Annotated in this window: 50 protein-coding genes; 33 read left to right on the top strand and 17 right to left on the bottom strand. The window is 62.4% G+C overall.

Annotated features, from left to right (window positions below):
* Positions 1-474 precede the first annotated feature (474 nt).
* From AC1ROX_RS19885 to AC1ROX_RS19870, 4 genes are all read left to right on the top strand, one after another.
* On the top strand, positions 475-1971 hold the full coding sequence (locus AC1ROX_RS19885) for a relaxase/mobilization nuclease domain-containing protein (protein ID WP_493128301.1): 1497 nt from the start codon (positions 475-477) through the stop codon (positions 1969-1971).
* Positions 1972-2504: 533 nt separating this feature from the next.
* On the top strand, positions 2505-2855 hold the full coding sequence (locus AC1ROX_RS19880) for a type II toxin-antitoxin system RelE/ParE family toxin (protein ID WP_493128299.1): 351 nt from the start codon (positions 2505-2507) through the stop codon (positions 2853-2855).
* 9 nt (positions 2856-2864) lie between these two features.
* Entirely contained in the window at positions 2865-3161 is a 297-nt protein-coding gene (locus AC1ROX_RS19875; protein WP_493128297.1) for a Fis family transcriptional regulator, read from the top strand.
* A gap of 323 nt (positions 3162-3484) precedes the next feature.
* On the top strand, positions 3485-3658 hold the full coding sequence (locus AC1ROX_RS19870; RefSeq protein ID WP_493128295.1) for a hypothetical protein: 174 nt from the start codon (positions 3485-3487) through the stop codon (positions 3656-3658).
* A gap of 577 nt (positions 3659-4235) precedes the next feature.
* On the opposite strand, the gene AC1ROX_RS19865 is transcribed toward AC1ROX_RS19870, so the two are convergent.
* Positions 4236-4724 (bottom strand): hypothetical protein, encoded by a 489-nt coding sequence (locus tag AC1ROX_RS19865; RefSeq protein ID WP_493128293.1) that lies wholly within the window; start codon positions 4722-4724, stop codon positions 4236-4238.
* A gap of 513 nt (positions 4725-5237) precedes the next feature.
* Here AC1ROX_RS19865 and AC1ROX_RS19860 point away from each other — a divergent pair.
* Positions 5238-6707 (top strand): SEC-C metal-binding domain-containing protein, encoded by a 1470-nt coding sequence (locus AC1ROX_RS19860; RefSeq protein ID WP_493128291.1) that lies wholly within the window; start codon positions 5238-5240, stop codon positions 6705-6707.
* A 23-nt stretch (positions 6708-6730) separates the two neighbouring features.
* Here the strand turns inward: AC1ROX_RS19860 and AC1ROX_RS19855 are convergent, their stop codons facing one another.
* Both AC1ROX_RS19855 and AC1ROX_RS19850 read right to left on the bottom strand, forming a co-directional pair.
* The gene (locus AC1ROX_RS19855) at positions 6731-7699 is read right to left on the bottom strand and encodes a DUF4365 domain-containing protein (protein WP_493128289.1); all 969 of its coding nucleotides are present in this window, start codon (positions 7697-7699) and stop codon (positions 6731-6733) included.
* A gap of 333 nt (positions 7700-8032) precedes the next feature.
* A complete protein-coding gene (locus tag AC1ROX_RS19850) occupies positions 8033-9082 on the bottom strand; it encodes a DUF4238 domain-containing protein (protein WP_493128287.1) in 1050 nt (349 codons plus the stop codon).
* 391 nt (positions 9083-9473) lie between these two features.
* On the opposite strand from AC1ROX_RS19850, the gene AC1ROX_RS19845 reads away from it, so the two are divergent.
* Genes AC1ROX_RS19845 through AC1ROX_RS19835 form a run of 3 tightly spaced genes read left to right on the top strand, consistent with a single transcriptional unit; the run spans position 9474 to position 11718 of the window.
* Entirely contained in the window at positions 9474-10370 is an 897-nt protein-coding gene (locus AC1ROX_RS19845) for an ArdC family protein (RefSeq protein WP_493128285.1), read from the top strand.
* Complete coding sequence (locus tag AC1ROX_RS19840; protein ID WP_493128283.1) at positions 10370-11044, top strand: hypothetical protein; 675 nt, start codon at positions 10370-10372, stop codon at positions 11042-11044. The genes AC1ROX_RS19845 and AC1ROX_RS19840 overlap by 1 nt, the downstream gene beginning before the upstream one ends.
* A 20-nt stretch (positions 11045-11064) precedes the next feature.
* Positions 11065-11718, top strand: coding sequence for a hypothetical protein (locus AC1ROX_RS19835; RefSeq protein WP_493128281.1), 654 nt, complete (start codon positions 11065-11067; stop codon positions 11716-11718).
* Between the two features lie 377 nt (positions 11719-12095).
* Here AC1ROX_RS19835 and AC1ROX_RS19830 read toward each other — a convergent pair whose 3' ends face one another.
* The 3 genes from AC1ROX_RS19830 to AC1ROX_RS19820 form a co-directional block, all read right to left on the bottom strand.
* Positions 12096-12245, bottom strand: a complete 150-nt coding sequence (locus AC1ROX_RS19830; protein WP_493128279.1) for a hypothetical protein — start codon at positions 12243-12245, stop codon at positions 12096-12098.
* 28 nt (positions 12246-12273) lie between these two features.
* Entirely contained in the window at positions 12274-12687 is a 414-nt protein-coding gene (locus AC1ROX_RS19825) for a translational machinery protein (RefSeq protein ID WP_493128277.1), read from the bottom strand.
* A 63-nt stretch (positions 12688-12750) separates the two neighbouring features.
* Complete coding sequence (locus tag AC1ROX_RS19820; protein WP_493128275.1) at positions 12751-12960, bottom strand: hypothetical protein; 210 nt, start codon at positions 12958-12960, stop codon at positions 12751-12753.
* Positions 12961-13021: 61 nt separating this feature from the next.
* Between AC1ROX_RS19820 and AC1ROX_RS19815 the strand changes: the two genes are divergently transcribed.
* The 3 genes from AC1ROX_RS19815 (at position 13022) to AC1ROX_RS19805 (ending at position 14335) form a co-directional block, all read left to right on the top strand.
* Positions 13022-13420: a hypothetical protein gene (locus tag AC1ROX_RS19815; protein WP_493128273.1), complete on the top strand. Its 399-nt coding sequence runs from the start codon at positions 13022-13024 to the stop codon at positions 13418-13420.
* Positions 13417-13704, top strand: coding sequence for a hypothetical protein (locus AC1ROX_RS19810; protein ID WP_493128271.1), 288 nt, complete (start codon positions 13417-13419; stop codon positions 13702-13704). Before AC1ROX_RS19815 ends, AC1ROX_RS19810 begins: the two co-directional genes overlap by 4 nt.
* 271 nt (positions 13705-13975) lie before the next feature.
* On the top strand, positions 13976-14335 hold the full coding sequence (locus AC1ROX_RS19805) for a hypothetical protein (protein WP_493128269.1): 360 nt from the start codon (positions 13976-13978) through the stop codon (positions 14333-14335).
* An 11-nt stretch (positions 14336-14346) separates the two neighbouring features.
* Here AC1ROX_RS19805 and AC1ROX_RS19800 read toward each other — a convergent pair whose 3' ends face one another.
* Together AC1ROX_RS19800 and AC1ROX_RS19795 are read right to left on the bottom strand one after the other, a co-directional pair.
* Complete coding sequence (locus tag AC1ROX_RS19800; RefSeq protein ID WP_493128267.1) at positions 14347-14646, bottom strand: c-type cytochrome; 300 nt, start codon at positions 14644-14646, stop codon at positions 14347-14349.
* A 41-nt stretch (positions 14647-14687) separates the two neighbouring features.
* Positions 14688-15017 carry a hypothetical protein gene (locus AC1ROX_RS19795; RefSeq protein ID WP_493128265.1) on the bottom strand — a complete coding sequence of 110 codons (330 nt, stop codon included), beginning with the start codon at positions 15015-15017 and terminating at the stop codon, positions 14688-14690.
* Positions 15018-15124: 107 nt separating this feature from the next.
* On the opposite strand from AC1ROX_RS19795, the gene AC1ROX_RS19790 reads away from it, so the two are divergent.
* Positions 15125-15742 (top strand): HdeD family acid-resistance protein, encoded by a 618-nt coding sequence (locus tag AC1ROX_RS19790; protein WP_493128263.1) that lies wholly within the window; start codon positions 15125-15127, stop codon positions 15740-15742.
* A 33-nt stretch (positions 15743-15775) separates the two neighbouring features.
* Here AC1ROX_RS19790 and AC1ROX_RS19785 read toward each other — a convergent pair whose 3' ends face one another.
* Positions 15776-16519, bottom strand: coding sequence for a tetratricopeptide repeat protein (locus AC1ROX_RS19785; protein WP_493128261.1), 744 nt, complete (start codon positions 16517-16519; stop codon positions 15776-15778).
* Between the two features lie 162 nt (positions 16520-16681).
* Between AC1ROX_RS19785 and AC1ROX_RS19780 the strand changes: the two genes are divergently transcribed.
* The 9 genes from AC1ROX_RS19780 to AC1ROX_RS19740 all read left to right on the top strand — a co-directional run bounded on the left by AC1ROX_RS19780 (position 16682) and on the right by AC1ROX_RS19740 (position 26422).
* Positions 16682-17755 carry an NAD(P)-dependent alcohol dehydrogenase gene (locus tag AC1ROX_RS19780; RefSeq protein WP_493128259.1) on the top strand — a complete coding sequence of 358 codons (1074 nt, stop codon included), beginning with the start codon at positions 16682-16684 and terminating at the stop codon, positions 17753-17755.
* 15 nt (positions 17756-17770) lie between these two features.
* Positions 17771-19156: a GH1 family beta-glucosidase gene (locus AC1ROX_RS19775; protein ID WP_493128257.1), complete on the top strand. Its 1386-nt coding sequence runs from the start codon at positions 17771-17773 to the stop codon at positions 19154-19156.
* The gene (gene glk, locus AC1ROX_RS19770; RefSeq protein ID WP_493128255.1) at positions 19153-20100 is read left to right on the top strand and encodes a glucokinase; all 948 of its coding nucleotides are present in this window, start codon (positions 19153-19155) and stop codon (positions 20098-20100) included. The genes AC1ROX_RS19775 and glk overlap by 4 nt, the downstream gene beginning before the upstream one ends.
* The gene (locus AC1ROX_RS19765) at positions 20100-21200 is read left to right on the top strand and encodes an SbmA/BacA-like family transporter (protein WP_493128253.1); all 1101 of its coding nucleotides are present in this window, start codon (positions 20100-20102) and stop codon (positions 21198-21200) included. The genes glk and AC1ROX_RS19765 overlap by 1 nt, the downstream gene beginning before the upstream one ends.
* A 21-nt stretch (positions 21201-21221) precedes the next feature.
* Complete coding sequence (locus AC1ROX_RS19760; protein WP_493128251.1) at positions 21222-23744, top strand: cation-translocating P-type ATPase; 2523 nt, start codon at positions 21222-21224, stop codon at positions 23742-23744.
* 257 nt (positions 23745-24001) lie between these two features.
* Positions 24002-24277, top strand: a complete 276-nt coding sequence (locus tag AC1ROX_RS19755; protein ID WP_493128249.1) for a hypothetical protein — start codon at positions 24002-24004, stop codon at positions 24275-24277.
* Complete coding sequence (locus AC1ROX_RS19750) at positions 24274-25101, top strand: universal stress protein (protein ID WP_493128247.1); 828 nt, start codon at positions 24274-24276, stop codon at positions 25099-25101. Before AC1ROX_RS19755 ends, AC1ROX_RS19750 begins: the two co-directional genes overlap by 4 nt.
* Before the next feature lie 5 nt (positions 25102-25106).
* The gene (locus tag AC1ROX_RS19745; RefSeq protein ID WP_493128245.1) at positions 25107-25823 is read left to right on the top strand and encodes a L,D-transpeptidase family protein; all 717 of its coding nucleotides are present in this window, start codon (positions 25107-25109) and stop codon (positions 25821-25823) included.
* A gap of 68 nt (positions 25824-25891) precedes the next feature.
* Positions 25892-26422: a hypothetical protein gene (locus tag AC1ROX_RS19740; protein ID WP_493128244.1), complete on the top strand. Its 531-nt coding sequence runs from the start codon at positions 25892-25894 to the stop codon at positions 26420-26422.
* Here the strand turns inward: AC1ROX_RS19740 and AC1ROX_RS19735 are convergent.
* Both AC1ROX_RS19735 and AC1ROX_RS19730 read right to left on the bottom strand, forming a co-directional pair.
* Positions 26419-27216 carry an alpha/beta fold hydrolase gene (locus AC1ROX_RS19735; protein ID WP_493128243.1) on the bottom strand — a complete coding sequence of 266 codons (798 nt, stop codon included), beginning with the start codon at positions 27214-27216 and terminating at the stop codon, positions 26419-26421. The two genes, AC1ROX_RS19740 and AC1ROX_RS19735, sit on opposite strands and share 4 nt — an antisense overlap.
* 42 nt (positions 27217-27258) lie before the next feature.
* Positions 27259-27570 (bottom strand): non-heme iron oxygenase ferredoxin subunit, encoded by a 312-nt coding sequence (locus tag AC1ROX_RS19730; protein WP_493128242.1) that lies wholly within the window; start codon positions 27568-27570, stop codon positions 27259-27261.
* Between the two features lie 206 nt (positions 27571-27776).
* On the opposite strand from AC1ROX_RS19730, the gene AC1ROX_RS19725 reads away from it, so the two are divergent.
* The 4 genes from AC1ROX_RS19725 to AC1ROX_RS19710 are packed head-to-tail and all read left to right on the top strand — an operon-like array spanning position 27777 to position 31665.
* Positions 27777-28946 carry an aromatic ring-hydroxylating oxygenase subunit alpha gene (locus tag AC1ROX_RS19725; RefSeq protein WP_493128241.1) on the top strand — a complete coding sequence of 390 codons (1170 nt, stop codon included), beginning with the start codon at positions 27777-27779 and terminating at the stop codon, positions 28944-28946.
* Between the two features lie 9 nt (positions 28947-28955).
* Positions 28956-29591, top strand: coding sequence for a flavin reductase family protein (locus AC1ROX_RS19720; RefSeq protein ID WP_493128240.1), 636 nt, complete (start codon positions 28956-28958; stop codon positions 29589-29591).
* 23 nt (positions 29592-29614) lie between these two features.
* The gene (locus AC1ROX_RS19715) at positions 29615-30652 is read left to right on the top strand and encodes a 2,5-dihydroxypyridine 5,6-dioxygenase NicX family protein (protein WP_493128239.1); all 1038 of its coding nucleotides are present in this window, start codon (positions 29615-29617) and stop codon (positions 30650-30652) included.
* 8 nt (positions 30653-30660) lie between these two features.
* Positions 30661-31665 (top strand): FAD-binding oxidoreductase, encoded by a 1005-nt coding sequence (locus AC1ROX_RS19710; protein WP_493128238.1) that lies wholly within the window; start codon positions 30661-30663, stop codon positions 31663-31665.
* Here the strand turns inward: AC1ROX_RS19710 and AC1ROX_RS19705 are convergent.
* Positions 31647-32693 carry a LysR family transcriptional regulator gene (locus AC1ROX_RS19705; RefSeq protein WP_493128237.1) on the bottom strand — a complete coding sequence of 349 codons (1047 nt, stop codon included), beginning with the start codon at positions 32691-32693 and terminating at the stop codon, positions 31647-31649. The two genes, AC1ROX_RS19710 and AC1ROX_RS19705, sit on opposite strands and share 19 nt — an antisense overlap.
* 141 nt (positions 32694-32834) lie before the next feature.
* Between AC1ROX_RS19705 and AC1ROX_RS19700 the strand changes: the two genes are divergently transcribed.
* The 6 genes from AC1ROX_RS19700 to AC1ROX_RS19675 all read left to right on the top strand — a co-directional run bounded on the left by AC1ROX_RS19700 (position 32835) and on the right by AC1ROX_RS19675 (position 38062).
* Positions 32835-33890, top strand: coding sequence for an ABC transporter permease (locus AC1ROX_RS19700; protein ID WP_493128235.1), 1056 nt, complete (start codon positions 32835-32837; stop codon positions 33888-33890).
* 1 nt (position 33891) lies between these two features.
* Entirely contained in the window at positions 33892-34674 is a 783-nt protein-coding gene (locus AC1ROX_RS19695; RefSeq protein ID WP_493128233.1) for an ATP-binding cassette domain-containing protein, read from the top strand.
* Between the two features lie 45 nt (positions 34675-34719).
* On the top strand, positions 34720-35781 hold the full coding sequence (torT, locus tag AC1ROX_RS19690) for a TMAO reductase system periplasmic protein TorT (protein WP_493128231.1): 1062 nt from the start codon (positions 34720-34722) through the stop codon (positions 35779-35781).
* 171 nt (positions 35782-35952) lie between these two features.
* Positions 35953-36189, top strand: coding sequence for an Hsp20/alpha crystallin family protein (locus tag AC1ROX_RS19685; RefSeq protein ID WP_493128229.1), 237 nt, complete (start codon positions 35953-35955; stop codon positions 36187-36189).
* Between the two features lie 29 nt (positions 36190-36218).
* Positions 36219-37202 carry a zinc-dependent alcohol dehydrogenase family protein gene (locus tag AC1ROX_RS19680; RefSeq protein ID WP_493128227.1) on the top strand — a complete coding sequence of 328 codons (984 nt, stop codon included), beginning with the start codon at positions 36219-36221 and terminating at the stop codon, positions 37200-37202.
* A 164-nt stretch (positions 37203-37366) separates the two neighbouring features.
* Entirely contained in the window at positions 37367-38062 is a 696-nt protein-coding gene (locus AC1ROX_RS19675; protein ID WP_493128225.1) for a CBS domain-containing protein, read from the top strand.
* Here AC1ROX_RS19675 and AC1ROX_RS19670 read toward each other — a convergent pair.
* Entirely contained in the window at positions 38059-38460 is a 402-nt protein-coding gene (locus AC1ROX_RS19670) for a YbaY family lipoprotein (RefSeq protein WP_493128223.1), read from the bottom strand. The genes AC1ROX_RS19675 and AC1ROX_RS19670 overlap by 4 nt on opposite strands.
* A 45-nt stretch (positions 38461-38505) precedes the next feature.
* Between AC1ROX_RS19670 and AC1ROX_RS19665 the strand changes: the two genes are divergently transcribed.
* Together AC1ROX_RS19665 and AC1ROX_RS19660 are read left to right on the top strand one after the other, a co-directional pair.
* Positions 38506-39216 carry a molybdate ABC transporter substrate-binding protein gene (locus tag AC1ROX_RS19665; protein ID WP_493128221.1) on the top strand — a complete coding sequence of 237 codons (711 nt, stop codon included), beginning with the start codon at positions 38506-38508 and terminating at the stop codon, positions 39214-39216.
* Between the two features lie 44 nt (positions 39217-39260).
* On the top strand, positions 39261-39923 hold the full coding sequence (locus AC1ROX_RS19660; RefSeq protein ID WP_493128220.1) for an aspartate/glutamate racemase family protein: 663 nt from the start codon (positions 39261-39263) through the stop codon (positions 39921-39923).
* A 55-nt stretch (positions 39924-39978) separates the two neighbouring features.
* On the opposite strand, the gene AC1ROX_RS19655 is transcribed toward AC1ROX_RS19660, so the two are convergent.
* The 4 genes from AC1ROX_RS19655 to AC1ROX_RS19640 all read right to left on the bottom strand — a co-directional run bounded on the left by AC1ROX_RS19655 (position 39979) and on the right by AC1ROX_RS19640 (position 46604).
* Complete coding sequence (locus tag AC1ROX_RS19655) at positions 39979-41169, bottom strand: efflux RND transporter periplasmic adaptor subunit (protein WP_493128218.1); 1191 nt, start codon at positions 41167-41169, stop codon at positions 39979-39981.
* Positions 41166-44354, bottom strand: a complete 3189-nt coding sequence (locus tag AC1ROX_RS19650) for an efflux RND transporter permease subunit (RefSeq protein ID WP_493128217.1) — start codon at positions 44352-44354, stop codon at positions 41166-41168. Before AC1ROX_RS19650 ends, AC1ROX_RS19655 begins: the two co-directional genes overlap by 4 nt.
* An 800-nt stretch (positions 44355-45154) precedes the next feature.
* Positions 45155-45871, bottom strand: coding sequence for a helix-turn-helix transcriptional regulator (locus AC1ROX_RS19645; RefSeq protein WP_493128215.1), 717 nt, complete (start codon positions 45869-45871; stop codon positions 45155-45157).
* Between the two features lie 517 nt (positions 45872-46388).
* The gene (locus AC1ROX_RS19640; RefSeq protein ID WP_493128213.1) at positions 46389-46604 is read right to left on the bottom strand and encodes a hypothetical protein; all 216 of its coding nucleotides are present in this window, start codon (positions 46602-46604) and stop codon (positions 46389-46391) included.
* Between the last annotated feature and the right edge of the window lie 435 nt (positions 46605-47039).

Raw genomic sequence — 47039 nt, 5'->3', positions numbered from 1 at the left:
CCCGACGCTGAGTTGACCGCGGGCCATGACGGAGAGGTTCTGGACCGGCCAGGCCGACGTCAGCCGGGCCGAGCCCCTAGGACCGCGCCGGCATGGATGACACTTCAGAGCATGCCCCAAGTTCAGGCCGTCGCTCCGCCGCCTTGAGCCTCAGTCTGGCCGCCCGAATGATGCTTCGGCGCGTTGGCGGACCCACTTTAGAAAATCACAACCGGGCCGAATCAAATCTCGAGCCTGATTGCCCAAGACGCTGAGCGGCAGTTCTGCGCCGGTTTTGAGCATACAGGTCTATGCCGATGAACAGTACCGCATGAGCCTTGTCATGCCGCAGTATGAGAACGTGGAAAAAGCGTGAAAGCCGCTGGAAAGAGCCATGTAAGGACCCCACAACCTGGCGAGCTTCAACTTGAAGTAGAGGTAGCAAGATGTGTAAATTCCCAAGTTCGGGAATTTACCTTGGATGAGGGGCCAACGGTGATACCCAGGGTCGCGCGGTCCGGGCAGTCCTTTCAGGGCGCTGGCCAGTACTACCTGCACGACAAACTGGATGGCCAGCAGCGGCTTTCCACAGACGCTAGTCGTGCGTTCAACGACGTGGGCAACTACGCGCTTCACGACAAAGGCGGACGGCAGACGTCGTACCGGGTCGGCTTCACGACAACGCTCAATCTGCAGGCCGACACGCCTCATGAGGCCATCGGACAGATGGCGGCTAGCTATGAGCGCTTCCAAGAGCGCGAGAAGAACAAACGTGGTCGGAAGCTGACCAAGCCCGTCTATGTTTATTCGCTGTCTTGGGCGCCCGATCAGACTCCCAGTCAAGACGAGATGATGGCGGCCGCCAGGTCTAGCCTTAAGGCCCTGCGCCTCGAGGACCTCCAGACCCTGATCGTCCAGCACACGGACGAGCCGCATCCGCACATCCACGTCATCGTCAATCGGATCGAGCTCGACGGGCAACGTGCCAGGAATGTCGCCTTCGACCAGCTCCGCTTCTCTCGCTGGGCCGAGCAGTACGAGCGAGATCATGGCGGCATCCGCTGTGAACAGCGCGTCAAGAACAACGCGCTCCGCAGCAAGGGCGTGATGGTCAAGGACACGGTTTCCTTGAGTCGGGCGGATTACAACGCGGCCGAGGCTAACGACCAGCTCGGAATGAAGAGTTGGCGCGCAGAACAAGCCACGTTGCAGAAAAAAACCCACCTCTCCGACGAACTCCATTTTAGGCACGAAGGAGAACGCGCGGTCCTAGAGGCCAAGAGCAAGGCTAGGGCCGCCGGCGACCGGGTAGCGGCTAAGGAAAAGTTCAAACCGCAATGGACCGCCCTCTACAGGGAGCAGGGCCAGCAACTCCAGATAATGGCCGCCGCAAACAAGGGCGGCTTGCTGGAGCGTGCCTGCTTTGTGTTTGCGAACCGTGGCTTCCTCGAGAAGGCCGGCAAGCTACGCCTCCGCGATCTCGCTTGGCTGTCTGTCTCTGGCAAGGCGCTCAGACAGCGGGTCGAAAAGGTTCACCGTGGTGAGCGTAAAGCACTAGGCCAGTGGGAGAAGAAGCTCTCTGACGGCGCGGCGGCAATTGTCTGGCGTGAGCACATTCAGGACGCTCAGATCTTGCGATCAAAGCAACGGCTTGAGCGCGATGTCCTCACCTATACGCAAAAGATTGAGAGGGAGAATACCGCAAGAGCGACGGCGGCCGCCGCCGAGCCAGTGCGTCCGTCGCCTAGTGTCACACCCCAGGTTCAAGATGCGCTGGTACCTCAACCGAGACCGGAGCTTGGCGCTGGCTCGTCAATAAGTGTTCCTGAGATCGAGACGCTGATCGGCGAGGGGCCGGATATGAAGCAGGCCTTCGCCAAGGCCGCGAAATCTGATCAAGCTATTGATCCGGTTGCGGATATGGAGAAGCGCATGGCCGCGTTTCGCGCCGCACATCCGAAGCGAGATTTCGGTCGACGGCGTAAGCGCTGACGCGAAATTTGCAATCTTCGAAGTGAGCGTGCTTAGCTTGATTGATCAGGCAGGCATTATTGAGTTCATGCAAATGGGGCATCACACTTAAGAAATCGTGCAAGGGACATCCGCAAGCATGTGGCCCATGGAACGGGCGTTGCCAAGCACGTACCGCCTTCCTTGAGGCTAACGGCAGAGCCGAACCCCAAACCTACGACGATCCAAGAATGAAAGCGGAATTGGATGCCCTAACGGCTTTCAATGACAGTAGATTCAGACAGGGTGCCACAGTTGATCCTGGTGCGGACAAACAACTAGATCCTGTTGCGGATATCGAACGGCGCATGGCCGCGTTTCGTGCCGCGCACCCGAAATGGGATTTTGGCCGTCGAAGAAGACGTTAGAAAGTTACTTGTGACGTGTTGAAACGGCTAGGCCCGCATACACCTGCATCCAGAAGCGGGATGCGCATTGAATCAGCTAGCGTGAGCGATCGAAATTTGCGCTAGATGGACATTATATGGTACATGTATTATATATAGGCCGATCAGATGGCTAAGGGACCGCAAAAGATTCCGGTCCTCTTCTATCGAACACCGGCCGGCAGAGAGGTGGTGCGGGATTGGCTACAAGGCTTGAGCGAGGGAGATCGCCACGCCATCGGCCAGGATCTAATGCGAGTCCAATATCGGTGGCCGGTGGGAATGCCGCTATGCCGCTCGCTAGGGGACGGACTGTGGGAGGTGCGTTCTGATCTCCCGAGTAACCGGATTGCGCGCGTGTTGTTTAGCGTGATCGGAAACAAGATTGTGGCGCTTCATGGCTTCATTAAGAAAACCCAAAAAGCGCCCGATGCGGATCTTGCGTTAGCAAGAAAGCGCAAACGAGAATTTGAGGTTTAAGGAGTGCGCATGAAAAAGAAACAACCACGCTCCACTGCGAAGCTGACAACGCTGGATGAATTCCTTGGTGCGGAGGGTAAACGCGAGGAATTTGAAGCGGTCGCCATCAAGGAAGTGCTGGCATGGCAAATCGCGGAAGCGATGAAGACCAACAAGATTTCCCGCAACAATATGGCTCAGAGGATGAAGACAAGCCGCAGTCAGGTTGGGCGGCTTCTCGATCCGAAAGACGGGAATGTCACGATCGCTACACTTCAGCGCGCGGCGACTATTGTGGGACGCAAGCTGCGGCTTGAGCTCGTCTAGTACGACGGCACAATGACTCTATCGTCCGCAGATGACCTCGCAAATTTCGTTGCTGAGAATTGTCGTCAACCTCTCACATTGGAGGGGCGCTCATCCTTCGTAAGCATGCCTATAGGTGATTGCAGGCCGGGAACTATGCAGGCAGGTCAGGTCTGGACAGCAGGTCCAGCGATCCCGGCAGTTGAACAAGAGGCGGCCGGGTCGGTGCGCTCGTGTTTTGCTGCCGGCGCTCTGAATTCTCGACAAACGGTGTCTGAGCCTGCGAACGCAAGCTCAGGACTGAAGCAGGCTTAGGACAGGCCGCGCAGACGAGGAGGGGGGCGATGACCGTGCTGTTGGAAGAAGTCGTAGTTTTCCTGGATTCGGAACAGGTTATTGGCCGCTTCTCCGTACACAGGCCTCAGCTTGTCACGAAGAGCCTTCGTCATGTTCCTCTGACCCGCCGCAAACTCAGAGAGTTCCGAGGCATCAACACCAGCTACGCGGGCGATGTCTGATACATCAGCGTCACGGAGAAGCAATCTTGCGAAGATACGGCCCGGATGTAGAACAGGCTTAGCTTTACCGGGATTCAAACTATCAAGTTCTTGCATGAACGCCTGTTTTACAGCTGGTTTCTTGGCCCCACGCTTGATGACGTTGGCGTCAACATTGACGAATCTTTGAATACGGAAGGTAAGACCGAGGCCCTCGATTATCCGGGCGTAGCCACTCTTCCCCGTACTGTGCCGCTTTCCTGACCCGGACCGCGACTTTCGCAATGCAGACATGAGAAATCTTACCTGTCAGAGTATCCCCTGTCTAACAATTAAACTGAGTAATTGTTCCTATATCAGCAACCCATCTGACGTGTACGACCCCACCGCAAGGGAGATTGACAACAATGCTCCGCCGCGGGGCCCGCTGACTGGGAAAACCGTACCCATGGAGTGTTTCGTCAATCTGAGTGTTTGTGGCGTCTAACACCTCGTAGAGCATGTCGAAATCGCTCTCACACTGCGGACAGTCATCAAACTCCAACTCAATAAAGCAAATTACAGGCATTCGGCCTCCCCAAGCCCCGAAACTTGATTTTCATTGATCATCCGCAATGCCGAGTTCTTGCTCAAGCTTCTTTCTCGGCAGAACTACAACCCAGAGACCATGTGCGGAAAGGAAAAAACTAAAAATGATTGCCCCAAGGAAGGGGAACATCAGAGCGCAGACGAATAACTGCCAGCCCAGGTGGATCGGATCTGAATAAGCATAAGAGCTGTACACCAGAGTCACGAAGCCAATCAGCCCGAGGATCAAACTAGACGGCCTCAACAAATACATCACGACGCTGTCGTAGCGGCGGTTGATTAATGCGCATAGACCTCGCAGGGATTGAAGACGCTGTGCGTAGGTCAGGCCTTTGTGTCTTAACGCCGATTTATCCGGCGGAATTCCTCGGATGAGAGTGCTCAGGTGATCGCGTTCGTCGATCCAGGAGCGCCCTATGTAAGTCGCCAGAGCGCTGTATGCCGCGTTGAGCGCAACTGAAAGCTGAATGATCGATTGAAACTCACCCCAAGTCGACATGCGTAGCTCCCTGAAGTCCCGCAAGTCTATGCAATCGCTAAGGTGCAGATTACGTCACTAGCGCTACCAAGGGGTATCATTGTCTCCTTGGTGCGTCCAGCTGGGCCAAGCTCTACTCGGCCGCCTGGGGGAGCGGCCTTCCGAAGCCGCCTCTCGGTTGAAGCCGACGGAGGGCCGTCTTCGCCTTGTGGGTAACGATCCCTCGCGCAGATGACTTAAAGACAGCCTGACGGCTGGCATTGATTTCTTGAAGAGGGGCGTGCCGCCCCTTTCGCGTCAAGGCCAAGCCCTGTCGGCCGGAAGGCGGGCGGCCGTGAAGTCCGCTCCGGCCCGCCTGAACTCCCGCCTTCCGGCCTGGACGCTAAAACCCCGCTCATTGCCGCATGCGCAACCTTATCCCACGGAAAATCCAATGGAGGCCGATGTCTACACTCGCATAACCGATACCATTCTTGCCCAATTCGAGCAGGGCATTCGTCCCAATGCCTCGTGTCTCTCCCGATAGGTGAGCGCATGGAGATAAACAAGTCAGTAGGGCAAACCCGGACAGAGCAGTTTCTGGCTCAGCTCTGTGAGCGCACTTTCCTCAATATTTGGGCCTATCCAAATCCATTTAAGGCGGATGGTAAAGAGCTGTGCGACTTGATTGGCGTGTTTGAAAACAGCGTATTCCTGTTTTTCGACAGGGAAAGTTTGAAATTCCAAAACAGTCAGGCCGACTTCGAGCTTACCTGGGAGCGCTGGAAACGCGAGGCCATCACAAAGCAAGTCCAAACCGCATCCGGCGCAAAACGCTACATACTGAGTAACCGGCGTGATTTATTTCTAGATGCCGGCAAGAAGGCACGGTTGCCAATCGAGATTCCCGAAGGCGATCTAAAAATATACAAGATCATCGTGGCACACGGGGCCAAAGAGGCATGCGAAGCGTACTCCGGCCACAACGTTTATGGCAGTCTCGGGATCAGCTACGAGCAGCAACCTACACGACAGTCACTCCCGTTCATCGTCTCTCTGGATCGGACTGATCCGGTCCATGTTCTGGACAGTCATAACTTGGAACTTATTCTCGGCGAGCTCGATACAGTTTATGATTTTCAGCGATATCTAGAAGCCAAAGAGAGCGCAATCAGTCGCTATGACCATCTCAGCTACTGCGGCGAAGAAGATCTGCTGGCACATTATTTTCAGAATTTCCATCCGGTTACACAATCATATTTGATCGGAACACGGGAGCCCGGCGTTAACGGTGTGATGATCGGGGAAGGTGAGTGGCGCGATTTCATAGGCGGCGCGGCTTACAAGCGGCGCAAAGCGGAAAACCAAATTTCTTACGGATGGGACAACCTCCTTCAGCTGACAGGACGCAACGCACTGCGTGGCATATTGCTCGGCAATTCGGAAGTCTTTCGTGGCAAAAGTCCCGTACATGAAATGGCAAGGGAACCCAGATTCTCCAGGCGGGCCCTCTCTGGGAGAATGGCCCAGTCGATAGCCAATTTTCCCGACGCTGTGACAGGGGACATGCGCTACGTCTCCTATTTGCCATCCTTCTTCCCGGACCAAGCATACGTGTTCTTGCAGTTGTATAAGCGGGACAAAGGCGACTACGACACCCAGTATCGACCGTTCCGAACCGGAATGCTCGAGATCGCATGCGGTGCCGCCGCGTTGAAGTTTCCGCATCTAAAGAAGGTCATCGGCATCGCGATCGATGCGCCGAAGCACCATCCAGTAAATTCAGAAGATTTCATACTGATGGAGTGCGAGCATTGGACCGACGATGATCGCAATCGCTACGCAGAAGCAAATCGGGAACTCCGATTCTTCGCTACTGACAAACTTAAGCAGCATCGGCAACGCGTGGCGGAGTTTCCAAGCGCGCAGGCGAAGAGAAGCGGCCCGAAGTTAGGGCGCAATCAGCTGTGTCCTTGTGGCTCGGGGAAAAAATACAAGCGGTGTCACGGGTCGCCTGATGCGTAAAGAGCCCTGCGCCCTGCGTGATACTAGCGATCCTCTGAGGAATCGTCGGTGGGCATTGCCGCTTCATTCGCCCAGTCTTCCTCGAGGGCTTTGCGGTAAGCGTACTGTTCCATTTTTTCCTCGTCCCAGACGACGCCCGTCGGCTCACCCCATTCGACAGGGTCGCTAGGCGCTGGCCCATTAACGAAGTATGTCTCGAGTTTCAGAAATGCGAGACCTAACTCGTTAAGCTTGACCTCGAAAACATGGGTCAGAATTTCACCACTGCTGTCATCGTCGGGCACATCTGCGTACTCAAAAGCTAGCCAGGGAAAAAGGCGGTCAAAGACTTCAGATGGATTGCTCCCAGCTACCATGTAATCAGACTCGTGGATTGGATCGGCATCGTACTCGTCGATTGAAATCCGTGTTTCACGGAAGTTCAACGATTTATTCTGCCATTCATCAATGCTGACATAGGCGCCGCCTGAAGCATGGACCTTGCGAATGACATCCGCATCCAGAGCCATGCGGTGACGACGGAAACTCTCTGGGTCCGAACGCGGTAAGCGCCGCAAGATTGCTTCCTCGGAATTTTTAGTCAGGGTTTGCCATTTCGATATCTTGATAGACCATTTGCCGTTTTCTTGTTCGGTCACAAGATGACGCTCGACGCGCTCCCAAAGTGTCATGCCATCATCTGGATTATGAAGAACGAGCAGTATTGGAAGGCTGTGACGGTCCCAATATTGTAGATGCCGTTGCTCTCCCAGGAAAATGTAGGCGTCATCCTTCTTCTTGCGAAAGTAGGAAGCGCCAGATTTAATTTGTAACCCAACAAGCTGACCCGTCGGACCGCTATCCGTAGCGATTTCCACTTGGGCGTCGACGCCGAAATCACTTTCGAATTGCCGTCGGCAAATCCACTGCATCTGAAGGAAAATGCTTTCAACCGCATTCACACCGGTTTGCGCGATGTTGTCAGTGGTTGTTATGGTTCGCTTGGTGCCCATTCCCTTCAGCTTATTCCCACAATGGGAATTCAGCTAGCGCATCAAGCTTGACATAACTTGCCTCTGCCGCGGCGAATGAACTGCCGGCAACAGCCGCAGGAAAACTGAAGCGCTCCCACAGAGCGCGAGAATGGCGCCTAGCCAAAGTTAGCGAAGCAGGTGACGGTCCTGAGGCCGTTCTCGCGAGGGCGGCATTATCGGCCTCGGAGTAAGCTGAGCGACAGGTGGGGACTCGAGGAGCGCCAAATTCGGTGGTCTGAGAATGCTTTGCCATTGCCGTTCTCTGCTAGGGTACTATCTCAACACAATCGCAAATGAATATTGGGCATAGCATTACTCAACAATCTTAGCCGTCGCTAAGGCTCCTTGGATTTCCTTGTCAGCCCAACGACGTGTCACAGTGCCGATCTCGGAGACCAGGGTAGAGAAAGACTCAGCGCGATCGCGAGCGACGAAGAAGCGCCAACTGCACTGGACCATTGCCCGGTTGATCCCTGTCACCTCGTGGGTGCGCTCATCGCTGGCACCCACCAAATACCGACGGCTGGATACAGGCATGAGGACTTGCGACAGCTCTGTGTTCGGGGAATAGACAAAAGCACGACAGACGCCGGAGCTTGGCCAATCAATTGCAATACAATCTGGCAGAACCAGATCGAAATCAGTATCGTGGATGCGCCAGGTTAGCGCGCGTAATGCGGCTCGGCGGGCATCCGGAACCAACCCTTTCGCAAGAGTTCGCCCATGGCTGTCTCTCGCCAGGTCCGGCATCATCTCGCGCGCGGCAGTAGCAAGAGTATCAAGTTGTGGGATCGCTACAGGCGAGGCCGGATCAAACTGCAACTTCGCGAATGCGAATGCGATCTCAATGTAGCGCTCCCGAGACATCCCCATGCGCGCGATTCCTGTTTCGTCGTAACCCTTGTTGAGTTGCTCGAGCAGGAAGGCCGACGGTTTGCTTTGGTTCAATCCCATCAGCTCCCATCGCTTCGCAGGGTCCGAAAATAGATCCAGAGCGCCGTTCACCATTTGCCCGGTGATATGACCAAAGGACTCGCGCACCTGCGCATTGCGAATACAAAGATGCGCGATCAATTCAGAAGGCGCCTCTGGATCGATCGCCGATCCGTTTGTTGCGGAATCAATCTCCGCAAAAAGCGCGGTCAATCGTTGTTCGTAATCCGTGATCTCGTCATCGAGCGTGCGTTCGCCGTTCTTGGCAAGCGGCGAATAAAAGTAGCGCTCTGCCGCAGCGCCCGATGTTGAAGTTACGAAGCACTTGCTTTGCTCATAGACGGCTACACGTGTCGCCTTGCCGTTCTTTTTGTGTCCGAAACGGCGAAGCAAAATCTGCGGGATAAAGTGCTGATTGGTTCCAGCCATGATGGCATTTTAGCGCATATCTTGGTGGATTGTCTGGACTGGACGCGTCCAGCTGTGCTGGCCGGGCTCTACTCGGCCGCCTGGGCGAGCGGCCTCCCGAAGCCGCCCCTCGGCTGAAGCCGAGGGAGGGGCGTCTTCGCCCTGCGGGTAACGATCCCTCGCGCAGATGAAGCAATGACAGCCTAGCGGCTGAGTCTGATTTCTTGAGGAGGGGCGTGCCGCCCCTTTCGCGTCAAGGCCAAGCCCTGTCGGGCGGAAAGCGGGGGCCGTGTAGTCGCGTTCCGCTCCGGCCCGCCCCAAACCCCCGCCTTCCGGCCTGGACGCTAAAACCCCGCTCATTGCCGCGTGGCTAGTCGGTTGCATGCGCAACCTGTACCCCACGGAAAATCCAATGAAGGCCGATGTCTACACTCGCATAACCGATACCATTCTTGCCCAATTCGAGAAGGGCGTTCGTCCTTGGCATAAGCCTTGGAATGCCGAGCATGCCGCCGGGCGTATCACCCGTCCATTACGCGCCAATGGTGTGCCCTATCGAGGCATCAATATTCTCTCGCTGTGGATGGAGGCGGAAGCCAAGCGCTACGCCGCACCCATCTGGATCACGTACAAGCAGGCCGCCGAACAAAGCGCATTCGTGCGCAAGGGCGAGAAGGGCACGCTTGTCGTATTCGCTTCCAAGACCACCCGCACCGAAATCGACAGCGTTACAGGCAACGATACCGAGCGCGATGTTCCGTTTCTTAAGGGCTATACCGTCTTCAATGTGGAGCAGGTAGAAGGCCTGCCCGCACATTACTACGCAACGGCCACGCCGACACTTGATCCGGTCCAGCGCATTGCTTCAGCGGATGCGTTCTTTGCCGCAACATCAGCAGTCATCCGACACGGCGGAAACCGTGCCTGCTACAACGCATCGCAAGACGTCGTGCAGATGCCACCGTTCGAGGCATTCGCCAATCCTGAGAGGTACTACGCGACCCTTGCGCACGAGGTCACACACTGGACTAAACATGAATCTCGTCTCAACCGCGAATTCGGGCGCAAGCGTTGGGGCGATGAAGGCTACGCCATGGAGGAACTGGTTGCCGAGCTAGGCGCCGCTTTCTTGTCTTCGGATCTGTGTCTCTCCGAAGAGCCGCGGGGTGATCATGCCGACTACATCGGTTCATGGATCAAGGTTCTAAAGAACGATAAGCGGGCGATCTTCACGGCATCGGCATATGCACAGCGTGCCGCCGACTTCCTGAATGCTCTTCAACATCAGAACCAAGCGGAGGCCGCGTGATGGCCCGCCGCATCGCCACATCAGCAAAGGCTGAATCAGGTCAGCTTGGATTTGATGCTCTGCTGGCACAGGCAGATAGCAACAACCGTATGCGCGCCGAGCGTGCGGCCTATGCCCATCTGCCCGGTACGATGGAGGAAGCCATACCCTTCCTGAGGCGTCTGCTGGAACGCCACCACGCCGCCATGCTGGCAGGCGATGCCGAGACAGTCGGCAGGCTCCGTAAGGAAGCCGGAAACCTTGCCTACAAGCTCAACAACTATGAGCCGGGCATACTTGCCGATGAGAATGCGCCCGGCTGTGTTCTTGCAAGGCTCACACGCGCAGAAGAAGGCGCACCGCTTCCTTGGGGACAGGCTGGGTCGTTCGAAGTCCTCTACAAAAGGATGCGGGTGCGCATCGAGACGGACGGCCTGTTCGGGATTGGTGCCACGCATATGGCGTGGATTGGCTTCTCAGCGCATGCAGTCGAGCCCAAGAAGCCCTTTTTGAGCGACACGGGCTATCGAAGCTTCCTCGGCATCGGTGGGGCCTTGTGTCCCGGCTACACACCGGAGACGTTCGCCGCGGACATTGTATCCGCTTACGTAGAAGGCGATCTGAGGGGACGGCTTAAGAAGATCGTGCCCATCACCCCAAAATATACCGCCCCGCCGTCAAGTGATACGATGTAGGGACGGAGAGCAGGCAAGACATGTCACCACAAGATGAAAGCGAAGATCAGCGCGGCTTCCCGCGTTTGCGGGCGATCTTCGAAGGTGATGGCATCGATATCCGGCGTCAGCTTCTACTCGCGGGACTGTTGCTCACGATATTCGAGCGCTTCAAGGGATATGCCATTGCGCAAGTCGATAGCTTCTATGCACAACGATTTGAGGTCAGGGATGGCGACTTGACTTTCGTCCGAGGCGAAAAGTTCAAGGCTCTGATCAAGGAGAAGGGACGGGGCAAGCCCGGCCAACACGCAAACAAGGACTTCCGGGCGGCGCTTCACTGGTTCTACGAAGCGAGCGCCATTACGCAGGAAGAACTTGAAGAAGTAGAACGTCTCTACGCACGGCGGAATGAAATCGGCCATGAGCTCTTTGCGATCATGGCAGACGATACCAAACAGCCGCTCAGAGTAGCTGACGCCGCCATGGCGCTTGGTCTCTACATCAAAATCGTGCGGTGGTGGTTCCGCGAAGTAGAGGCGGCGATAGACCCAGACATGACCGAGGAGAAATTTGACAGCATTTCTTGGGACGAGGTGGAGTCCACCGATACGGCGCTTCTTCGCCTGATCCTCCAAAAAGCCCTCGCCGGTGATCCGGAGTGGGAGGCCTCTACAAACAGCTGTCGCAAATAAACCTGAGGGCCCATGAGGTGGTCGAAAATCACTGGTAAACAGGTCGAATTCGGGTAGAATTTACACAGTTTCTTACACAGTCACACAAGTGGGCCGGAAATGTGTAGGAAATCAAAGGGTTAAGGTAACCCTAAGTTAACTCAAAATCAGGTTCCTCACGGAGTGTTGGTTCGAGCCCGACCGGGGGTACCATCTTGCTAAAATCCAAGCAGATCAGTGCTTTGGAGCGGTTCGGCGTTGGAAATCTGAATTCCATATTCATTGTATGGAGTCTAACGTCATCGCCCAAAGAGTCTAACGCGGCCGAAGCTGGTTCGCCGGCTCAATTGGCGCTCCTGATGCCGTCGCGGTTCACGCCGGAAAGCCGGATCGGCCGCTCAACGAAGCGGGGGCCGCTTCGCCACCACGAGGGCGGTTTCCTCCTGTTTCGACCGCAGGAATTGCGCGGTCGCCGAGGCCGTGGAGACGGCCAGCAACAGGAAGGATCCACAGGCGAGCAACAGCAGATGAAGCGGAAAATCCGTCATGACACTCTCCTTTTTTGTCCGCTGGCGATCAGTGCGGAAAGGTGCCGACCGGTGCGTTCGGTCGCATGCGATCGATGGCCTTGAAGGACCTGCGAGCGTGGTCGACCAGCTCTCCATCTGTCGGATGATCCATCGCCTCGACACCGACGAGAGTCGCCTTGACGTACGGCAGGTATTTGTCGAGGTGCCGGACGAGTTCCAGCTTGGCCTGCGCAGGCCCCACCAGCAGCCACTCCTTGGTGCCGCGCAAGGCGTCGACGATATGGTCGAGGAAGCTCAGGTCCAGAGCCGCGTGACCCGCGCCGATCACGCCCGCCTTGTGATGCACCTTACGGTACGGGCTGTGGGCCTTGATGTTCTCGCATTCCACATCTACGGCGTTGAAGCGGAAGACGTGGGCCTCCTTGCTGTCCATCCAGACGATGGCGTGACTGTGGATCATGGTTTCTCCCGATGGCAGATGTGAATTCGTGCACCGGCCTGCGGGACGAGGCCTTGATCCAGGTCAATCGCTCGATGACGGCGAGCCGCAGGGGGCCGTGGCGACGGTTCTCAGCTCGCTCACCCCTTTCCCGGTTAGCGGATCGACGATGTGCAGCCCGCTGCAGGCGAGACAATGCTGGCCGACAAAGGCGGGCAGCGGACTGCCGTTCTCCTCATAGTGGCCTTGAACATTGTAGCCCGTGGTCGGGCAGCGAAAGATGAAGGTGCGCACACCATCGATTCGCCTTTTCTGTCAGGCCGCGCCTTGATTCAGCGCAAACCGGACGACCTCCTTGACGCAGGTCAATGTCGGACGTGGCCTGGTCGGCGATCTTTCCCCGGAAGGGGGGTCCACCATGACCACTTGCGATACCAAGGACAGGTTTGGCTACCTCGGCACCGAGGCCGCGGCCCTGCGCGAACATCTCGACCGGGCTTCCGAGGCGATCGGGCGAGCTGCAAAGAACGAGGGAACCGAGGCGGCCGCGGCAGCCGCGGAGGCCGCCCGGGAAGTGCTGGCCCGCGCGGCAATGCTGGCTGACGAATGGGCCGAGAGGGCCAAAGGAGCGGCAAACGTCGGGGCGGCCGGGCAGGAGGCGCTTGCCGACATCGTTCGGCGAAAGCCACTTGCATCCGTGGGTCTCGCCGCCGCCGCAGGCTTCATGCTGGCTCTTCTGGTGCGGCGCAAATGAGCGGCGCATCCGAAGCGGGATCGTTGCTCCCGGCACTTGCCAGGTCCCTCCTGGCCCTCGGCGGCGGCGTCCTCGTCACGTCCGTCCAGCGCGCTGCGGGCGCCTTCGCCGCCTGTCTCTTCGTCATCATACTGCTGGCCGTCAGCCTGGCCTTCCTGACCCTGTCGGGGTATCGCGCCATCCTCGAATCGGTTGGCCCGGTCTACGCTCCCCTGATCGTCGGGTGCCTCTACCTCGTCGCGGGACTCGTTGCGGCCCTCGTCGTGCTGATGCGTCGTCGCTGAGTTCGATGCTCAAGATCCGGAAGCTGGGAATCGACACCTGCCGGGAGACCGTCGCCTATCTCGCCCGGCACTGCCGGTACTATCGCGCCCAGGAGTTCGTGGCCCTGGCCCGGATAGAGGTATGGGGCAGCGGGTGCCGGGAGCTGCGTCGGATACTGGGCGCCGATCCCTGACCGCGCGGAACCTGGCGAGCCGGTGTCCGTGTTGATGCAGATCAACGGTTCGCCGCGCGTCCACGCATACAGTGCGTCGACATGCTCAGGAGGGCGAGATGTACGACATGCATGCGGACAAGAGCCTGGTCTTGGATCCCGTATTGGCAAGCGGACTATGGAATTCGGCGATGTCGGCCTATGTCGATTGCCTCCAGGCATGGGCTGCTGCCGGAGCTGCCTGGCAAGGCGAGGTGTCGAGATTTGCCAGGCAACGGCTGCGGCAGAATTATTCGACGTGGCACGAGCTGTTGTCCTCGCGCGACCTCGCGGGGGTCCTGCAGGCGCAGCAGGCTTGGAACGCACGGGCGACGAAGGATTACACGGAGGAGGCGACCCAACTGGCTCGGCTCGCCGCCAGCGTCACGCTGACGGGCGCGACGCCCGAGGCCCAGGAGGCGACCCGGCTCCTTGAGTGAGCGCCGAAGGCTCAGCGAAGACTGAGGATATAGGCGACCAGGGCTTGGCGCTCCTGGTTGCTGAGGGAGAAATCGGGCATGTGCGTGTGCCCGGTCGACAGATAGAGGCTGAGGTGCTCGGCGGTCGTTGTCGGCTTGGCGGCGATTGCAGGAAAACTCGGCACGCCGTTGGCACTGGCGCCCTTGGGAGCACGCTCGACGATGTGGCAGCCCATGCACCAGTGTTCGGCCAGAGTCGCTCCGAAACCGGGTCCTTGCGCCATCGCGGGAAGCGGCAGAAGGACCAGGACCAGCGCAATCATTCTGTTCATCGACGCCTCCGTGACCCAAGGGGTATGACGATTCGGCCGGATCAGGAACGACGCATTGCCTGAAAAAGCGCGATGCCGATGACCAGCAGCAACAGCGACGGGACCAATCCCATCAGGGCGAGTTCGAGGGGATCCCTCGACGTGTCGCGCAGGAAGGCAAGCCATGTTTGCTCTGTCTGGCATTCCACGCGACCGTCCAGCTCGCGAACGCATGACATGCGAACGAAAAGCATCCAGCCGATCCACGACATGGCGCTCCCGACCACCCACAGGATGATCAATGCACGTCCAGAGCCCATCCCACCCTTTCCTCGTCCTGATAAAATGGTGAAATTGACATCGCTCGGAGTCAGGCCGAGTGCGTTCTCCATTGTAGTTCACTGGAAACTGCGTCGCTCCGCCTTGTTCCAGATCAAATGCTCACCGATCAACTTGTGATGATATCGCTCTGCCTGGAAACGCCCTTGGAAGTTGCCCCATGAGCAAGTCGTCGAAGCCGGTTGTCGCTGAGGCCGGTCGGCTGGGCGAGCCAGATGAAGCGGCTCTCGGGAAGGGGGCGTCGGCGCTTGTCGCGGAGTCCAATCATCGCCGGCTGCTGTTGCTGCGGGGAACGGCCGCGCTGCTCCTTGCATTTGCCGTCTTCTTCTGGCCCAAGCTCAGCTTGACCGGGCTGGCGATGCTATGGGGTACATACTCCCTTATTGACGGCGTTCTCGCCTTGGCTGCGGCGATTGCCGGAAGGAGCGGTACGCTGCGACTCTGGCTGGGTTTGATCGGCCTCGCGGGCTTGGCCTGTGCCGGTGGCACCCTGTTCGCGCTCGACGAGGTCTCCCGGCACCTGGTCGGACTCATTTCCGTGTGGGCGATCCTGACCGGTGCGATGCAGGTGTGGATAGGGCTCGAACTGCGCAAGGCCGTGGACGGTCACTGGATACTGGTATTCGACGGTTTGGGCGCGCTTCTCTTCGGTCTTTCATTGGCCCTCTGGCCCAACCTCCAGGCAGAAGCCTTGCCATGGTTGATCGGATGGTTTGCGGCAGCACTTGGAACCCTGCTCGTGAGCGTGAGCTATTGGCTCGGCCGGTCAGCGCCGTAATCTGGGAAGCTGCAGCGCCTGGCTCGCGCCGCACTATCGGAGATCTTGGAGCGTGATCCCGAGCTTGGCCATGTATTCGGCAATGTCCGGCTTGATCGACGTCGCCGATGCGACGTCGCCGTCGCCGCCTCGCACATCTCCCTTCCTGTGCCTGGCCACGCCGCGACCGAACAGCGCGTAGGGATTGTCGGGCTGGCTGCGGATCGCGGCCGTGTAGTCTGCAATGGCATCATCATACCGCTTCAACTTCAGATACGTGAGTGCGCGGGAGGAATAGGCGCCGGGATGTTTCTGCTTGATGCGCAGAGCTTCGTTGCAGTCGGACAGGGCTTGCTCGAGATCATCGAGGATGGCCTCGGCAAAGCATCGATTGCCCAGGCTCGCCGCACTTGCAGGATTGATCTTGACCGCCTGATTGAAGTCTCGGAGCGCCAGTTCGTAACGCTCCAGCGCAACATAGGTGGTGCCCCGGCTGTTGAAGGCCTCTGCATCCAGCGGGTTGATGGTGACCGCCTGCTCATAGTCCTCCAACGCACGCTCGTACTGCCCCTTGTCATCGTAGGCATTGCCGCGATTCTTGTAGGCTGTCGCCAGGTCGTTTCGATCGACAAGCCCTCGCGAGATGACTGCCGTGCAGCTGATGATCACCTGGTCGGCGGCGGCATCCTCGTAGCACTTTCGGTAGAAAGCTTCGTAGCCCTGCGCGCGAGGTGCCTGAATGGCGGCCGTTGTGATCACGCCCGTCAGGATCGCCAGCAGGGGCCATGTTTTGACCATGTCGGAAGCTACCAGTATTCGCCAATGGCGGTGTGATTCAGATCAAAGTGCGGATTGAGGAGCGCGCAAAAGAGGCCGCTCATCGCATTTGGCGCTTGAGGCAGATCAATTCCCTGCAGATCCATTGCGCTTACCGTGCCCGCGAACAACGGAGGACACGCGATGCCCAAGATGATGGCGGCAGTCTTCGCCGAACCGGGCCGAATCGTCCTGGAGTCGCGACCGGTGCCCGACGTGGGCCCGCTGGACGCCTTGGTCCGGGTCAGCACGACGACGATCTGCGGGACCGACGTACACATCCTTCGCGGAGAATATCCGGTCCGCAAGGGATTGATCGTCGGCCATGAGCCAGTCGGCATCATCGAGAAGCTGGGATCGGAGGTCACGGGATACAATGAGGGCCAGCGTGTGATTGTCGGCGCCATCACGCCGAGCGGCCACAGTTACGCCTGTCTCTGCGGCGCGCATTCGCAGGACGGTCCGGCGACGCGACACGGTTTCAAGCCGGCGGGAGGCTGGCGTTTCGGCAACACGATCGACGGCTGTCAGGCCGAGTTCGTGCTGGTGCCGGACGCGATGGCAAATCTCGCGCCGGTGCCGGCAAATCTCACCGACGAGCAGGTGCTGATGTGTCCCGACATCATGTCGACAGGTTTTGCCGGTGCCGAGAGTGGCGGCGTCCGGATTGGCGACATCGTGGCGGTGTTTGCGCTGGGCCCCATCGGCCTCTGCGCGGCGCTCGGCGCGCGGCTGATGGGCGCGACCACGGTGATCGGCGTCGACACCGTGCCGGAGCGGCTGGCCGTCGCGCGCAAGCTCGGGATCGACCATGTCGTCGATTTCAGGAAGGGCGATCCCGTGACGGCGATCCGCGAGCTCACGTCAGGCCGCGGGGTCGACGTCGCCATCGAGGCGCTGGGGACACAGCAGACCTTCGAGAATGCGCTTCGCGTGTTGCGGCCGGGCGGCACGCTCTCGAGTCTCGGTGTCTACTCGTCCGACCTGCGCATTCCACTCGACGCGTTCACGGCGGGCCTGGGCGACAACAAGATCATTACCTCGCTCTGCCCGGGCGGCAAGGAGCGGATGCGGCGGCTGATGAGCGTCATCGGTTCGGGGCGCGTCGACCTCGGCTCGCTGGTGACGCATCGCTTCAAGCTCGCCGATCTGGAGAAGGCCTATGACCTTTTCGCCCACCAGCGGGACGGCGTCCTCAAGGTCGCCCTCACACCTTGATACGAGGCCGTCACGATGGTCAGCCCTCCTTCCGGTTTCGACGGCCAGCCCGCTCCTTCGCCGCCAGCCCGCCGTGCATTGTGGCCTGACTTCCTCTGGGGCGCCTCGACCTCGTCCTATCAGATAGAGGGCGGGGCGCTGGAGGATGGTCGCGGCGAAAGTATCTGGGATGGTTTTTGTCGCCAACCCGGGCGGATCGTCAACGGCGATACCGGGGCCGTCTCGTGCGATCACTATCATCGGTACGATGAGGACATCGCCCTGCTTCGCGACATCGGCGTGGGCGCCTATCGGTTCTCGGTCGCCTGGCCGCGCGTGCTGCCGGACGGACGGGGAAGGGTAAACGAGCGGGGACTCGCGTTCTACGATCGGCTGGTCGATGGGCTGCTCGCTTCGGGTATCGAGCCCTGGGTCTGCCTGTACCACTGGGATCTGCCGCAAGCGCTCCAGGATCGGGGCGGCTGGGCCAATCGCGATAGCGCGAGCTGGTTCGCCGACTATACGCGTCTCGTGGCGAGCCGCCTGGGCGACCGCGTGAAGCGGTTTGCGACCTTCAACGAGCCGGGTGTCTTCACGCTGTTCGGATATGCATTCGGCTGGCATCCGCCCGCGGTCGACGATGCGGCGCAGCACCATGCCGCGATCCATCACGTGAACCTTGCACACGGCGCGGCGATCGACGTGCTTCGCGCATACCTTCCCGCCGCGTCTCTCGGAACCATCTGCAATCTGCAGCCGGCACGAGCGGTAAATCCGACACCTGAAGACCGTGCAGCGGCAGCTGCACTGGGCGACTACTGGAACCGGGCCTTCGCGGACCCGCAGGTTCTTGGCGTCTATCCCCGCTCCCTCGTGGACCGGGTCGCGCCGTTCCTCCGGGAAGGCGACATGGACCGGATCCGGCGCCCCATCGACTGGCTCGGCATCAACCACTATTCGCCGATCTACGCCCGGGCCGATGCCCTGTCGCGATTGGGCTTCGCCTGGAGCGATGCGCCACGCGATGTCCCGCGGTCGCCGATCGGATGGCAGATCGATCCTGCGGCCTTCAGGGACACATTGCTCGATGCCTGCGACAGGTATCGGTTGCCGATCTACGTGACGGAGAACGGCGCCGGGGCGGAGGAGACGGGCGATGCGACGGGCGCGGTGAACGACGTCGAGCGCATCGACTATCTCTCGCGCTACATCAATGCGCTGGAAGAGGCCGTCGTGCTGGGCGCCGACGTGCGGGGTTATTTCGTGTGGTCGCTGCTCGACAATTTCGAGTGGGGCGCGGGCTACGCCAATCGCTTCGGCCTGGTTCGCGTGGACTATCCGACGCAGCGGCGCATCCCCAAGGCGTCCGCCCGCTGGTACAAGGCAACGATCGCAGCCCAGGCGCTCGGCGGCGTGGCATGAGCTGCCAGCTCCTCGCCGATATCGGCGGTACGCGCACGCGCTTTGCGTTGCTGACAGACGGTCGGCTCGGCCCGATCGAGTCCATGGCGACCGGTGCCTATGCCAGCCTGCATGACGCCGCACGTCATTTCCTCAACAGCCAGGATGAGGAGGTCGTCGTGGAGCGCGCGGTGATCGCCGCGGCCGGCCCCGTCTCGGGTGGTCGCTGCAAACTCACCAACGCCCCCTGGGCGCTCGATACCGAGAGCCTCAGGCAGGCGCTGCATCTTCGGTCGGTCAATCTCGTGAACGACCTGGAAGCACTGGCCTGGGCGGTCCCGCATCTCGGCGACAAGGATCTGAAGTCTGTGGGTGGAGGGAGCGTTACCTTGGGCGAACCGGTCGTTGTGATCGCGCCGGGAACCGGGCTCGGCGTCTCCTGCTATCTCCCCGGTGCGGATGCACAGGTCGTGGCCAGCGAAGGAGGCCACACGACGCTGGCAGCGAGCGACGCTCGTGACACCGCGATTCTCGAGATCCTGCGCCGGCGCTTTGGCCATGTCTCGGCCGAACTCGTCCTTTCGGGCGCCGGGCTGGTCAACCTGCATGCGGCGCTGGCGCTGCAGGACGGCCATGAGCCGGGATCGTCGACGGCGGAAGGAATCGTCAGGGGCGCGGTGAAGGACGGCGAGCCCCGCTGCGGGGCCGCGCTCGACCTGTTTTGTGCCTTCCTGGGATCGTTCGCAGGCGACATGGCGCTCGTCTTCGCCGCCCGCGGAGGTGTGCTGATTGGAGGAGGTATCGCACCTCACATCCTGCCGGCCCTGCGGGGTGCGTCGTTCCGCAGACGCTTTGCCGGGAAGGGCCGGTTTGCCGCCTATGTCGAGCAAATCCCCACCGCTGTCATCGTTCGCCCGGAACCGACGTTCGTCGGCTTGGTGGCGCTGGCTGCCGGGCGACCCTGATGAGGACCGACGATGGCGCGTCGGCGGTGGGCGCCAAGCCACTCAGACGCTTCTGGCGCAGCGCGCTGGGCTTCGGCGGCGGCAAGGGGGCGTGGGTGCCGTGGACCCTGATCGGACTGCTGATCCTTTGCGTCGTGGCGCAGCTCCTGGTCCAGTACAGGTTGAATGTCTGGAATCGCGACTTCTTCGATGCGCTGGAGAAGCGCCATGGCGTCGGGATCCGTCACCAGACCTATCTGCTGCCCGGCCTCGCCGCCTGTAGCATTTCCCTTGCCGCCTTCGCCGTGTGGGCGCGCATGACCTTCCAGCGGCGTTGGCGCGGCTGGCTCACCACGCACCTGCTCGGGCTGTGGCTGGAGAACGGGAACTACCGCCGCCTCGATGCAGGAACTGATGAACCCCAGCTCGCGGAATATCGGATCGCCGAGGACGCGCGCATCGCCACCGACGCGCCGATAGATCTCGTCACCGGCCTGTTTTCCTCCGTGCTCACGGCAGCGACGTTCGTCGTGGTCCTGTGGACGGTAGGTGGTGCGATCGCCGTCGGTCCTTCACGCCTTGGTCTGGAATTGCCGGGTTATCTGGTATTTGCCAGCATCGCCTACGCCATGTTCACGACAGGCGCGATGGTGTTTGTCGGGCGCCGGATGGCGCATGTCATCGAACGGAAGAACCAGGCCGAATCGGAGCTGAAGTTCGCGGTTGCCCGCCTTCGGACGGTCCCGGTCGGTACGGCGGGCGCCGGTGCGCAGGCGGCTCCCGTGGGCTTTGCGCTCGATGAGGTGATGCGGAACTGGCGCCTGCTCTGTGGCCAGCACGTCCGTACCACCCTGGTGTCGTCCGGCAACACGCTGCTGGCGCCCATCATCGGCCTGATCCTGTCCGTGCCGAAATACATCGACGGCTCGTTGTCGCTCGGCGAGGTGACCCAGGCCGCCGCGGCCTTCGCCGCCGTCCAGCTCGCGTTCAATTGGCTGGTCGACAATTACCCGCGTCTTGCGGAGTGGGTTTCGTCGGCCGGCCGGGTGGGCATACTGCTGCTCGCGGTCGACCAGCTCGGCGAGCCGCGCCGGGCCCCGGAAGGCGCATCCGGGAGATGATCGTTGAATCGACCTGAGATCATGACGGCGGAAACGTCGTGGCGGGCCGGCCTCTCGCAGTCGGCCGCGCAAGCGCGCTTGCGGGAAGAAGGGTTCAACGAACTTCCCACGGGTGACGGTCGCAGCGTCCTGCGCATCATCGTCGATGTGCTGCGGGAGCCGATGTTTTCGCTGCTGCTGGGCGCTGGCGTCATTTATCTGCTGCTCGGCGATCTCGGCGAGGCGATCGTTTTGCTTGCCTTCGCGACCCTGTCGGTGCTGATCACGGTGGTGCAGGAGAGCCGCAGCGAGCGCGTTCTGGCGGCGTTGCGCGATCAGGCGAGCCCTCGTGCGCTCGTGATCCGCGAGGGCCAGAGGCAGCGTATCCCCGGTCGAGAGGTGGTGCGGGGAGACACGATCGTGCTGCTCGAGGGCGACCGCATTCCCGCGGACGCCTTCTTGGTTTCCGCCAGCAGCCTCGTCGTCGACGAGTCGCTGCTTACCGGCGAATCGGTTCCCGTCAACAAGAGCGCCGGCGAGACGCCGTTCGCCATGGTGCGCCCGGGAGGCGAGAACACGCCCTTTCTCTATTCGGGCACCCTGGCCGTGCACGGCGAGGGTATTGCGGTGGTGCAGGCGACCGGGCCCAGCAGCGAACTCGGTCGCATCGGGCAATCCCTGAAGGCGATCAAGACGGAACCGCCGCGGCTTCAGGTCGAAACCCGGCGGCTTGTCCGGATTTTCGCCGCGGTTGGACTCGTTGCCAGCCTGGCGGTCGTCCTCCTGATCGGAGTCCTGCAGGGCGACTGGTTGAAGGCCGTGCTCGGCGGGATTGCGCTCGGCATGTCGCTCCTGCCGGAGGAGTTTCCCCTGGTGCTCACGGCGTTCATGGTCATGGGCGCGTGGCGCCTGTCGCGCCTGCGGGTCCTGACGCGTCGTGCCTCCGCCATCGAGATGCTGGGCGCGGCCACGGTGCTCTGCACCGACAAGACGGGCACGATGACCGAAAATCGAATGACCGTGGTCGAGGTCCGTACGTTTGCGACGGTCTGGCGGGCCGGCCAGGGCATGCCGGACTCCGAAGCCGCGACGCTGATCGAGGTCGCGCTGCTCGCGAGCTCGTCCGAGCCGTCCGATCCGATGGAGAAGGCCCTTGCCGCCCAGGTGGGCCAACTCCCGGAGGGACGGTGGCGCGATGGACAGGTCCTGCGCCGCTATGGCCTCCAGCCCACGCTCCTGGCGATGAGCAACGTTCGCCAGCGCGACGACGGCAGCCGACACGTGGCGACGAAAGGTGCCCCGGAGACGGTCGGCTCGCTCTGCCGCCTCGACGCGGCAGGGCAGGCGTGGCTGCAGCGCGCGGTCGATGACATGGCGGCCGAGGGCGTGCGCGTGCTGGGAGTCGCCCGAGCCCGGCTGCAGGACGGTCCGTTGCCGGAAACGCAGGCCGGCTTCGCGCTGGAGTTCCTCGGCCTGGTCGGTTTCGCCGACCCGTTGCGCGCGAACGTACCGGCGGCGATCCGCGAATGCCGCTCGGCGCAGGTCAGGGTCATCATGATCACCGGCGACTATCCGGCAACGGCCCGGGCAATCGCCGAGCGGGCCGGCCTCGAAGCCGGCGAAGCGATCGACGGACGCTCCCTCGAGAGCCTCGACGACGCTGCCCTTCGACAGCGCATCCGCACCACCAACGTGTTCGCCCGCATCATGCCGGAGCAGAAGCTCCGCCTCGTGCAGACGCTGAAGGCCAACGGCGAGGTCGTGGCAATGACGGGCGACGGTGTGAACGACGCCCCCGCGCTCCGGGCCGCCCATATCGGCGTGTCGATGGGAGGCCGCGGGACGGACGTCGCGCGAGAAGCGTCTTCCATCGTTCTTCTCGACGACGATTTCGGCTCGATCGTACGGACCATTCGCCTGGGACGTCGCATCTACGACAATCTCAGGAAGGCAAGCGCGTACATCGTGGCGGTCCACGTGCCCATCGCCGGCCTGGCGCTGCTGCCCCTGCTGTTCGGCTTGCCGTTCATGCTGAGCCCCGTGCACATCGCGCTCCTCGAGATGGTCATCGATCCCGTCTGCTCGATCGCGTTCGAGGCGGAGACGGAGGAGCGGGACCTGATGCAGCGGCCGCCTCGGGCCGCAGACAGCCGTTTGCTGTCGCGCCCGATGATGATGTTCAGCCTGCTGCAGGGGACCCTGGCGCTCACCGCACTCGCCGTCGTGCTGCTGGTGGGGATTCGGCGCGACATGCCGACCGACGAGTTGCGAGCCCTCATGTTCACATCTCTCGTCCTGATCAACGTCGGGCTGATCGTCGTGAACCGCTCCTTCTCGTCGTCATTGACCGTGGCCCTGCGGCGCCCGAACGTCTTTCTCTGGCTCCTTCTCTCGCTCGTCGCCGCGGTGCTGTCGGTGGCCCTCATCTGGCCGCCGGCGATGGCTCTCTTCCAGTTCGGCGCGCTGCATGTCGACGATCTTGGCGTATCGCTGGCTGCCACACTGGCTCTGGTTCTCTGTCTCGAAGCCCTGAAGCCCCGGTGGCGGCAAAGCTTGCGCAACTAGCGCGCTGCGTCGACATTCACGACGCACCTGGTGCCCGTCAATCTTGAAGCGGTATCGCTTCCGGGCCTTTGGCGTGATCGGCAACCAGGTCGCCCTGGTGGGAGGAAACTCCAGCGCGAAAGTTGTCCCATCCACCGCGCGCCGGAGGCGCGTAGCGGCCGTCTGCCCCGGGAACATCCTTGCAGCCGGCGGCGAGCAGGAAGACGAGGAGGGCGGGAGCAAGTTTCAATTTACTCTCCTCTACCTGTGGGCATTCGTTGAACGATGCCGAAGCCGGCGGCGGCACAGCCTGCGCGACTGGAGCCAAGTCCGCCATTGAGATAGGTCAAGGCACCGCGATGCAGGCGCCGGCATGGTCGCCAGTGTCCTTTAATCCGGTCGAGACCGCCATGCTCTACGCCCGCAATGCCACTCTGTCGATCTCGGTTCGCCAGCAGCTCCCGCTGCGGGCACAGGATATCTACTGGGAAGCCTTCAACGAAGCAGGGGCGCTCCATACTGGCGACGTGGGACGCGAGGAGGAGAGGCTGTGACGTACAGGACCGTCATGGTCTCGCTGTCGCCCGGTCGCGATTGCCGGGGCGTGATCGGCACGGCGTTGGGGGTTTCCCGGCGGTTCGGTTCGATACTGCTGGGCCGTGCGTTCTGCCGACCGATCCATTGCATCTGTGGCGATTATTCGGTTCCGGCGGCGCTGTTCGAGGAAGACCGCAAGCAGATCGACCGCCATCTTCGCGAGTCGGAGGCGGACTTCCGGTCGACGGTGGCAACGTATGACAAGCCCGTCGATTGGAAAGGGGAGAGCAGCACCGAGGCACTCTCGGAGCGCTTCGCGCGCGAGGCCGCGGCGGCCGACATCGTCGTCGTCGGGGTGCCGAACGCCGGCGAGCCGCCCGACGCAACACGCCAGCCCGACCTCCGCGATCTGGTGATGCAGGCGGGGCGTCCGGTATTGCTGGTTCCGGAGGCGTGCCGGACGGCGAAGTTCGACCGGATACTCGTTGCCTGGAAGGACACGCGGGAGGCCCGGCGGGCCGTCGGCGATGCATTGCCCCTCCTGGTCAAGGCCCGGAACGTTCTTGTAGCCGGCATCTTCTCGCCCGACGACGAGACCGCGTCGCGGGAGGGTGTGGCGCGCGTGTCGGGCTGGCTCGCCCGTCACGGCATCGCTGCGGAACAGAAGGTGGTCGCAGCCGAAATGGCGAATGCCTCCCAGCTTACGGGCCTGGCGCGGGAATACGGCGCCGACCTGATCGTTGCTGGTGCGTACGGCCACAACCGCCAGGGGCGCTGGACGCTTGGCGGGATCACCAGCGAGCTCCTCTCGGGTAGTCGATGCGTTCTTCTTTCACAATAGTCGGGTTGATCGCCGTCCTGCTGCTCTCGATTGCGGGCTGCACCGTCGACAGTTACGCACCGTCTCCGGCAGAGCCGACGCCGCCGGTCCCCGCCTTTGCTGTGGCCCTGCAGGGGATTGGCATCGAAGTGCCTCCCCGCGGCAAGCTGGTCGTCGTCAACATTCCTTCATTTGAGTTGGTCGCGTTGCAGGATAGAAAGCCCATCCTGCGGAGTCGCGTCATCGTCGGGCGCCCGTCCACTCCGACGCCCGAGCTGGCGACGGCGATCTGGGCTGTCACGTTCAACCCGTCCTGGACGCCTACGCCGGCCATGGTGCGCTGGGAGGGCGCGCGCTACGTCCCTCCAGGTCCGCAAAATCCGCTGGGTCGCATCCTGTTCGAACTCGACAACGACCAGCTGATCTTCCTGCACGACACCAACGATCGAAGGTACTTCGACCGGCCGGTCCGCGCGTTCAGCCATGGCTGCGTTCGGGTCGAGCAGGCCCGCGCCCTGGCTGCCTGGGCCCTGGGCGTCTCGGAAGCCGAAATCGATCGGTCGATCGCGCGCAGCGGTAAGCACCAGGAGCTTTTGGCGGCGAGCATCCCCGTGGCCCTGGTGTATCGCACCCGGTTTCCGGACGAAGACGGCCGTCTTGTCGATTATCCCGACCTATATCGGCTGCAATCCACTGCTGCGTCGGCCGGCGACTCACCGGGAGCATGCACCGGGCCTCTGTGACTTGGGATGGGCAGAGGCGTTTGCGATATTCATCGAGCGACTGCTCGGTTGCCGAGCCGGAGGAGGCCATGCCCGATTCAAAGATCATCGACATCCGGATCAGCGATATCCGGCAGCTTTTCAACTCCCTCGACCCGTCTCCCTTTCATGAAAGGGATCTCGACCGTGATGCCGAGGAATTCATCGTGGGATGGGCGGACGAGTTCCCGCTTTCCAGCCCGCTGGAACTCGTGATCCGCGTTCCACGGGAGCAGCTCGACCTGGCGCGGCAATCGAACATCCCGCAGGCGATCCAGAATTACTTTTCGTATCGTGCGGTGGCGAGCACGAGGCGCATCCGGTTCCAGCTTCGCGAGGGTCGCTTCGCCCTCGCGATGGGCCTGGCCTTCCTGGCGATCTGCATCCTGCTGCGCCAGCTCGCCGGTTCGATCACGCCGGCGCCGATAAGGCAGGTCTTCCAGGAAGGGCTGCTGATACTGGGGTGGGTGGCGATGTGGCGCCCGTTGCAGATCTTCCTCTACGACTGGTGGCCGGTCCGTCACCGCGGCCGGCTCTATCGGAAGCTGGCCACGATGAAGGTGAGCATCCTCGCCGCCTAGGCAGGGACGCCGGGTCGCGCCTCGACCGACTGCAGAAAGCGCAGGAGCAGGCTTGCGACGAGATCCGGCGCCTCGACGAGGACCGAATGCCGGAGGGCGGGGAGAATGACGAGTTCGGACCGGGGTAGCGCCGCGGCGATCTTCTCGTTCAGGGCGGGACTACAGCCCGGGTCGAACTCCCCGGTCGCCACCAGGGTCGGCGCGGCAATCTCGTGCAGCCGGGGGCCCATGTCCGTGGTGGCGAACACCTTGTAGGTCTCGCGGTAGACCCGCTGATCGGCGTTCAGCATCTGCTGCTTTCTCACCTCGACAACGTCGGGATGGTCGCGCCTGAATTCATCGGTGAACCAGCGGCCGAGCATCGTCTCGAGGATGCCGGGCATACCCTCGGCATAGAGTTTCTCGACGAACTTCGCGCCGTTCGCCTTCGCCTCGGGACTGCGGAACGCGGCGGTGCAGATCAGGGCAAGCGACTTGACCCGTTCCGGATAAGCGCGCGCATACGTCGGCACGATCATACCGCCCAGCGAATGGCCGATGAAATGCGCCTGCTCGATGCCGAGTTCCGCCCGCAACGCCTCCAGATCGGCGGCGAACTCGTCGAGGCCGAGCGGCGCCGTCGCGCCCTCCGAGGCGCCATGTCCGCGCAGATCGTAAGAGATGCAGCGGAAGTGCGGCGCGAGCCCGGCGATGACGCCGTCCCACACCTGGCGACGGGCGCCGACGCCGTGCGTCAGGAATACAGCGGGACCTTCCCCGGTAATCTGATAGTCGACGCGAACCGGCTGAACCATGGAAAGACCTTTCTCGGGAAATCGCAGCGTGCGGCGTGAGCGTCAGCCCAAAGCAATGAAGATGTCAGTGCCCTCGACCCTTACCGGAAAGGTTCTCAACGGCACTTCGGGCGGCCCTTCGACGACGGCGCCGGTGCGGATGTCGAAGAACGCCTGGTGAAGCGGGCACTCCACGCATCCCTTGTCGACGTATCCCTCCGAGAGGAACGCGAACTGGTGGGTGCATATGTTGGCCGTGGCGAAGTAGCCGTCCTCGAGACGGAAGATGGCGATCTCCTCTCCGGCCACCTCGACGCCGATCACGTCCTTGTCGGCCAGCGCGCTCGTCTCCGCCGCCTTGAGCCAGTTGGTCATCCACCCTCGCATCAACCAGTATGATATCGATATGATTTATATCGATACCTTCGATGTATATTCGGAAGATAGACCACTCCGGCCGGCCGGCCGTCAATTGCGTTCGTCGTCCTTCATCAACTCAAACGATATTGATATAGATTGTATCGATTTGAGCGGAGAAGGTGGCGGCGGCATGCTTGGCGAAGTAGCAAGAGGGCCAAGTAATGGACAGCACAAGCAAGACAGTCGGCGCGGTCGAGAACTCCTACGCCAAGACCTTTCTGCCCATTACGCAGGCCGCTCATCCGACCGGTGAGATGTATCACGATCCCGCCGTGCTCGAGCGCGAAAAGCAGGTGATCTTCGGCGAGGACTGGCTGTGTATCGGCCGCGCCGAAGAGATTGCAAATCCGGGCGACTACAAGACCTTCCGCCTCGTCGAGCAGCCGGTCCTCCTGTGCCGCACGTCCGACGGCAGGATCGCCGCCTACTCGAATACCTGCCTTCATCGCGGCGTGGAAATCGCCAGCGGTGCGGGCAACACGAAGGAATTCACCTGCCCATATCACGGCTGGCTCTACAATCTCGACGGTCAGCTGATCGGCGCGCCCTACATGCGCGATTCGGAGGGTTTCGATCGCAAGAACTGCAAGCTGCCGGAACTGCCGTGCGAGACATTCCAGGGCTGGGTTTTCGTCTCGCTGAACAAGACGCCCGAGAAGTTCGAGACCTTCATCGCCGAGTTCGCCGAGAAGTTCGGCTATATCGACATGGAGCCGATGCGGCTCGGCATCCAGCGCGACATTCCGCTCAACTGCAACTGGAAGCTGATGGTCGAGAACTTCATCGACTTCTATCACATCGGCGTGCTGCACAAGGACACGATCGGTCGCTACATGAAGACGACCGACGTGCCCTACGAGACGCGCAAACGCGGCCAGGTCTTCATCAACGAGTATGACGCGGGCTCGCACACCAAGTCGGGCGAGGTCTTCGTCGAGCCGATTCCGGCGTTGAAGGACAAGCCGCCGCGCTTCTCCCAGGCCGGCGTCATCACGCCCAACGTGAACTTCTTCGTGCGGCCCGACTACGTGATGCTCTATTCGTCCTGGCCGGTCGATGCCAACACGATGATCATGAAGCAGTTCATCGTCTTCCCGAAGCATATCGTCGAGGCGCCGAACTTCCCCGAGGTGAAGAGCCAGTTCCTCGAGATGAGCGACAAGATTCTCGGCGAGGACTTCGCCATGGTGGAATCGCTGCAGAACGCGTCACGGGCCAGGCATTTCGTTCCTGGCCGCATGAGCCGGCTCGAGAAGGGCGTGCAGCACTTCATCCTGCACAATCTCGACCGGATCTACGGCCCACGCCAGATGGCCGCCGCGGCCGAGTAGGGCTGGGCGATGTTCTACGAATGCGCCCGCAACGACCATGGGCTGCCGCACAATCCGCTGAAGCAATGTATCGTTCCGCGCCCGATCGGCTGGGTGTCGACGATCGACGGCAAGGGCCGGGTGAACCTGGCGCCGTTCAGCTTCTTCAATCTCGTGAGCGAGAATCCGCCCCTGGTGATCTATTGCCCGGTCGGCGCGCACTCGGAAGGGGGCGAGAAGGATTCGCTGCGCGCGGTGCGCGACGTCGGTGAGTTCGTGATCAACGTCGCGACCTGGGGCCTGCGCGAGGCGTTGAACGTCTCCTCCGCGCCTGCAGGGCGCGACATCGATGAGTTCGACCTGGCGGGGCTGACCAAGGAGCCGTCGCAGCTGGTGCGGCCACCGCGCGTGAAGGAATCGCCGCTCCACCTGGAATGCCGTCTGGTCAAGGTGATCTCGATGCCGGGTTCGTTCGGTGGCGTCGACAACTGCATGGTGCTGGGCGAAGTGCTCGGTGTCCACATAAGCGATCACCTCCTGCAGGACGGCCTCCTGAAGATCGACCGGCTCGAGCCGATCGCCCGTCTTGGCTACCAGGAATACGCCGTGGTGCGCGAGACGTTCACCATGCCGAGACCCACGCGCCTCACCGTCGAGAGCACCTGAGCTCGCAAGCCAAGGGAGTGCCCATGTTCACGTCGAAGCGGCTGCTGCGTGCGGCAGACAATCTGGTCAACAAGCACTTCGCTGTAGGCAATGGCGAGACCGTGCTCATCACCGCCGACGCGGCGACCGAGGGCAAGCTGATCCAGGCCGTCGTCGACACGGTCATTCAGGCCGGGGCCAAGCCCCTCGTGGCGGTGGCGCCGCAACTGCCGTTCCAGGGCGGGCTTGCCGACCCCTATGTCTCCGACGCGCTCAAGGCCGCGGTGATCGCCTGCGACGTCTGGTTCGACTTCTGCTTTCCCTACCATGCGGGCTCCGGTGCCCATTCAGCGGCGATGGACGCCAATCGCTGCCGCTATGCGCTGCTGGCGCTTGCCGAGGCGGACAGTTTCGAGCGCCTCTACGGCTGCGTCGATTTCCCGGCGATGATGGACTTCAACGTGGCCCTGGCGGAATTCTTCGCCGAGGCGGCGGGCCAGCAGGTGCGCTTCACCTGTCCCAAGGGCACAGACGTGACCCTCACGCTCGACAAGCTGAAAATGATCCGTCAGCGCGTCTGCCAGAGTCCGGGCATGAACACCGTGCCCGGTACGCAGAGCTTCTATCCGGTGATGGATAGCGTGAAGGGCAAGATCGTCATTCAGGCCCTGTTCGACGAATATTATCGGACTCTGCGCGAGCCCATTACCATCGAGGTCGACGGCAAGATCAAGGGCTTCACGGGCGGCGGCACCGAGGACCGGCCGAGCTTCGGGCGCGCCCTGCGCCGTGCGGGCGGCAAGGGCGACTTCGGCTACTTCGTTCATTTCACCCTGGGCTTCCACCCCGGCACGATGCTCACCCAGCGGCAGTTCATCGAAGACATCCGCGTCCCCGGCTCGAATGCGATCGGCATGGGTTTGCCCTGGTGGGAGCCGGGCGGCGGCGAGAACCATCCCGACGGGATCGTCCTCGACCAGTCGCTCTGGGTGGGCGACGTGCAGCTCGTGAAGGATGGCGACTTCGTGGGGCCGGGCCGGCTCGCGAAGCTGCACGAAGCCCTGTCGCGGCGGCTGGACTAGGACACCGCGTGGCCTACCGCATCCACGAGGAGCGGCTCGGCGCCGGCTTCGACTGCGCGTCCGATGACGCGCTTCTGCGGGCGGGCCTGCGGGCCGGCCTGCCGCTCGCGTACGAATGCAATGCCGGCGGCTGCGGCAGTTGCAAGTTCGAGCTGCTCGACGGCGAGGTCGTCGACGCCTGGCCAGCGGCGCCCGGCCTGTCGGAGCGCGATCGCGGCCGCCGTCGCTATCTGGCATGTCAGTCTCGCCCGGCCTCGGATTGCAGCATCAAGATGATCGGTCGCGGCGACGCCTCGGACGCGCCGCTACCCGAGCGGGTGAGCGCCACTCTCGAAGCGATCGAGGATCTCACCCACGACATGCGTGAGTTCCGCTTTCGCACCGGCCGGCCCGCGAACTTCCTGCCCGGACAGTATGCGTTGCTGTCGCTACCCGGCCTGGGGTCGATGCGCGCCTATTCGATGTCGAATGTCGCCAACGACGCCGGCGAGTGGCACTTCATCATCCGGCGCGTTCGCGACGGTGCTGCAACGTCGCTGTTGTTCGACCTTCGCCCGGGCGCCCGTGTCGCGCTGGACGGACCCTACGGCCGCGCCTATCTGCGGACTGCCGCAGCGCGCCACGTCGTGTGCATTGCCGGCGGTTCCGGCCTGTCGCCGATGATCGGCATTGCGCGAGGGCTCGACCGGCTGGGCCCGCAGCATGGTGGCAGCTTCGACTTCTTCTATGGCGGCAGATCCGCCGACGATATCTGCGGCGAGATGATGTTGCGGGACCTCCCGCGGCTCGGCGGCCGGCTGCGCTTCCATCCCATCGTCTCGAACGAGGATTCTCGATGGGTGGGCCGCACGGGGATGGTGCACGAGCTGGTGGCCGACCTGCCGGACGAGACCTTCCGCCATGCCGACTTCTATCTGGCGGGCCCCCCGCCGATGGCGGAGGCGGTCGTGTCGCTGCTGGCCCGGGGCCGGTCCGTGCCGGCGGATCGGATTCACTACGACCGGTTTTTCTGACCCTGCCGCGCACGTGGCGCCGCCGGCGATGCAAAGGACAGCCCGAGCGCCTGCGGATAGGTCCGTTCCTTCAGCGGCCGGGCCTCCACCAGCTCGTGGATGACATCGATCAGCGACTGCTCGACCCGGCTGGGCCGAACGCGGGGATTGGTGATCATGAAGATGTCGACCGGCATCATCGGCTTGTAGGGCGGCAGTCGCCAGAGCAGCCCGTCCTTCTCGTCGCGCGCCGCGATGTGGATAGGAATGACCCCGATGCCGATGCCGGCGACGATCATGCGCCGGACCTCCTCCATGTGATTGGAAACCGCAACGGCGGGCTCGGCGAGCTGCATTTCGGCGTGGGCATCGGCGATCGTTTGCAGCGTGTAGGAGATCGTGGTCGGCCGGTAGTAGCTGACGGACGCCTCGTTGCGCAGTTCGGCGGGCGTGACGTCACGGCGGCCGAACAGCCGGTGGGTCGGTCCGCAATAGAAAGCGCAGTGTTCGCGGAACAGGTGGAAGCATTCGAACTGGTCGGGCGTCTGATAGAGCGGCGTGATGGCGAAGTGGATCGTGCTCGCCGCCATCGCCTTCATGATGTCCGGGCTGGACATGACCGTCGTGAGGAACGTCGCCTTCGGATGCCGCCGATGGAACTCGGCAAAGGCCTGGTTGAGCAGGGGGCTGGTCATGTGGCTGGCCATCGCCAGATGCACGGTGCCGGTAAGTTCCCCGCTGAGATCGGCGATGAGCAGCGAGATGCGGTCGATGCCGTTGGCGATCTCGCGGGCCTCGCGATAGAGGACCTCGCCGGCCGGTGTAAGTGCGAAGTTCGTCGGACCGCGCGTGGCCAGCTTGCAGTCGAGCCGTTCCTCGAGTTTCTTGAGCGCTGCACTTACCGCAGGCTGGCCGCGGCCCAGCACGTCGGCGGCACGCGAGAGGCTCTGCTGCTCGGCGACCACGACGAACATGTGCAGCAGATTCCAGTTTATTTTCCGGGCGAGCCCCTCGATGGGGCGGGTCTGGTGCGCGGGTTGCTTCGACATGGAATTCCTGCGGATGGCTGTACCTCAATATCAAAATTATTGTTTTCTTCATTGAAAATATCAATTTGCGTCATGCAGCCCGTCTGTAGGCTAATCGTGAAAAGATCAAGGGGATGGCCATGGTAAATCGTAGAAAAGACGATGTCTGAGCGCATCGTCGTGGAGCAGAAACTCCTGCCCGATCTGCTGGGACGTCTTTCCGGCCTCGCGCGCAGGATCTTCCTGGCAGGTGGCATCCTGCCGATCGTCCTCGTCATCGCCATCGTGGGCTTCGCCATCGCCGAGCCGCGGTTCCTCACCTACAACAACCTCTTCAACGTTGCCCGGGCCTCGAGCTTCCTGGTGGTCGTCAGCATCGGCCAGATGCTCACCCTGCTGGTGCGCGGCATCGACATGTCGATCGGCTCGACCGAGGCGCTGGTCAGCGTCTGCGTCGCGCTGGCGATGGCCACCGTGATGGGTACCGTGCTGGCCGGCGATCCCAACGCGCCGTGGCTCGCGATCGCCGCCGGCATCGGCGCGGGGATGGCCATCGGCGCGGCGGTCGGTGCGATCAACGGTGTCGGCATCGCCGTCTTCAACGTCAACCCGTTCATCATGACCGTGGGCATGCTGTCGATTCTGTCGGGCATTGCGCTGACGGTCAGCGGCGGCATGCCGATGTACGGCATGCCCAAGCAGTTCGGCGAGGTCTTCGCCTATGCCGCCCCACTCGGCATCCCGGCGCCCGTGTGGGTCGCGGGCGGCGTCTTCCTGATCATGTACTACATCCTCAACTGGACGCCGTTCGGCCGCCGCATCTACGCGCTCGGCGGCAACATCGTGGCGAGCCGTCTCGCGGGCATCAGCACGCGGCTCCACATGGTGATGGCCTATGTCATGTGCTCGGTCATCGTGTCGATCGGCGGCATACTGCTGACCGCCCGCGTCGGCACGGGCGAGGCGACGCTTGCCGCCACGCATGTGCTCGAATCGATCACGGCAGTCGTCATCGCCGGCGTGTCTTTCTTCGGCGGCATAGGTCGGGTCGGCAACGTGGTGCTGGGTGCGTTCTTCGTCACGCTCGTCACCAACGGCATGAACCTCCTGCGAGTACCGAGCTACCAGCAGCTCATCGTGCTGGGTGTCCTGCTCATCCTCGCGGTGGTGGTCGACCAGGTGCGCATCAAGATGATGCAGCAGGTGAGGGCGGAATAGCATGGACCAGATCCTCGCGCCCTCGCGCCCCGCGGCGGGCACCGCATCGCTCCTCAAGGCCTCCGGCATCGTGAAGTCGTTCGGTGGCAACCGCGCCCTGAACGGCGTCTCGCTGGAGGTTCGCGAGAACGAGATCATGGCGCTGGTCGGTGACAACGGCGCCGGCAAGTCCACGCTGGTGAAGATCCTCTCCGGCGCCGAAGTGCCGGACGAAGGCACCATTCATGTGAGCGGACATCTGGCCGATATCCAGAACCCGCACGATGCGCATGACCTGGGCATCGCCACGCTGCATCAGAATCTTGGGCTGGTCGATTGCTTCGACGTCCCGCAGAACGTGTTCCTCGGCCGCGAACTGTCGACCAGGGTCCTGGGCGTGCTGCCGCTGCTGCGGCGCGCCGAGATGGTCGAGCGTACCAAGGCATTGCTGCGCGAGCTCGACATCCGCATGCCGTATCTCGACCGCCCGGTCAGCACCATGTCCGGCGGCCAGCGTCAGGCCGTGGCCATCAGTCGGCTGTTGCTCGGCGACATCAAGCTGATCATCATGGACGAGCCGATGGCGGCGCTGGGCGTGCACGAGGGCCAGAAGGTGCTCGACCTCATCCAGCGCCTGTCCCAGCGCGGCATCTCGTTCCTCATCGTCAGCCACAACATGGAGCATGTCATGAGCATCTCCAATCGCGTGGCCGTTCTCAAAAACGGAAATCTGGTCGGCGTGGTGCCGACGGAGGGGACGACCCGCCAGGACATCACGTCGATGATCATCCATGGCCGGGTCTAGGGGAGCCAATATCCCGGGTCGGGATATAGCAGTGGGAGCCGTGTCATGAGGAAGATCTCTGCAATCGCGTTTTCGGCAGTGCTGGCCATGCAGGCGGGCGCGGCTTTCGCGGCCGACGACTGGACCGCCGACCTGATGGTCGACGAGAAGAACCCGACGGCCGTCTACAAGCCGCTGCCGGTCGGCGCACTGACCAAGCCGTGGCGCCTGTGCGTTGCCTTTCCCCACATGAAGGATGCCTACTACGTCGCCAAGGACTACGGCGTGATGATCGAGGCCAAGCGCCAGAACGTCTCGGCGACCATCATGGCGGCCAGCAGCTACGACGACGTTGCGGGCCAGATCCAGCAGATCGAGGATTGCGTCGCCGCCGGCGGCAACGCCGTGCTGGTCAACGCCGTCTCCAAGTCGGGCCTGAACGGCATGATCGAGGAGCTTGCCCGCAAGGGCGTCCCGGTGCTCGATCTCGGCAACGGTGTGACCAGTGATAAGATCGCGGCTGCGGCGCTCGCCCAGTACTATTACGCAGGCGCGACTGCCGGTAAGTACCTGGCCCAAACCTTTCCCGCCGGCTCCGGCAAGAAGAAGATGGTCTGGCTCGCCGGCCCGGCCGGCTCGCAATGGGTCGAGGATGCGGTGAAGGGCATGAAGGAGGCGATCGCCGGTTCCGATGTGGACCTGGTGAAGGTCATCTACGGCGACACCGGCAAGGCCACGCAGATGAAGCTGATCGAGGACGCCCTGCAGACCTATCCCGATCTCACGATCATCGGCGGCGTCGCCCCGGCGATCGAAGGCGCGATGGAGATCGTCAAGGAGAGGGGCCTCAAGGACAAGAAGCTGATCGCCTTCTACTCGACGCCGCCGATCGAGCAGGCCGTGCGCGACGGCATCGTCATGGCGACCGTGAACGACAACAACCTGCTCGGCTCGCGGATCAGTGTCGACCAGGCGCTGCGTCTCCTCGAAGGCAAGCTCGAGGTCAAGGTGGCGAGTCGCAAGTTCAGCATCATCGACGGCAAGAACGTGAATACGTATGACCGGACGACCCTGCTCGCGCCGGACGGTTTCAAGCCGGTGTTCAAGATCGACGCGGTGAAGAAGTAGCCATCCGCACCTCCCGACGTACCTGAAGCATCGGAAGGGTCGCATTTGCGGCCCTTTCTTGTTTGTTTGGGGTGGAGGGCGGGAGCGCGCACTTTGATCTCGATCAAGTCGCGATGGCCTCCAGGCCGGTACAAGGGATTGGCAACTCCAGCAATCCGGAAGGAGGTTATCATGAGCGAAGCAAGGTCTCTCACGACTCCGCGTAACGGACTGCCGTTCGGCGGTGATTTCAAGATGCATTACACGGAGCGCAGCTACGGCTCCTTCACGTGCGCTTTTACGCTGCCGGCGGATGCCGACCGCGACGGAATCACGGCCAGGTTCGCCAAGGGCATCCTGGAGCTGAAGATCGCCAAGACCGCGAACCCGCCCGCACAGGTCAAGCAGGTCGCCATCAAGGCGGCCTGAGATCCTCGGGTCCGGAAGGGGCGCATCCCTTGAAGGCAATGGTCCTCCATTCCCAGGGTGGGCCGCTTCTGCTCGAGGAGAGGCCCAACCCCAGGCCCGGCCCGGGCGATCTGCTGATCAGGATTGAAGCCTGCGGTGTTTGCCGGACCGATTTGCATATCCTCGACGGCGAGTTTCCCGGAATCAGACATCCGCTCGTGCCGGGGCACGAGATCGTTGGCATCGTCGAAGCAGTGGGTGAGGGTGTCGCGGCCGGGCGATTGGGCACCCGCGTCGGTGTGCCGTGGCTCGGAGGGACATGTGGACATTGTCCCTACTGCGGGTGGGCCAGGGAGAATCTGTGCGATCGGCCGGTCTTTACCGGCCTCACGAGAGACGGCGGCTTCGCGACCCATGTCGTGGCCAGTGCGGATTTCTCGTTTCCGCTGATTGGCTTCGACGATCCGGTCGCGACCGCGCCGCTGCTCTGCGCCGGATTGATCGGGTGGAGATCGCTCAAGCTCTGCGGAGATGCGCGTCGCATCGGCTTGTACGGATTTGGTGCGGCCGCCCACATCATTGCGCAGGTGTGCAGATGGCAGGGGCGGGCGGTCCATGCGTTCACCCGGCCCGGGGACGGGGCGGCGCAGGAACGTGCACGCTCCTTGGGCGCGATCTGGGCGGGCGGGTCCGACGAGGTCCCGCCGAACCTGCTCGACGCCGCCATCCTGTTCGCGCCGGTGGGCGAACTCGTGCCGGCGGCGCTGAAAGCCGTGCGAAAGGGTGGGCGCGTGGTGTGCGGGGGCATCCACATGAGCGACATACCGGGCTTTCCCTATAGCCTGCTCTGGGAAGAGCGACAGATTCTTTCCGTCGCCAATCTCACCCGACAGGACGCCAGGGGGTTTCTTGCGATGGCACCGCTGGTCCCGGTGAAGACGACAACAACGGTCTATAAGCTCTCTGCTGCCAATGAAGCGATCGCCGATCTGCGCGCAGGGGTTTTCCAGGGCGCCGCGGTTCTGGTGCCCTGATCGACGTTCGGTGAACGCCGCCTTTCGCCGAGTGCGTCGGCGAGCAATACCCTCCTGGTCGTGGCCGAAGTGCTGGCAGATCTCGGCGTTTGACATGGCGCAATGCGTCTCCTCACGCGCGACATCACTATCCTCCTGCAACATCAGAGAGAGGAGGTTGGATCATGCAAGCCAAGGACGTCATGACCACAAAGATCGTCTGCGTGAACATCAAGGACTCGGTGTTCGATGCTGCCGAATTCCTGCTCGGTGCTGGCGTCAGCGCCACGCCGGTCGTCAATGACCAGGGCAACGTTCTAGGGATTGTGAGCGAGGCCGATCTCATCCATCGCGCCGAGATCGGTGCGGCGCCCCGCAAGACTTGGCTGGCGCGGCTTCTGGAGAGTGAGGCCAGTTCCGCCCGGGATTTCGTCGCCTCGCACGCGCGAAAGGTCGCCGACGTGATGACGCGCGAAGTCGTCACGGCTAGCGACGAAGCAACGCTTGCCGAGCTGGTCGAACTGATCGAGAAGCACGGCGTCAAGAGGATCCCGATCGTGCGGGAAGACAGGCTGGTGGGCATCGTCAGCCGCGCCAACCTGCTCGAGGCGTTGTTGTCGCGCGAGCCGGATTGCACTGCGGGCAAGCCCGACGACAACAAGCTCCGCCAGGCGGTGGCCGATGCGCTTGAGAAGCAGCCCTGGAAGTCCAGGTGGCCGACCAACGTCATGGCCAGCGACGGTGTGATTCATTTGTGGGGATTCGTCGAGGGCGAGGAGGTCCGTAAGGCCTATCGCGTGGCGGCCGAGAACGTGCCCGGCGTGAAGCGCGTCAAGAGCCACCTGCGTTCGATACCTGCCTCGGTCGGCATGGGCGTCTAGAGCCCGAGGCCAGGGCCGGGACGATCACTGGCTTGTCGCTCCCGGCCTGACGAGTGTGAGTTCGACCGGGAGGTGAGAGCGAGCTTCCGGTCCTTGAGCAGGAATCCGTCGGGCAGACGCAGGGCAAAGGGAATTGGGACCTGCCAGCCGCTGCGCACCATCTGCTCCGTGAGCAGTTCACCATCCGTTGAACGGGCGACGGCGCGCAGCTGAAGCTGTAACTCCACGCCACTTGGCAGTACCGTCTTCTCCCCCAGCGTGACCGATCCCGCAATGACCGTCGCCGGCGGCATTGTATCGCCCAGCTTGGGCATAAGGTGGCTGGCATGGAACATCAGAGCCTGTCCGTCGGCGGAGACCGGCTCCTGATCAACTTTTAACACCGTCCACGGCTGCATCGCGCTATATATTGGCGGTGTCTGTCGTGCGGGGAGTGAAATCCAGTGGCATCACCGTCGTCTATTGCCGTCATGAGCGGTCTTGCCCTTGAGGTGGCCGTCAATCGCTGGCTGAAACCGGCCTTCGAGGCCGCATCGCCCTATCGCCTGGAGATCGACTGGCGTCCGACCACGGCCATCATGAAATCGATCGCTGAAGGGCAGCGTGCCGACGTTGTCATCGCCATCGACGGTTCCATGGACAAGCTCTGCGCCGACCGCATCGTGTGTCCCGAGACCCGCGTCTGTCTCGCCGACTCGATCCTGGGCGTCGGCGTCCGCGAGGGCGCGCCGAAACCCGACGTTTCGACGGTCGAGGCGTTCAAGCGGACGCTGGTCGGTGCGAGGGCGGTGGCCTACTCCCGGGCGGGTGCGAGTGGCATCTACTTCACCGGGCTGGTCGAGCGGTTGGGTATCGCCGCAGAGGTCCTGGCGCGCGCCGTCGCGATCCCGATGGGCTTCACCGGCGAGAAGGTCGCCAGCGGCGAGGCCGACATCGCGATCCAGCAGGTGAGCGAACTGATGTCGGTCCCCGGCGTCGCCGTCGCCGGTCCGTTTCCCCCGGAGGTCCAGACCGTCTCCACCTTCGATGCCGCCATCTTTGCCGATGCCGCGAACGCCGAAGGTGCCGCCGCGCTGATGGCGCTGCTTGCCTCGCCCGCTGCGGCGAAGGCCTATGGCGACGGTGGTCTGGTATCCCGCCTATCGCATTCCTGATCGCCGCATTCCTGAAAACGCTCTCCTTTCGAAAGACCGGTCGCATGTCGAAGAAGTCCCGCGTCGTCCTCCTGCATGGGACGCCCGTCGCCGTGGAACCCATCCAGCGCGCGTTCGCCACGCGTTGGCCCGAGGCCGAGATCGTCGACCTGCTCGACGCCTCGCTGTCGATTGATCGCGCCAAGGACCATGACCTGACGCCGCGCATGTTCGAGCGCTTCGTCGAGCTCGGCAGCTACGCGCATCGCATCGGGGCCGAGGCGATCCTCGTCACCTGCTCGGCGTTCGGGCCGGCGATCGAGCGCATGGCGCAGGAACTGCCGGTGCCCGTGCTGAAGCCCAACGAAGCGATGTTCCGGGAGGCGATTGGCCGCGGACAGCGGATCGGGATGCTCGCGACCTTCGCGCCGTCGGTGCTGACCATGACGGAGGAGTTCGAGCAGTTCGTCGGCGAGGCGGGTGCCAAGGCGACGCTCGAGACGATCGTCGTCGAGGGGGCGATGGATGCGTTGCGCAAGGGCGACGCCGACCGGCACAACGCGCTGATCGCCGCGCGCGCGCCCGAGCTCGCGCATTGCGACGCCATCATGCTTGCGCACTTCTCGACGTCGCGTGCGCTGGCGGCCGTCACCGCCGCGGTCAAGACACCGGTGCTCACCGCGCCCGATGCCGCGGTCGACCGCATCAGGGCCGCCATCGGGGGCTGACGCCGGGCATCGCCCGGACGCCGCCGGCAACGCGGCGTCATCGCTCACATACTGTCTATTGGGCCGGTGTCCGCGGTGTCGGGCCGGAAGCGACGTTCACGCGATCGCCGTCCCGGATGTCCACTGCGGGATTGAGAATCACCTGGGCGCCCGCTTCCACGCCATCGCGCACTTCGATTTCCGTTCCGAGGTCGCGGAAGACCGTGATCTGACGCAGGTGCGCACTGCCGTTCTCAACCACCGCGACTTGCTGGCCGTTCTGGTTGAAGATGAGCGCGCCGGCAGGGATCAGGAGCGCCGGCCGCGTGCGGGGAACCTGAAGCTCGGCCATACAGTAGGTTCCGGGCTGCAGCGCACCGTCCGGGTTGGCGATGTCGATTTCGGTGAGCAGCGTCCGGGTTCCGGGCTGCAGGGCATCGGCGATGCGCGTCACCGTTCCGGCAAAGTGGCGTCCCGGCAGTTCGGGCACCGTGACGACGGCCTTGATGCCCGGCCGGACACCGACGACGGCGTCCTGCGGCACGAAGACCTGGATTCGCATCACGCTGCTCTGCTGGATGGTGAACATGAATGTGCTGTTCACGGCATCCGCCTGCACCAGGCTGCCGATATCGATGTTACGTTGGGTCACGATGCCGTCGAACGGTGAGACGACCCGCTGGTAGGCCTTTTCCTGCTGCAGCACGTTCAACTGCGCCTGCTGCGCGGTCACGTTCGCCTGGGCGACGTCGACCGCGGCCTCGGCCGCCTTCAGCGTCTGCACGTCGATCGTGCCTCGCTGCTGCGGTAGCCAGCCATCCTTCACCAGCGGATGGTCGCGGTCCCAGGTGACGCGCGCGAGTTCCTGATTGGCTTCGGCCTGATGCTGGGCCGCCTGGAGTTGAACGAGCATCGCCTCCGCCTGGGCTATCTGGTGGTCGAGTTCGGGGGCGACGATGGTCGCGAGCAGATCGCCGGCCTTCACGTGATCGCCGATATCGACGTTGCGCCGCTCGATGTATCCGCTGGCGCGAGCAAAGACATTTGCCGCGGCGAAGGCGGTCGTGGTGGCGGGAAGCCGCACCGACCTTGCGTCGCCGACAGCGTGCACCTCGGCTACCCGGACGGTCGGTGCGGCCAAGAGCCGGCGTTCGACGGCGGCCTTGGCCTCGCCGCTGCGCTCGTGCAACTGCCAGGCGCCGACTCCAATGGCAGATGTCAGCAGGGAGAAGAGGGTCACGGCCAGAAGCGCAGGCGTGGTGGTCATGGCAATTGCTCCTTGAAGACGCCACCGCCGGCGTTGGCCCCGGCGCGCAGCCAGGCGAACAGGCAGGGCACGATCAGCAGTGTGGTCGGGGTGGCGAACAGCAGGCCGCCGATCACGGCACGGGCCAGCGCCGCGTTCTGCTCCTCGCCGGCACCGCCGATCGCCATCGGGATCATGCCGACAATCATCGCGGCGGCGGTCATCAGGACGGGCCGGATTCTCGTGTGGCCGGCGGCGACGGCGGCGGTGCGTGCGTCGAGGCCGGCGGTTCGCTGTTCGCGGGCAAACGTGACGAGCAGGATCGAGTTCGCCGAGGCGACGCCCACCGCCATGATCGCGCCCATCATGGAGGGGACGCTCAGCGAGGTGCCGGTGGCGAACAACATGACGACGATGCCGCACAGTGTCGCCGGCAGGGCGAGCACCACCACGAACGGGTCGCCGAAATTCTGGTAGTTCACTACCATCAGCAGGTAGACGAGCACCGCCGCGAACAGCAGCCCGATGCCGAGATTGCGGAAGGCGAGATCCATGCTCTGGATCTGGCCGACGATCTCGATCCTGTTGCCCGGCGCCATCTGCTTGTCGAGGTCGGAGACGGCAGCGCGGATATCGTCGGCGACGCGCCCGAGGTCGCGGCCCTGGACGCCGGCATAAACCTCGTAGACCGGCTGGATATTCGTCTGGTTGGCGTTCGTCGCCACGCTCTGGCGCGTGAGGGTCGCGACGTTGCTGAGCAGACCCGGCACCGGCACGCCGCTGATCGCGGAATCCTTCGTGAGCGCCGTCGACACGGGCGTGTTGCCGAGATCGTTGAGCGAGGCGACCTGCGCTTCCGGGGTCTGGACCGCGATGTAGTAGGGAATGCCGGACGACGGGTCGGTCCAGAAGTTCGGCGACACCTGTTCGGAAGAACTCAGGCTGACATTGATGTTGCTGGCGATGGCGCTGGCATTCAGCCCAAGTTCCGCGGCACGCGCGCGGTCGATGCGGGCCAGGAAGGACGGCGCATCGGTCTCCTGCTGAAGGTGCACGTCGACGACACCATTGATCGCGGACAGCCGCTTCTGGATCTCGCGTGCAACGCGGAGATTGTTCGTATGATCGTAGCCGACCGTGCGGACGTTGATCTGCGCCGGCAATCCGAAGTTCAGGATCTGCGTGACCATGTCGGCCGGCTGGAAATAGAAGATCGCCTCGGGAAAAGCGGCGGGCAGTTCCCGCCGCAGCCGGCTCACATATTCCTCCGTCGGTGCATGTCCTTCCTTCAGGGCGACCTGCACGGTGCCGTCGTTCACGCCGATGGTCGATCCGTCGCTGAAAGCCAGGTTATAGGGTCGTGCCGGCAGCCCGATATTGTCGACGATCAGGTCGAGGTCCCGGGCAGGGATGATCTCTCGAATCTTGTTCTCGACCGCCTGGAAGAGCCCTTCCGTCGCCTCGATGCGCATGCCGGCGGGCCCTCGCACGTGGAGCTGCAGGCGGCCGGCGTCGACCACCGGGAAGAAATCGCGGCCGACCATGGTGAAGGTGGCGGCTCCGGAGAGGAGCACCAGGGTCGTGACGACGAGGACGGCGAACCGGTGGCCGATCAGCTCTTCGAGGAATGCGGTGTAGCGGTGACGCAGCCGCTCGAAGCCGGCATCGAAAGCGCCGTGAATCCGGCCGAAGACGCCGATTGCCTCGCCCGGCAGGGGCCGGTGCTCGCCCTTGAGCAGCAGGCCGATGGTGATCGGCGTCAGGGTTCGCGACAGGGCGTAGGAGGCCAGCATGGCGAACACCACGGCAAGGCCGAGCGGCGTGAACAGGAACTTGGCGGGGCCATCGAGGAACAGGACGGCGGCGAACACGCAGCTGATCGCGAGTGTCGAAACGAGCGTGGGGATCGCGATGCCGGCCGCTCCGTGCAGCGTCGCAAGCGGCAAGGCCATCCGCTCTTCGGTCAGCAGGCGGTGGGTGTTCTCGATGGTGACGGTGGAATCGTCGACCAGGATGCCGATCGCCAGCGCCAGCCCGCCCAGGGTCAGCGTGTTGATCGTCTCGCCGAGGAAGTATAGCGACACGAGCGAGGCGAGGATCGAGAGCGGGATCGAGATCATCACGACGAGAGTCGATCGCCAGGAGCCCAGGAACAGCAGGATCATCGCGGCGGTAAGTGCCGCGGCGATGGCGCCTTCACGGAGCACGGCGAACAGCGCGTCGCGCACGAACACCGACTGGTCGAACAGCTCGTGGATCTCCATGCCCGGCGGCGCGGACGCGCGAATCGTGACGAGCGCTTCCTTGACGCGGTTGACCACATCCAGCGTCGATGCATTGCCGTTCTTGATGATGCTCAGCAGGACCGAATGCTTGCCGTCCTGGCGCACGATGTTCTGCTGCACCAGCCAGCCGTCATGAACCTGGCCGACGTCCTTCACGAACACGGTCGCACCGTTCACGACCTTCACCGGGATGTCGTTCAGCTCGTCGATCGTCGAGGGCATCCCGTTGGTGCGGACGAGGTACTGGGTGTCACCGATCTTCGCGGTACCGGACGGCAGGGTGAGGTTCTGCGCATTGACGGCAGTCACGACGTCGAGCGGCGTCAGCCCCCGTGCCACGAGCTTCGCTGGATCGATGTCGACCATGATCTGGCGGTACTTGCCGCCGGCCGGTGTCGGCAGGGTCAGGCCCGGAATGGGAGCGAGCTGCTGACGCACGCGGTAGATGCCGTAGTCGTAGAGCTGCTGCTCGTTCAAGGTGTCGGAGCTGAGAGCGATCTGCAGGACCGGCACGCTCGAGGCATTGAACTGCACGACGACGGGTGGCTGGATGCCGGGCGGCATCAAAGCGCGAATTGCGTTGGTCGCCGCGACGATCTGCGAGATGGCGAGGTCGAGATTGACGTCCTGCTGGAAGTACACCTTCTGCACGGACAGCCCGGTGAGCGTCTGTGCTTCGATGTTGCGTATGCCGTTCACATTGGCGCTGATGGCGTACTGGCTGTAGGTCGTGACCCGCTGCTCCATCTCGGGCGTGCTGAGACCGGAATAGCTCCAGATCACCGTGACAACCGGAATGCGGATCTCGGGGAAGATGTCGGTCCGCATCGAATACGCCGCGATACCGCCCAGGAAGACGATCAGCGTCGCCACGACGTAGAACGTGTAGGGAAAACGCAGTGCGAACCGGACGATATTCATGGTTCTTCGTGGTGGCGATCAGAGGGGTTGCGATGCGAACCGCCGGACAGGTGGCAAGCGTCGATCGGTGAGCGGCGGGAGAGCATCGCGCGGTCCTTTTCGGGATCGGGATATCGATGCCATGAGGCGCCACCTGCTGCTGAATTGGTATCCATACAAGCAGTTGGCGACCCTATACTAAGGTATGGAGGGATCGTCCCCGTGGTTCGACGGGCAGGCACACGAAGCAGGCGGCGTGAGAATTGGCCCGGCAGATCGTGTGGACGAAGGTCTCGTGACAATTGAGGCCGCGATCATTCGTGCTGAGCAGGCGGAAGAAAGCTGGATACAGCCGGAGCTGATGCGGACCAAAGGTGAGATATTTCGCCGAAGGGAAGGCCAAACAAGGATCTGGAAGCCGACGCGTGCTTCAGGGATGCGATCAAGGTGGCCCGTGGTCAGGGTGCCTTGTTTGGGGAGTTACGCGCCTCGATTGGCCTCGCTGAATTGCAGCGCGATACAGGTCGTCATGCGGAAGCGCCGGAACTCTTGCAGTCGGCTGTAGTCGGAACTATCTGGCAGTTCCAAGAATCCTCCCCTCGTTGCGTGCTGCCCTTTTCCCTGGAGGAGGACGATATGAATGAAGCCAAGAACATCGTCGTCATCGTCGGCAGCCTGCGAAGCGGATCATACAGTCGCAAGCTTGCTGGAGCTTCGATCGAGCGCCCTGCATCGCTCGCCTGTCGAATCACCGAGATCGCGGACTTCCCGCATTACAATGAGGATATTGACCGATCTCCTCCGGGACTTGCCCGGTGCGATCACGCGGCCGCGCCATATCCCTTTTCAAGCGCCCAAATAGCGGCCTGGGTCCGGTTGGTTACCTGTGCTTTCCGCAAAATCGACTTCATGTGGACTTTGATCGTCGCTTCGCTAATTCCGCATAGCCGGGCGATGATCTTATTCGAATGCCCCCTCGTCAGCCCCTTGAGGACCTCCTCCTCGCGATGCGACAGGCCACAGGAGATCCGCCGCGGAGCCGTGCGCACGTCCGTATCGTCGGCAAGCGCTGGAATAATCTGAACCAGGCCGGGAGCGTCCGGCTCCTGACGGGCCATCGAGCAGGTTGACGCCCCTCGTTCGGGCTTGAGCATCAGAATCCTGAAGTCCTCGGCGACGATCCTCTCGCACGCATCGACCAGGACTTCCTTGGATGCAAATAAAGGAATGCATCCGTCGATCTCCGACGCCAACAGCTTGAGGGAGTCGGCCGACGACGGCCTCTCGTGGAGGTGAACGATCTTTGCACCTTGCCAATGCTTCCGGAGGCTATTCGCGGCACTGCTGGCCTCCTCGGCCGACAGTGAGCCAAGGATGACGAGCGCGGGTGCGGCCGCCGCACCCATGACTTTGGACGTGTCGGCAATGGAGCTGATACTACCGATCACTTGATAACCTTGGCTCGTCATCAGCGAAGCCAGCGCTTCGCGCACCAGGAAACGCGGCTCGATTACTACAACCGTTACTTGCTGTGCCATGATATGCCCCCAAAGACTTCCCGCAATCAACCTACGGCGTAATTAACTTCGCTCAATTTACATAAGTTAATTTGGGTCGAGATTGTTGAACGCTCGGTGCAGGAGCTGGAGATCCATCGGAAGCAGGTGAGGGGAGGGCGTTGAGCCGAACGCCATCTCCACCGCGCTACTATTCTCGGGTTGACGGCTTCTCAGGGATGCAACTGCGTCGTGAAAAAGAGGATGGCGGATGCTACGGCAATCACAAAGCCGCACCCTGAAATCAGCGCGATGAGGTCCTCGTCCATGGGATGAGGCTGGGCCACGCTCCCTGCTGAGGCCAGCCGATTCGCGCCTTCGCTTCAACTATGAAGTGGTATATGCGTCTCAAGTGATTCAACGCCAACAGGGTGCCCGGCTTCGCTCGGCGCGATTGAGCGAGCTGATCTGAATGGCCTCAATGAAGGTCAGAAGACCGGCTGCGAGGTGCTAAGGGAGGGCTGCGCTACTCCCGGTCCCGCAAACCTCTTCGGTGTGTTCAATGCACCTGGGGACTTTCGCCGGAGAGCTCGTGGTTCCGGAGCGCTTGCTGGCGAAATTCCAGGACATCGTACATCTGTCTCAACAAGTTCTCGGCATCGTCGGTAGGCAACCCGCCCGCCCGTAACCGGCTGATCAGCGCACGCTGGTCACCGATCAGCCGCTCCTGCTGCGTCACTTGCCACCTGACGATCCTCAACCGTGTCTCTGGCATTGATCATCTCCTCCTGACGGGAGCGGCCTCGCGCCGAGATAGGGAGAGCTCGGGCGAGGCCTGACCGATCGCGGGTGGGATCCTGGAGCGAGCGGCTGTCTTGACGATAAGCCAACGCCACCCGCCCGCAATGGAACGGCAGGAGTGTCGTGGGTTGATTGCGAGGTAGTACTTTCGTCGTGAAACGAGCAGCGGTGTCGTTGCAACCCTTGCCGGCATGCATCCGCCAGGCACCCGCTGTGCGGGCGTTTTTCTGCCCCCGCCTCTGACGGCGGGGGCAAGGGATCTATTGTCGACTTGGCCAACGGCCGGCTAGCGGCCGTGACGGCAAATCATATGATGAAGAAGTCCGAATGGGTCAGGTCGAGATGAGGACTCAATTGGGCGAACTGCGTCGGGGGGGGGGGGGGGGGGGGGGGGGGGGGGGGGGGAGGG

This window comes from Reyranella sp. GW821-FHT14A01 (assembly GCF_058803965.1).
The sequence above is the reverse complement of the archived record's forward strand: the minus strand, read 5'-3'. Positions and strand labels throughout refer to the sequence as shown.

Bases quoted from the DNA above. Each gene is read 5' to 3' on its own strand.
- AC1ROX_RS19880 (WP_493128299.1), top strand. From the start codon at position 2,505: ATGGCTAAGGGACCGCAAAAGATTCCGGTCCTCTTCTATCGAACACCG.
- AC1ROX_RS19875 (WP_493128297.1), top strand. From the start codon at position 2,865: ATGAAAAAGAAACAACCACGCTCCACTGCGAAGCTGACAACGCTGGAT.
- AC1ROX_RS19870 (WP_493128295.1), top strand. From the start codon at position 3,485: ATGACCGTGCTGTTGGAAGAAGTCGTAGTTTTCCTGGATTCGGAACAG.
- AC1ROX_RS19865 (WP_493128293.1), bottom strand. From the start codon at position 4,724: ATGTCGACTTGGGGTGAGTTTCAATCGATCATTCAGCTTTCAGTTGCG.
- AC1ROX_RS19860 (WP_493128291.1), top strand. From the start codon at position 5,238: ATGGAGATAAACAAGTCAGTAGGGCAAACCCGGACAGAGCAGTTTCTG.
- AC1ROX_RS19855 (WP_493128289.1), bottom strand. From the start codon at position 7,699: ATGGGCACCAAGCGAACCATAACAACCACTGACAACATCGCGCAAACC.
- AC1ROX_RS19850 (WP_493128287.1), bottom strand. From the start codon at position 9,082: ATGGCTGGAACCAATCAGCACTTTATCCCGCAGATTTTGCTTCGCCGT.
- AC1ROX_RS19845 (WP_493128285.1), top strand. From the start codon at position 9,474: ATGAAGGCCGATGTCTACACTCGCATAACCGATACCATTCTTGCCCAA.
- AC1ROX_RS19840 (WP_493128283.1), top strand. From the start codon at position 10,370: ATGGCCCGCCGCATCGCCACATCAGCAAAGGCTGAATCAGGTCAGCTT.
- AC1ROX_RS19835 (WP_493128281.1), top strand. From the start codon at position 11,065: ATGTCACCACAAGATGAAAGCGAAGATCAGCGCGGCTTCCCGCGTTTG.
- AC1ROX_RS19830 (WP_493128279.1), bottom strand. From the start codon at position 12,245: ATGACGGATTTTCCGCTTCATCTGCTGTTGCTCGCCTGTGGATCCTTC.
- AC1ROX_RS19825 (WP_493128277.1), bottom strand. From the start codon at position 12,687: ATGATCCACAGTCACGCCATCGTCTGGATGGACAGCAAGGAGGCCCAC.
- AC1ROX_RS19810 (WP_493128271.1), top strand. From the start codon at position 13,417: ATGAGCGGCGCATCCGAAGCGGGATCGTTGCTCCCGGCACTTGCCAGG.
- AC1ROX_RS19805 (WP_493128269.1), top strand. From the start codon at position 13,976: ATGTACGACATGCATGCGGACAAGAGCCTGGTCTTGGATCCCGTATTG.
- AC1ROX_RS19800 (WP_493128267.1), bottom strand. From the start codon at position 14,646: ATGAACAGAATGATTGCGCTGGTCCTGGTCCTTCTGCCGCTTCCCGCG.
- AC1ROX_RS19795 (WP_493128265.1), bottom strand. From the start codon at position 15,017: ATGGAGAACGCACTCGGCCTGACTCCGAGCGATGTCAATTTCACCATT.
- AC1ROX_RS19790 (WP_493128263.1), top strand. From the start codon at position 15,125: ATGAGCAAGTCGTCGAAGCCGGTTGTCGCTGAGGCCGGTCGGCTGGGC.
- AC1ROX_RS19785 (WP_493128261.1), bottom strand. From the start codon at position 16,519: ATGGTCAAAACATGGCCCCTGCTGGCGATCCTGACGGGCGTGATCACA.
- AC1ROX_RS19780 (WP_493128259.1), top strand. From the start codon at position 16,682: ATGCCCAAGATGATGGCGGCAGTCTTCGCCGAACCGGGCCGAATCGTC.
- AC1ROX_RS19775 (WP_493128257.1), top strand. From the start codon at position 17,771: ATGGTCAGCCCTCCTTCCGGTTTCGACGGCCAGCCCGCTCCTTCGCCG.
- glk (WP_493128255.1), top strand. From the start codon at position 19,153: ATGAGCTGCCAGCTCCTCGCCGATATCGGCGGTACGCGCACGCGCTTT.
- AC1ROX_RS19765 (WP_493128253.1), top strand. From the start codon at position 20,100: ATGAGGACCGACGATGGCGCGTCGGCGGTGGGCGCCAAGCCACTCAGA.
- AC1ROX_RS19760 (WP_493128251.1), top strand. From the start codon at position 21,222: ATGACGGCGGAAACGTCGTGGCGGGCCGGCCTCTCGCAGTCGGCCGCG.
- AC1ROX_RS19740 (WP_493128244.1), top strand. From the start codon at position 25,892: ATGCCCGATTCAAAGATCATCGACATCCGGATCAGCGATATCCGGCAG.
- AC1ROX_RS19735 (WP_493128243.1), bottom strand. From the start codon at position 27,216: ATGGTTCAGCCGGTTCGCGTCGACTATCAGATTACCGGGGAAGGTCCC.
- AC1ROX_RS19730 (WP_493128242.1), bottom strand. From the start codon at position 27,570: ATGACCAACTGGCTCAAGGCGGCGGAGACGAGCGCGCTGGCCGACAAG.
- AC1ROX_RS19725 (WP_493128241.1), top strand. From the start codon at position 27,777: ATGGACAGCACAAGCAAGACAGTCGGCGCGGTCGAGAACTCCTACGCC.
- AC1ROX_RS19720 (WP_493128240.1), top strand. From the start codon at position 28,956: ATGTTCTACGAATGCGCCCGCAACGACCATGGGCTGCCGCACAATCCG.
- AC1ROX_RS19715 (WP_493128239.1), top strand. From the start codon at position 29,615: ATGTTCACGTCGAAGCGGCTGCTGCGTGCGGCAGACAATCTGGTCAAC.
- AC1ROX_RS19705 (WP_493128237.1), bottom strand. From the start codon at position 32,693: ATGTCGAAGCAACCCGCGCACCAGACCCGCCCCATCGAGGGGCTCGCC.
- AC1ROX_RS19700 (WP_493128235.1), top strand. From the start codon at position 32,835: ATGTCTGAGCGCATCGTCGTGGAGCAGAAACTCCTGCCCGATCTGCTG.
- AC1ROX_RS19695 (WP_493128233.1), top strand. From the start codon at position 33,892: ATGGACCAGATCCTCGCGCCCTCGCGCCCCGCGGCGGGCACCGCATCG.
- torT (WP_493128231.1), top strand. From the start codon at position 34,720: ATGAGGAAGATCTCTGCAATCGCGTTTTCGGCAGTGCTGGCCATGCAG.
- AC1ROX_RS19685 (WP_493128229.1), top strand. From the start codon at position 35,953: ATGAGCGAAGCAAGGTCTCTCACGACTCCGCGTAACGGACTGCCGTTC.
- AC1ROX_RS19675 (WP_493128225.1), top strand. From the start codon at position 37,367: ATGCAAGCCAAGGACGTCATGACCACAAAGATCGTCTGCGTGAACATC.
- AC1ROX_RS19670 (WP_493128223.1), bottom strand. From the start codon at position 38,460: ATGCAGCCGTGGACGGTGTTAAAAGTTGATCAGGAGCCGGTCTCCGCC.
- AC1ROX_RS19660 (WP_493128220.1), top strand. From the start codon at position 39,261: ATGTCGAAGAAGTCCCGCGTCGTCCTCCTGCATGGGACGCCCGTCGCC.
- AC1ROX_RS19655 (WP_493128218.1), bottom strand. From the start codon at position 41,169: ATGACCACCACGCCTGCGCTTCTGGCCGTGACCCTCTTCTCCCTGCTG.
- AC1ROX_RS19650 (WP_493128217.1), bottom strand. From the start codon at position 44,354: ATGAATATCGTCCGGTTCGCACTGCGTTTTCCCTACACGTTCTACGTC.
- AC1ROX_RS19645 (WP_493128215.1), bottom strand. From the start codon at position 45,871: ATGGCACAGCAAGTAACGGTTGTAGTAATCGAGCCGCGTTTCCTGGTG.
- AC1ROX_RS19640 (WP_493128213.1), bottom strand. From the start codon at position 46,604: ATGCCAGAGACACGGTTGAGGATCGTCAGGTGGCAAGTGACGCAGCAG.